This window comes from Pedobacter borealis DSM 19626 (assembly GCF_000708285.2).
Taxonomy (GTDB): domain Bacteria; phylum Bacteroidota; class Bacteroidia; order Sphingobacteriales; family Sphingobacteriaceae; genus Pedobacter; species Pedobacter borealis.
In genome coordinates, this window is record NZ_JAUG01000023.1 from 1 (window position 1) to 56,759 (window position 56,759).

Below are 56,759 nucleotides of genomic sequence, written 5' to 3' on the forward strand. Positions count from 1 at the left end.
CGTTTTAATCAAGTTTTCTGTTAAGACGGTCGTCACCCTGAATTTATTTCAGGGTCTTTCACGCTAAAAAGATGCTGAAATAAATTCAGCAGGACGATAAAGCGGGATTAGGCGTAAATAAGATATAATTTTCAGCAAATAATTATCGAACTCAGGTTAATACCTTAATTGCAAAAAAATATTCTTAGCGCCCTAGTGAATTGTGGCACAAAGATTATTCGCCACGTTTTTTACGATAATTTTTATAAAGCTTCACGGCAATCATAATGGCCATTGCTATGCCCATTATTCCAATTAAACCGTAAATCCAGTTAATTGCACTTTTAAGGATGACCACAAATACAATGGCAATCATAAAAATGGTAGCCAGCTCACGCCATAATCTCAACTGAAAGCTCGTTAGCTTGTATTGATGATTTTTAAGCTGTTTAACGATGTTTTGGCAGATGAAATGATAAATGAGCAAACCAACAACAAAACCTAGCTTAACCCACATCCAATCGGCTTGAAGCAAACCTTGGTTTAAACTCAGCATAGATACACCCGCCAAAACAGAAATGATCATTGCCGGAGTAGCAATAATTTTCCATAAAGTGGCTTCCATTTTAACAAACTGCTTTTGGAGGATACTTTTTTCAGGTTCGGGCTTATCTTGAGCTTCGGTATGGTAGATAAAAAGACTAAGGATATAAAACAGTCCTGCCATCCAGCTGATTACAAATACAATATGTACGGCTTTGAAATACTGATAATATGGCAATAAGGTTTCTATCATTAGAAAAGTTTAATTCTTTTAGATGGTACTTGAAGTTTTTTATACGACCCGGAGGCTATTTTTAAAACATCTCCGTTGTTGAATGTTCTATAAACCCCATCGTCTTTAACCTCTGTTATCCCCAAATCCAAAGCAGAGATGATATTATGAATTTCTTTCATATGTTGATTTATAACTTTTATCATTTCTGCTATTGGTAAATCATTATCATATTCTATAGATGCAGGCATACTAATTTATGATACTACAAAAAGGGTTGGGCTGCATGATGGACGGTAATGACCTCAACGGTATCAATTTCTTTATCGAAAAAATAAATAATCCGGTAATTACCTTCAATAAGTTCACGGATTGCTTCATTATCTCTTTCAGGAACAATCCTTCCTAATTCAGGCATTTCCTTTAAAATTTTAGGTTTATTAAAGAGTTTCTTAATTATAGCAGCAGCAAAGTTATGAGAATACTGACTATGAAAATTGGCAATATTATTTAAATCATCAATGGCTATTTCTGTCCAGACTATTTTAGCCATTTCTCTAATTTTTTCTCAGCCTCCTCTTCTGAATAAATTTTACCCATTTGAACCTGATTCAATCCTGCATCAATTTTTTGAAGTAATAAAATTCTTTCAATTAATTCATCTGCAGAAAATTCATCTGGCATCTCTTTCAACGTATCTATAACTTCGATCTTTTTCATTAGAAAAATTTTAGGATAAGTTCTAGCCCTTATATATCCAAATATAACAATTTGTATTCGCTGTTCAAAGTCCCCTTTAGGGGATTTAGGGGTTAATACCTAAACTCCTTTACCACTTCAATTGCGTATTTAACGTTATCAAAAGGAATATCTGGCATTATACCATGGCCTAAGTTGAAGATAAAACCTTCGGTGCCACGCATACGTTCGAATAATTTATGGATCTGTGCTTTAATTACTGCTTTATCTGCATATAAAATATGTGGATCTAAATTTCCCTGAACGGCAATACCTGCTGGCAAAGCATTTTTAATGTTCAATAAATCAGCGTTCCAATCAACCGAAATTACATCTGGTTTAGCTTCTGCCATAATCGGTGCAAAAACAGAACTTCCTTTACAGAAAGAAATAACCGGAATATCTTTTCTGTTTAAATTAGCAATAATTTCCTGAATGTAACGGTGAGAAAACTCCTGATAATCATTCCATGATAAGGCAAGCGCCCAGCTGTCGAAAATTTGAACAGCGTTAACACCAGCAGCAATCTGAAGATTCAGATAATCAGCCGTTACTTTAGCAATTTTAGCCAAAAGTTTGTGTGCCAGCTCTGGCTGATTGTGAATAAAGAGCTTGGTTAATTTAAAATCTTTAGATGAACCTCCTTCAATTAAATAACTCATTACCGTAAATGGTGCACCTGCAAAACCGATCAATGGAATTCGGCTATCCAATCGTTGTTGAATCACTTTGATGGCATCGGCAACGTATTGCAATTCGTCCAGACAATCAACATTTAAGTTTTCGATGTCTTTAGCGGTACGTACCGGATTTGCAAATTTAGGTCCAACGCCTTGAGTAAAACTCAAATCCCCCCCCATGGCCTCGCCAGTTACCAAAATATCACAGAATAAAATCGCGGCATCAATATCCAGCAAATCAACAGGCAACATGGTCACATCTGCGGCAATTTCTGGGTTTTTACACATCTCTAAAAAAGAGTATTTGTTTTTAATTTCCCAATATTGTGGCATAAAACGACCTGCCTGACGCATCATCCATACTGGTGGGCGTTCGGTTTGTTTTGAAAATGCTGCGTCTAAAAATAAGTTATTCTTCATGATTGTATTTGGTGTCGCACTACGCGTCATGCTGAATTTACTTCAGCATCTTTCTTTAGTTAAATCCTGAACTGAATTCAGGATGACGGACTGCCTAAAATTTTAATTTTGCAAAGGTATAAATAAAAAAAAAACGAAGTACCTTTTTATCCCTAAACTGGTGCTTCGTTATTCAAAATGACAATATTAATATTATAACTTGCTTATTTCTTTTTCAATTTTAACGATAATGTCTTTCGAGCGTTGTGTTTCGGCAAGCTCTTTGGCCAATTTCGTATAAGCTTCTGCCCTTTCTCTATCTTTCTTCCGCAAAGCGAGATTAGCCAAATGGATCAGTACATACGATTTCTCGTTCTTTCCTCCTACCGGAAAGCGGCTTGCCAACTGAAAGTGATACTCGGCTTTATCATAGTCTTCTTCCTTCAAAGCCATATTGCCTTGCATAAATTCGTAATAACCCCTTCGGCTTTTAGCCAAGCGCTCTGGCTTAACCACCTCAGCCAATAAGGCTTTGGTTTTACCGAATTCGTTATTCTTGAAATGTTTCGATGCCATCAAAACCGAACTATGCTTAAAATGGCTCCAAACAACAAAGGCAAACAACAGTCCTGAAACAGCGGCCAGCTGATATTGATTGTAAAATACACAAACCAATGCAGCAAGCGCAAAAACTGCCATTAAAACATATCTGCCCTTATTATTGTACATTAATGACTATCAGTAAATTTATAGCCTACACCACGGATCGAGTGGAAATAAACTGGATTTTTTTGATCTGGTTCGAAATACTTACGGAAAGTTAAAATGAAGTTATCGATTGTTCTGGTTGAAGGATAAACATCATAATTCCAAACGGTTTCTAAAATCTGCTCTCTTGAAACTGCATCGTTTTTACGCTCGATCAACAGTTTCAACAGCATCGTTTCCTTTTTGGTTAACGGTGTGATGGTACCATCATCGTGTTTTAATTCGAAAGAGTTAAAATAAATTGTTTTGTCACCGATTTTGTAAGAATTCAATTCTTTTAAATCATCAGATTTTAAACTGCGTTTAACCAAAATACCAACACGAAGAATTAATTCTTCTAAGTTGAAAGGTTTAACCAAATAATCGTCAGCTCCCTTTTTCAAACCTAAAACACGGTCTTCTGAAGTGTTTTTAGCTGTTAAAAACATAATTGGAACTTCTGCATTTTCTAAACGGATTGTTTCGCAAACCTGGAAACCATCCATTTCAGGCAACATTACGTCTAAAATAATTAGATTGAAGCGTTCTTCTTTAAAAATTTTAAGAGCGGTTTTGCCATCTTTAACGGCGTGAACTTTATAACCCTCAAGTTCCAGGTTTAATTTGATAGCATCTAACAAGTGATCCTCGTCTTCTACCAATAGAATTCTTAATTTTTGTGACATAATTGAGATTAACTAAATGTTACTTCAAAAATACTTCCTTGAGGCAGATTGTCTTTTACTGTAATATCTGCATCATGGTATTGTAAAACCTCTTTCACAATAAACAAGCCTAAACCTGTTCCTTTCGCTTTTCTGACATTCTCGTTACCAACACGGTAAAACTTATCAAATATCAACATTTTTTCGGCATCTGAAATACCCGGCCCCTGATCTACCACACTTAATTGAATATGCCCATCAACTTTGTTTAAATGCACATTTATCTCATCACACGGGTTCGAATACTTCACCGCATTCTCAATTAAATTGGTTACTACTGACGATAAGGCAAATTTGTCACCCACTACCTGCAAATTTGGCTGAATTTTAGCATTTATAATCTGTTCGCATCCACAAGAATGAACCTGTAGCCTATCCGTGATTTTATATACCAGCTCCGAGAAGTTAAATTCCTCTTTTGGAAAGGTATACGAACGGTTTTCAATCTTGGTGGCCAACAGCATATTTTCAACCAGATCATCCAAACGCTCAATATCTTTTAGCGAATTGTTAAGCAATGAAGTTTGGCGTGCCTTATCCAAATCACGTTTAACAATGGTTTGAATAGAAAGTTTTATCGCTGCCAAAGGCGATTTCAGCTCATGTGTAATCGACATCAGAAAGTTCTGCTGCTGTTCCCTTAATTTATCTTCACGTTTTAACGATTGATGAAGGAAATAACCGCCGATACAGAGCAAAAACAAAAACACTGAACCTTCGCCCATAATCATGGTCATGCGGCTTGGCTGCAAACGCACCACCAATGTTCCCCACGAAATGAGTTGAATCAGTGCATAAAGCAATAATGCGTAAAATATAATTATAGATTTCTTCATTCCTCAACCCCTAAAGGGCTTTTAATTTTAAATATCTTTTCCTTCGGTTTGATTACACCGATAATGTGATTTCACCGATTATTTTATATCGCCATGGTTTGTGTCCTCACGAACCATTTTTCCTTCGGTTTGATTACACAGGTTTTTAGATTGCACAGATTATTTATTGCCCCCTTTTCCAGGTAAGCCCTCCTTACAATAAGGATGGGAGTAGCCTCTCAAAATTTTATAACCCAACTTATATTTTCTTATATGCCTTATATGGTTAACAGCCTCTTGCTCTCTGTGAAAACTCAGCGTCCTCTGTGGTTAAACAAAAAAGTCTTACTTCTTAAATACTAAATCTAATGCTTCAAAAATAGCACGTTTCGCTTTCTCCAATTCGATCTTAGTATGTGCTGAAGATACGAAACCAACTTCATATCCCGATGGGCCTAAATAAATTCCTCTATTCAATAACTCGCGGTGCATAATTTTGAATTTCTCCATGCTGCTGGCATCAATATCATCAGCCGATTGGATTTTATCTTTATCGGTAAAAGCAAACCAAAAGATAGAACCAATGGTAAATACCTTAAATTTATAGTTACGTGCGGTTGCAAAACGCTGAATACTGGCTACAAATTCTTGCGCTTTGGTATTCAAATCTTTGTAAAAGCTTGATTTGTTCAGTTCTGTTAATGTTGCAATGCCTGCTGCCATAGCAACCGGATTTCCAGACAAGGTACCTGCCTGATACACACCACCATCAGGAGAGATATGTGCCATAATTTCAGCACGAGCACCATACATCCCAACAGGTAAGCCGCCACCAATGATTTTGCCATAAGTAACAATATCAGGTATAATGCCATAATGTGCCGCAGCTCCTTCAAAACCTACCCTGAAACCGGTAATAACTTCATCAAAAATCAGAAGGGAACCGTTATCCGTACAGATTTTACGTAAGAAATGAATATATTCTTCATCTTGAATAATCAAACCATTATTTGCCGGAATACCTTCAATAATTACCGCAGCAATCTGGTCTTTGAACTGAGCAAAAGCTTGTTCAATAGCTGTTTTATCATTTAGGGGTACCACGATGGTTTCTTCAGCAAAAGATTTTGGCACACCCGCAGAAGAGGTTTCACCAAAAGTAACCAAACCAGAACCTGCTTTAACCAAAAGCGAATCGCTATGACCGTGGTAACAGCCTTCGAACTTTAAAATTTTATCGCGACCGGTAAAACCTCTTGCCAAACGTATGGCCGACATTACCGCTTCGGTTCCCGAGCTCGTAAAACGGATTTTCTCTACAAATCGGTTGTTTTTAATAATTAGCTCAGCCAATTCATTTTCTAAAGCCGTTGGTGCACCAAAGCTCATTCCGTTCTGCATTACCTCGGTAACTTTTTCGCGGATCTTAGGATTGTTATGTCCCAAAATTAATGGCCCCCAACTACCACAGAAATCGATAAACTGATTACCATCGGCATCCCATATATAACAGCCATCACCTTTTTCTATAAAAAGTGGTGTACCGTAAACAGATTTAAAAGCCCTAACAGGTGAGTTTACCCCACCAGGGAAATACGTTTTTGATTTTTCGTACAGTTCGGCAGATTTCACTCTCGAAATATCAGGTTTACTACCTGTATTTACCGGAATATCGGCTTCGTTGCCTGAAAACATTTTCTTTAATGAATCTAACATTTTTATTAAGGTATAAGGCAAAAGGCGCAAGGTTTAAGGTTAATAGCATACGCCAGAGAACCGAAATATTACATTTACCTATGTTTTTTAACATGGTGTAGATAGGGAATGGCAAGGAAACCCTACACCTTAAACCCTTTACCTTTCACCTTTTTAAAGCCAATCGTTATTTAAAATATCTTTAATATGGTAAGTGGTAATAATACTTGCGCCTGCACGGGCGAAGGCATGCATGGTTTCCATTACTACTTTTTGTTCATCTATCCAACCGCGTTCTGCAGCTGCTTTTACCATCGAGTATTCGCCCGATACATTATAAACCGCAATTGGCAAATTGGTATCCTGTTTTAACCGTTGGATGATATCCAGATAAGCTAAACCTGGCTTCACCATTAAAACATCAGCGCCTTCTTGCTCATCCAAAGCGGCTTCGCGTAAAGCCTCTAATGGATTTCTGAAGTCCATCTGATAAGCTTTCCTATCACCTTTGCTTGGTGCACAGTCTGCAGCCTCTCTAAAAGGGCCATAATAGGCAGAAGCAAATTTTGTGGCATGGCTCATAATGGCCGCGTTTACAAAACCGTTTTCATCTAAAAGATTACGTATGGCTTCAATCCGTCCGTCCATCATGTCAGACGGCGCAAACATATCAGCACCAGCTTCGGCATGTGTTAAAGCCATTTTAGCGATTACCGCTACTGTTTTATCGTTTTGAACATAATCGTTCTCTAAAATACCGCAATGGCCATGCGTGGTATAAGAACAAACGCAAACATCGGTAATTACATATAAATCATCACCGAACTGTTTTTTTAATTCACGAACAGCAGTTGGAACCAAGGAATGATCATGATAAGCCGATTTCGCGTCTTCAGATTTTTCATCGCCCACACCGAAAAGCATAATTTTGTTGAGTCCTTTTTTCATTCCGGCCGCTACATCTTTAACCAGGGTATCAACCGAATAATGGTTTACCCCTGGCATGGCATCGATGGCGTGGGTAACATTGCTGCCGGGCACTATAAAATAAGGGTACACAAACATATCTTTCGATAACCGGGTTTCGGCTACCATCTCTCTCACCAATGGGTTTTTCCTTAATCTACGCGGACGATTTAACATTTTATTTGTATCAAGTATTTAGTAGCAAGTATCGAGACTTGAATATCTTTTTATTTTTTCCTTCGGGGTGATTGCACAGATTGAATGATTACACAGATTTTTAGATTTAGTATCAAGATTATAGTATCAGGTATCAAGACTTAATTATTTTAAACCTTAAACTCTAACCCCTCCACAAACTCTAACCCCTCCACCCTAAACCTTCCTACCCTCTACCTTACTTCAATCCCAAACACTGCCTCAGCTAGTCCAATTTCATCAGGCGAATAAGGCAAAGCATATTTCACGCCCATTTCATCAAATTTCTTACCGGTAGAGTTTCCAATGGCAATTACCTGTTGACCTGGCTCCAATAAATTATCAGCGAAATAGGCATCAACATTTGATGGGCTGGTAAAAATCAGCACATCAGCATAACTTTGGTCAATATCATCTTCGATTACCGTTTCGTAAATCGGCAGATCGATTATTTTAGCATCAGCTGGTAATGATTTTTGAATCGATTGTAAAGAATCCTGTGCTCTTGGAAACAGTATTTGCTGACCGCCAACCAATTGTGCAAAATCTTCTGCAACTTCGGTAATATCGCCACTCTCGCCAACAAAATCGGCAATATGGCCAAATTTACGCAAGGCATCTTCCGAACCTCTCCCCACCACACCAAATTTTGTTTTCTTTGGCAATACCGGTTTTAAGTTGAAAAAATATTCGACACTATTGCGGCTGCTGAAGAAAACCCAATCTACGTGTCTTAAGATAAACTGATCTAAAACCGTTACTATTGGGAAGGTACGGATCAACGAACGTCCTTCTATTTCAATATTATTATTTTCTAATGCCCTACGGAAATAACTGTGCTCGCCAATTTCACGCGAGATGAAAACCTTTGCCGGTTTCTTTCTTTCTACATTAAACTTGGCCACAATTTTTTCTGCTAAACCTTCTGTAGTATCGGCACGTAAAAACAAACGCTCAGGAAAATCATCGGCCGTTTCAGCTTTTGAAGTCCATATTTCGAATTTTCCATTTTCTTTTTTGCAATAACAGCCCAAAGGCATATGGCAACCGCCTTCGAAAAGATTTAAAACCTTACGTTCTACAGTTACAGTCTCTGCCGTTTCAGGATCGTGCAATTTTTGCAATGCCTCAAAAAGCTCGGTATCATTTTCCCTGATCTGAATAGCCAAAGCGCCCTGAGCGGGTGCCGGGATAAACTCTGTAGTTTCTAATTCTTCCACATGTAAATCGCTCACATCAAGATTTAAGCGTTTAACGCCAGCTTTTGCAATCAGAATGGCATCATAATCTTCATTACGAAGTTTTTGGATACGGGTGGGTACATTTCCGCGTAAATCTTCAACCTCCAAATCAGGCCGTAAACCCAATAACTGGGCTTTGCGGCGATTGGATGAAGTACCAACCATTGCGCCTTTTTTTAACGAAAGCTTTTGCGAAACATCTACACAATCTTTTAAAATCAAAAGATATTCGCTTGCTTCTTCACGTGATGGTAAAGCGGCGATGATCAATCCTTCAGGGTGTGTAGTAGGTAAATCTTTAAGGCAATGTACAGCCAGATCAATCGTTCCACCCAAAAGCTCTTCTTCCAATTCTTTGGTAAAGAAGCCTTTGCCTTCCAGTTTATCTAATCTTAAATTCAGGATTTTATCGCCCTGCGTTTTAATGATTTTTATTTCTGCTTCTATTCCAATCGCAGCCAATTCATCTTTTATATGATTTGCTTGCCATAAAGCCAGGTCGCTACCGCGTGTTCCAATGGTTAATTTCTTCACTATAAAGGTTAAATGAGTTGCAAATTTAATTTAATTAGTGGTTTATACCATGAATTGTTTAAAAATGAGACAGTGAGGTTACAGAATAGGGAATTTAAAGGATTTCTGTGACATTAAGCAGTTGGTTTGTCATTCTGAGCACAGCGAAGAATCTCCAAGCGACATGACTCTCCCCATAAATAAAACTCAAATGTTATTTATGTTAGATGGCGTTTGAACCATATAAGGAATGTAAGTCCATTTATGCGTGATGTAAGATGTTACCATCTTACATCTAATTCTTTTAGATATACACTAAGTCAGGTGGTAACACCTGACTTCACTATAAAAGATGCTGAAACAAGTTCAGCATGACGACAAGGGAATTGGTTTCCGGATTTATCTAAAAATAAAAGATTCTTCACTGCGTTCAGAATGACAGAAAAAAAAATGATAGAAACGAGATTTGGCGTTTTTAGCGTCTGCCCTTAGCGATCTTTGCGGTAAAATTAAGATTGATTTACCAGGATTTCTTTTGCCATTACCATTGGAACGCTGATGTATTTTTTTTCCATGTAATTCATTACACGTTCTAAAACTTCGCGTGAGGCTTCATCCATCTGACTAATTTCATCGGCAAATACACCATTTATGGCTGTATTTTTGATCTCTTTAATCTTTCTTGGCACTTCCTGCATCGCCAGTTCGATACGGCGTTGTTTTAAAACAGAGAAAAATTCGGTAATGTTATTGCTGATAATTTCTTCGGCATGTACCAGTTCGTTATAACGTTCCTGGATATTTTTGCGTGCTACCTCTTTTAGCGATTCTACTTCGATATAATGTACAGGGTTGTTATGGATCACTGCCGGGGTAACATCATTCGGGATGGCCAAATCTACAATTACCTTTTTGCCCTGATCGCCATTTAAAAGTTTGGCATATAAGGCTTCGTTAATAATTGCCTCGGTTGAGCCGGTACAGGTAATGATCACATCAAATCCTTCATTAAAATCTTCAAGCGCTGCTAAAGGATAAGCCTTACCACCTAGCTCTCCTGCCAAAGATTCGGCCTTAGAAAACGTACGGTTGAAAATTGAGAAATTCGAGTATTTATGTTTGTTGAGGTATTTTGCAATGTTCTGATTGGTTTCGCCGGCGCCAATAATCAAGATACGTGAGTTGCCGCACATATTTAACTCTTTTAGCTTCCGGTAGGCCAATGAAACAACAGAAACCGGATTTTTTGAAATATTGGTGTGCGTATAAACTTCTTTTGCGGTTTTAACCACACGATCCATAATCATACGCATGTAATCGCCAGTAAAGCCTGCATCGCGGCAATTTTCGTAAGCTTTACGGATCTGGGCAAGAATTTCCTTTTCGCCAACCACCAAACTCTCTAAAGAGCATGATGTTCTGAGCAAATGGTTAAAAGCTTCTTCGTTCTCGTATACCGTAACATTATCCAGAAAACGCTCCATAAATTCAGGAGGCAGTCCCATGTCTAAAACAGTAAGGAATCTGGTTACAAATTCTTTGTCGGTTTTCTCTTTGGTAAGGAAAACAAACTCCACACGGTTACAGGTTCCGATATAGAAAATTTCGCTAACGGGAAGTTCTGTTTGAACATTCTTCAACCTGCTATCTAAACTCTGATCACAAATAACCAATTTCCCTAAAGATTTCAGGTCGATGTGGTGATGCGTAAAAGCTATTACTTTTAAATATTCCAAGTGCTTCCGTTATTAACTATTATCGGGATACAAAAGTAACAGGGTGAACGCATGTGACTGTCATTAACCTGTAATTTACATCAATTTAGAACGGTTTTAAATAAAGAGCTTAAAGATTAATCGAACCATATTGATTTATATGAACAAACCAATCGTAAAGTTTTTCTCTGAATTTACGCCCTCTTCTACGTCCTGACTGAATGTAACCACTTTTTATCCATTGCAGTATATTACGTGATTATGCCAAAATGGTTGCCTTCACCTGGCTTTTAATTTATTTTTCCGGAATATTAGAAATTGTTTTTGGGGTTTTATTGTTGATTAAGAGGACGAGAAAGCTTGCAGCTGTGCTGATTATCCTAATGTTGATCGCATTTATGCCTACGCACATCTGCATGATCCAGAAGATGCTGTTCATATTTGGCAAAATATTGGCCACACCGTTTTATGGCAAAATTGCCTTTACAATTGTTGTTTTGATGAGTCGTCATTTCGACCGCAGTGGAGAAATCTTTACAAATAAAGAGATTTCTCCATTCCGCTATGCTACAGTCGAAATGACGATCCTTCTCAAAAAATACACAACAAAATTAGATTTCGTAGGTTTATAATTTGTATCAATTCCTTAAATTATGATTACACAAAGCAATTTTAGCCTTAGCGGTTCTGACGGAAAATTAATTATTGGTGATATCACTTTTGATGAAAAAAACCCTAATACACCCATTGTACTTTTTGTTCATGGCTTTAAAGGTTTTAAAGATTGGGGCGCACACAATTTAGTGGCCAGGCATTTTGCCAGTAATGGCTACCGTTACATTAAGTTCAATTTATCGCATAGCGGTGTGCCAGTTAATGACCCGAAAGGTGTAACCGATATGGATGCCTTTGCCAATAATACCATATCAAAAGAACTTTTTGATTTAAATGCGGTACTCGATTTTATCGAAAAAGCATACGGTAAGGACACAAAGGTGAATCTGATAGGCCATAGCCGCGGTGGCGGATTATCAATCATTGAGGCTGCGAACGATTTAAGGATCAACAAACTGATTACCTGGAGTGCCATTGGCGATTTTGCCAGCCTGTGGAAAAAAGAACAGGAAGCCGAATGGAAAAAAAATGGCAGAATCTTCGTTACCAATGCCCGTACGAAAGAGCAAATGCCATTAAATGTTGGTTTATTGGAAGATCTGGAAGAGAATGCTGCAGCATTGAATATTTTAGATGCAGCAAAACGGGTAAACATCCCCTGGTTGATTATCCATGGCGATGATGATGTAAATGTTCCTTTTAAAACAGCACAGACTTTGGCAGAGGCCAACCCTGGCAGCAGGTTAGTTAAAATTGAAGGCGCTAACCATGTTTACGGCGCTACGCAACCTTATACCAATGAAACTTTGCCACCACTTTTGTTTAAGGTTTGTGAAAAGGTTTTAGTATTTTTGGATGAAGGATAATTAAACGTTATGACTGCTTTAACTTCAGAACAAATTAAAGAAATAGCAGGCACAATCGATTGCGGTTTCGTGTGCCACTGGAACATAAAAAGTAATAGACTGATTTTTATACCAAGCAATGATGAATTTGAATACGACGATTCAGGTACGTGGGATGAGGATATTAAAGAGTTGGAACTAAATTCTAGTGAGTATAAGCAAATAGAAAAACCAGATTCCACTGAGTCTTTTAGATTTATGGAAGATTTCACAGATGAACTGCCCGATAATACACGGATAAAAGTTACCTTAATCGAGGCACTTAATAAAAGAAAACCTTTCAGGGAATTTAAATATGCAATAGATAACTCAGGAGAATACAGACAGCTGTGGTTTGATTTTAAAAATCAAAAAATGATTGAGTATGTAAAGGATAGTATAGATTACATCGTCAGTTACAAAAGTGATTAACGACTTAAGTCTTAATCATCCCCTCTCCTCACAAAATTACGCATATCGCTGCCACTGGGGCTTTGGAAAATCTCCAGATCGAAGTATGGTACCGCTGCCAACAAGTGATCAAAAATATCTGCGGCAACTTCCTCAAAACGTTTTAGGCCTTTTTCTTTCGAGAAAACATAAATTTCGATCGGCAATCCGTTTTCTGTGGCCTGCAACTGGCGTACCATAAATGTTAAATCGGTATTGATATAAGGGTTACTCTCCAGGTATTTCTCTGCATAAACCCTAAAAGTGCCAATATTGGTCATGTGGCGGCCATTGACCAGATTATTTGGGTTTACCGTATTTTCGGCGTTATAACGCTCAATAAAAGCCTGCGTTTCCTTAAGATAATCTTTCAAAAAATCGATACTCTGTAGTCTTCCAATCAATTCTTCATCGCAGAATTTAATACTCGAAATTTTAATATTAATGTGGCGTTTAATCCTCCTGCCCTCACTTTCTTCCATTGCCCGCCAGTTTTTAAACGACTCGCTCACAATAGCGTAACTCGGCACAATGGTTACCGTTTTATCCCAATTACGCACTTTAATGGTTGTTAAATTTATTTCGGTTACTTCACCATCGGCACCGTATTTCTCTACGGTAATCCAGTCACCTACCCTAACCAGGTCAATAGCACTCATTTGTACAGAAGCTACAAAACCTAAAATCGGATCTCTGAAAACTAAAATAAAAACAGCGGTAACTGCGCCAAAACCACCGAAAACATAAAGCGGCGATTCGCCAAGAATAATGGACAGGATGAGCACAAAACCAACAATATAAAATACAATTTTGGCTACCTGTTTATAACTTCTAATGGGTTTATCGGCATATTTCTTTGATGATTCCATGATGGATACCAAAGCATTCAGAAATGCATTTACAGCAAACATTACGGCTAAAACCATGTAGATTTTAGCAAATATTAAAGCATAAAATAACCCGTTTTTAAAATCAATAAAAAGATAAGGAACAACATTATAAATGATATAAGCTCCAAATATTAAAGCAAAAGCCCTGAAAACTCTGAATTCGAATAAAGCTTTTTGCCAGTCTGACTTTGTTTTTGCACTTTTTACCACACCGATAAAAAGCTGTCGGGTTAAAAATATGGTGATGAACAGAAATAAAATAACGCCAAGCAGCCCGATAAAAAAGTAAGCATAAATGAGTTCGCCACTAGCAAGGCCTTTGCCAGCAAGCCAATTTCTAAGTTCGTTAAACAGGGATTGAAACTCCGGGATATTCATTAAGGCAATTTAGGTTTTATTGATCAGAAAATTAAATGTTGCTAAATAAAGCAAAATGGTTTGTGAGACACAAACCATTAGATTAATTCCTCGGCCTGTGTCCTCACAGACCGAAATAAAATTACTTATATATTATGAGTGGTCTGTTGGGACACAGACCACGGGATAAGAATCTGCAGTGAGAATATTGGTGCTGTTAAAACTATGCTAGTATTGATCATGGCACAGTGGTTTGTAATTCGGTGCTACAGGATATAGATTCTTCGCTGCGCTCAGAATGACAGCATAGTGGTCTGAGAGGACACAAACCACGGAGCGCATTTTAAACCTTCTCTACCCAGTTGCCGTCATCTTTGATAATATCGATCAATTCGTCTAATGCATAAGCTGTAGTTACATTTTTCTTTACCACTTCTTTACCGCGGTACAGGGTAATTTTATCTGGCCCGGTGCCCACATAACCGTAATCGGCATCGGCCATTTCACCTGGCCCATTAACGATACAGCCCATGATACCAATTTTTATTCCTTTTAAATGGTCGGTACGTGACCGGATCAGCTGTGTGGTTTCTTGTAAATCGAAAAGTGTTCTTCCGCAGCTTGGGCAAGAAATATATTCTGTTTTACTGATGCGTGTACGTGTAGCCTGTAAAATCCCAAAACTGGCAGAATTAATCAACGAAATGTTTTGGCCTTCTGCATCAATCCACACCCCATCTCCAAAGCCATCGGTAAATAAAGCGCCAATATCGGTTGCAGCATAAAGCATTAGATGACCTGTGTCAGCATCCTGATAAGTTCTCTTAATAATTACCGGGATCTGAATATTTTTCTCCTGCAAAGCAACAAAAAACGCCCTTTGCTCAGCCATTCCATGTGTTGAAGAAGTTTCTAGAATTAAAATAACCGTGTCATCCAACTGTGCAATTGTTGTATTACTAAATTGTTTTGAATCAATCTGTACGAAATTCAAAAATTCGTCTTTAACATCCGCAGAACCATATTCTGCGAGCGTATATAAAGGATGACAATTGTTTTTATCGTTAAGTTTTAACCAGGTTTCGTAATTATAAACTTGCTTTAAATTCCCAGGGAAAGAAAAAGATGGCAAATTATCACCTAAGAAGGCTAAATCGCAAGCCTGATCAGCGAGGTTATATTTATCTAAACCTGCACTGTAATTGTAACCAATTGAACTTAAAAAGTAAGGATCTTTTAAGTTTTCCTTCGAAACATCGATCATCACTATAGGATGGTGATGCCCACCAATATGCTGTACAGCAGTAGTAATACGGCGATTGTACTCGTAAGGGGAATAAGTTGGGCGTGGGGCACTGAGCGTAGAGCGTAGTGTAGTCGACTCGGGACTTCCGACTTCAGACTTCGGGTTCCTTAAAGCATAACGGTCTGCCAGGGCTTTAGCAACTGGTGCTTCAAATTCAGGATCTTCAGTTAACGAAACACGAATGGTATCACCCAAACCATCTTCTAATAAGGTTCCAATGCCAACGGCTGATTTAATGCGACCATCTTCGCCATCACCTGCTTCGGTAACGCCTAAATGCAAAGGATAATTCATCCCTTCTTTAGCCATGGTTTCTACCAGTAAACGGTAAGCCTGAACCATCACCTGGGTATTGCTGGCTTTCATCGAGATCACCAGATTATAGTAATTCTGGTCTTCGCACATGCGGATAAACTCCATGGCCGATTCAACCATTCCGCGGGGAGTATCGCCATAATGGCTCATAATCCTGTCAGAAAGCGATCCATGGTTAGTGCCAATGCGCATGGCGGTGCCATACTCTTTACAGATTTTAACTAAAGGGATAAATTTTTTGTAAATCCGGCTTAACTCTGCATTGTAAGCATCCTGCGTATATTCTAAATTCTCGAATTTCTTTTTATCTGCGTAATTGCCTGGGTTAACCCTTACTTTTTCTACAATGCGCGCAGCCATTTCGGCAGCATTCGGCGTAAAATGGATATCAGCAATTAATGGCACATTATAACCTCGGAAACGCAGTTCTTTTTTAATATTGGCCAGATTTTCGGCTTCTTTAATGCTCGGTGCGGTGATACGAACATACTCACAGCCAGATTCTACCATGCGGATCGTCTGTTCTACAGTACCTAACGTATCCATGGTATCGGTAGTTGTCATCGATTGGATCCGGATAGGGTTATGTCCACCCAAAGCGATATCGCCTATGTTCACTTCGCGGGTTAAATACCTCGAATAAGTTGTTAAACTGTTGCAATATCCGCCTGCCAGATCATGTTTTGCCAATAAATTTTCCATCTGTTTGCAAAGATAAGGATTGTTGGAATGTTTTAATGTTGGAATGTTGTAAAAGATAAAGTCAGGAAAGACCAACAACCCTAATTACATTTTTCATTTATCTAAAAAGGCAAGCACCTTAGTATTAAATTCTGAAACCATTTCTACAGGCACATAATGTGAAGCGCCCTTAAAAATAAATAGTTGCGATTTAGAGATGTTAGCCGCAATAAATTTAGTGTGCTTCTCTAAAATCATATCCTTCTCACCTGCCATTACCAAAACTGGTGCTTTAATCTTATTCAGGTCAAAAGCAGTAATATGCGGTTCGGTAAGCAACATGGTAAATAACCTAACCTGATACTTAGATTTAACATCCTGTTTGGTTTTCAAACTTTCAATGGCTTTGCGAACTTCTTCTAGGGTGCTGGCTGAAACGGCATCATTTGGGTTTGTACATGCTCCGGTAATGGCAAGTTTATTTATGTATTTGGGATATTTAGCCGCCATAATCAACCCCGTATTTCCACCATCGCTCCAACCTAAAATATTGGTTTTACTGATATATAAAGAATCGAGCAGGGTTTTCATATCCTCAGCGTAGAGGTCATATGAAAGTGGCTGAGTACTGGAATCGGTACTTTTCCCCTGTCCACGGGTATCTACTGCAATAACTTTATAACTTTTGGAAAAAGCTTTAATCTGCTTCTTAAAAACGCTGATCGATTGGCTGTTTCCATGAAGCAATAACAGGGGTTCGCCTTTTCCATAGGTTTCATAATATAATTCTGCATCTTTCACTTTCACTCTGCCCGATGCCGTCGCATTACTGCCATAATTAATGGCTTGTGGGGTATTAGGATTATAATCTGGTTTTATTTTTGCCTGGCTGATATCCACACCATCAATTAATATCTGAACATCATCAAGCCAGAGTTTGCCTGGACCGTAAAGCATAGGAAAAAGATAAATTTTTGTGGCCTCTTTTTGAAGGGGTAACTTTAGACTATATTGCTTCCAGTCTTGCGTTCCGTATATCCTATTTGCTAGTAGATTGGTAAATTGTAACTTATCATTATCCTCATCATCAATTCTAAATGGAAAATCTGCATGTCCGGTAACACGCTCTAATTTTAGATAAAATTTGATTTCTACTTCCTTCCCTTCAAATTTTGCAGGTATAATTAAATTAGACATGGCATAATTGGATTCTACATCTTTGGCGATATTTTCTATCAACAAGGAATATCTACCTGTATATTTTTGGGTTGAATCGATTTCGACCTTATATCCACTTTTGGTTGTACCCGTACTCCAACCAACAGAAGACTTGGGAACTGTTTTTTCGAAACCTAAATTATATTCATCCTTAACAGGTTTTAATGAATCTGTTGAAGTTTGGCAAAAAGAAGTAAATTGATAGCAAGCAAAAACTGCCGTGAGAAGTGAACGTAACATATGATTAGATTAATTTTACTAAAACTAATCAATAGAATAGTAGCTTAATTCTTATTTAACATCTTTTAACTGAAAGCAGAAATTGAAATTGGTTTATTTTTTAACGTTGGATGAATTTGGCATCATTGCACCAGACTTCGTGTACTAAACGGGATGGAAGTGGCATCCTTTGGATATCAGCCTGAGCGTAGTCGAAGGCCAGCCAAAGATATAGCGTACAGCCCGGGTAACTAAAATAGTTGTATTGACTTTGCTTTTCTAACTTATATCAACCGATCCTTAATCACCAGCGTATTGGCTGCAATATCGTGCCAGCACTGGTTTTTCTTATTCAAAAAGCTATATAGATAGCCAAAGAAAACAGGAATTACAGATAAGATTTTAGAAAAATTCCTGACTAGAGAAACACCAAAAGAAACCCGGCTACCTTCTAGATCGGTTACTTTAATATTGAGGAGTTTTTTACCTATAGTGGCCTGACTGGCTGATGCTTCAGCAATACTGCCATAAATTAGCTTAATGATAAATATAGATGGAAATGGGATTAGAAAAGCCATAATCCGCTGATCTTTGCCTTCAATAAAAATATAACTCGTTAAAATGATAATGCTATATATTCCAAAAATAATAAAATGATCAATCACCGATGCCAACAGCCTTTGATCGAAAGCGGCAAAATATTGGGGTGCTGTTTTTTGATAACTAAAACCCAAAAGCTCACGCAATTCGGGAATTGCGTGAGCTTCTTTATAATCGTCCATTCCGGGCTTACGTATAAAAGTATTCGCACTGATGTTTAAATCTTTCAGTTCGGTTAAACTATACGGCCCCTGTGGCTTTCCATTAATTACAACTATATATTCTTTATCAGGATTCATTGGATTATAAGATTTCAAGATCAGTGTTTTATAAAAGTTAGACCGACTAAAGCCTTACACCCTCCACCTTAAAACCTTCTGCCTTTATTTCAGGGATTCATTGGATTGGATCAGGATGATGAGATTTTGGGATTGTAAGATCAGCATTTTATAAAAATTTCTTCTACAAGAATAAGCCTTACACCCTCCACCTTAAAACCTTCTGCCTTTTTAATATCTGCTTACTTCAAAGTTACTCAATCCGCCATCTAAATTAATAAAGATTTTTTTGGTTGAGGTTTTATAGTTTGAGGTTTCGTAAACACCATCGCTCAATTTCTCAAAACCATCGAAATCTTTAGCTGATAAACCTGTTTTGGTTTTAATCCGGCAACCAGAGTTGGTAGGCACCTTAATGTTAACATCGGCCACACCAGATTTCACAATTACGTCGGTTATTGGCAATAAATCTCCGAATTTAATATCCAAAGCTGCTGCCCCACCATCAAAACGGAAGGTACGCACTTTGTAATTGGCAAAATCAAAGTTTGCTTCGCCAGCTCCGAGTTTCATTAAAATATCCCAGTTGGCTTCTTTATTCAATTTAAAGTTAACATCGTTACCACCATCACCAAAATTCCATTTACTCTTTTTATCATCCATCTGGAAAGTAAGTACGATAGCGCTATCGGTAAGCAATTTCTTTAAAGAGAAGTTACCATGTCTTTTCTTTATGTCGGCATTAATCAACTCGGTTGTTTCACCATCAAGATTAAATGAAATGCCACCTCCGGAAATATTTAGTACTGTTTTTTTGGCATTATCTGCAGCTACAAATGGCTCAGATAAACTTAAGTGATTATATGAGGTATCACTATCGTTATCATCATCGTCGTTGTCGCCATCATTATGGTCGATATTAACATCGATATCTTTTTTGAAATGGCGCCCCCACCAGTTACCATGCTCGGGCACTTGCTGTCCTTTGTAAAAAAGGAACGACAAAGCCACTACTAAAACGCCAATAGAAATGATACTACCTGTTTGCGAGTTGTTTTTATTGAACAGGATATTTAAACCTGCTATAATTAAGAACACTGGCCAAAAGCTCCAAACGTTGCGCCAATAAAAGTTGATTACACCAAAGTTTTCGAGTAGAAGTACACCGCCAATAAAAAGCAGGATAATACCCCAAATTAATCTATCTAATTTCATTCTATTTATACTTGAGGGTTAGCGGATGTTGAATTATCATCTTTGTTAGCTGGTGCTGTAGGTTCATTTTCTACAATAGTTTCAGAAAAATCAGCTGTTTTTTGTTGTTCAGCTTCTTTTTGTTGTTCAGCCTCCTGTTGGTTCTGAAAAGCAGCCCAGTCATTCTTTCTTTTTGATTTAGCTATAATACTTACACCTAAGGCAATAAATATCAATGGCCACATGTACTTGAATAAATTGTGGATACTAAACCAGTCGGGTATAAAATCCATTTCGCGCATCAGGAAAAAACATCCTATCACTAGCAATACCAATCCGCCTATGGTGCGGCCAGTATCGTTAGATTTATTGAATTTGTCGAAATTGGGCTGTGTTTCGAAAGGTGTTTTTTGTCCACCATCAACAGGTTGCGTCCAATTCTGATTTCCCTGGTTCGCTGGTCCTGCAAAAGGATCGGCATTCCCAAAAGGTTGTGCATTTGGGTTTTTCTTGCCAAAGTAATCGTTAAATTTAGAAAATCTTGCTGCCGGATCATCATTAACCGGAACAATAATCCACATTACTATATAGGCAACTAAGCCACCTCCAGCCATAAATATAGCCGATAATGCAAACAATAATCTAATTATGGTAACCTCCACCTGCATATAATCTGCAAGTCCCGAAGCTACACCGGCAATCATCTTATCGTGTTCGTTTCTAAAAAGCTTCTTTTCCATAACGTTGTTCATTTTGTGTTTAAAAATCAAGCGGGGTAATCAAAACCTCGTCTACATTTACCCCTTTACTTAAGTTTAAAATGGTAAACAAAGTTTCTGCAATATCTTCAGGCTGTACAAATTTTTCATCCGGAATTGTTGTTCCTTCCCAAGATGAAGTTTTAGTAGAGCCTGGCAAAAACGCAGTTACTTTAACATTGTGAGGTGCCAACTCTTGCCGCAATACATGATTAAGACTTAACATCGCTGCTTTTGTTACACTATAACTGCCTCCATTTTTCACAGGTGCTTTACTGGCCACCGAACAGATGTTGAATATATGGCCTCGCTTAGCTGCGCGCATTTTTTTTCCAAAAAATTTACTGATGTAATAACAGGCATTTGTATTTATATGCTGCTGTTTTTCGAAGGTTTCGTCATCCTCATCGAGCATACTGCCAGGCAAAAAGATTCCCACATTATTTACTAAAACATCTACTTGATCAAGATTTACAGCTTTCGAATTTAAAAAAGCATACACTTCTTCTTTAACTGAACAATCTGCTGCCTGCATAAAAATAGCATTTCCATAAGGGGTTAATTCCTGTCGAAGCCTGTCGAGTTCATCTAAACCTCTTGCTACCAAAACTAAATCGTACCCATTTTGGGCTAATTTAGTCGCAATAGCTCTACCAATTCCTTTAGTTGCTCCGGTTATTACAGCTTTCATTTATTTATGGTTTAATTTTTGTTAACAAAAAACCATATTTATATTCAAAACCACGAATATTTTTACAATTAGCAAAGTGCTCCAAATTTTTATTGTTACTTTGTAGTAGTATAGAACGATCATTTAAATTAAGCAAATACATACGGAATGAATTTTACCAATTTCGGCAGATACATCCTGCTCCTCAAGTCTGTATTCAGAAAGCCGGAAAAACTGAAAATATACCTAAAAGAAATTGCCAAACAAATGGATTATGTTGGTGTAGGCTCTTTAGGTTTAATTGCTATCATCTCTACTTTTATTGGTGCAGTAATGACACTACAAATTGCTTTCCAGTTGGTTAGTGATTTTATTCCAAAAACAATTATCGGTTCTGTAAACCGCGACTCGAGTATATTAGAGTTAAGCCCAACCATTAGTGCAATTGTACTGGCAGGAAAAATCGGATCGGCCATTTCATCAGAAATTGGTTCGATGCGTGTTACAGAACAAATTGATGCTTTAGAAATTATGGGTATAAATGCACCTGGCTACCTCATCCTTCCTAAAATTATTTCGGGCATAACCATGGTACCCATGCTGGTAATCATTTCTATGTTTTTAAGTATTACCGGTGGATATATTGGCGGTTCTATTTCGGGTGCTGTTACTCCTGCAGAATATATTCAAGGTATAACAACTGATTTTAATCCCTACACCATCACGGTTGCTTTGGTAAAGGCATTTGTATTTGGGTTCATTATTACATCAGTTCCAGCTTACGAAGGTTTTTACGTTCGTGGTGGTGCTTTAGAAGTTTCGCAGGCCAGTACAAGAGCAGTTGTAATTAGCTGTATCTCTATTCTTGTTTGCGATTATTTAGTTACTCAACTTTTATTGTAATGATCGAAATTAAAGATATTTATAAATCTTTCTCCGGAAATGATGTATTACAAGGCATTTCCGGAAAGTTTGAAGAAGGTGTAACCAATTTAATTATCGGTGGTTCCGGATCAGGAAAAACAACTTTATTGAAATGCATGGTTGGTTTGCATCAGCCAGGTTCGGGCTCGGTATTGTACGATGGCCGCGATTTTACGCCAATGACCTACGAGCAACGGATTGAGGTGCGTAAAGAAATTGGCATGTTGTTTCAAGGCTCTGCCCTGTTCGATAGTATGACTGTTGAAGAAAACATCATGTTTCCTTTAAACATGTTTACTGATCAAAGCAGAAAAGAAAAGCTTGAAAGAGTTGATTTTTGTTTAGAACGGGTAAACCTTGCAGGTAAAAACAAATTATTCCCGGCAGAATTATCGGGCGGAATGAAAAAACGTGTGGGTATTGCACGTGCTATATCTATGAACCCGAAGTATTTGTTCTGTGATGAGCCGAACTCAGGCTTAGACCCAAAAACTTCCATTGTAATTGATGAGTTGATTCAGGAAATTACCGAAGAATACAAAACCACTACTATTGTGGTAACACACGATATGAACTCGGTTATGGGTATTGGCGATTATATTTTATTCCTACACGAAGGAAAAAAATTCTGGGAAGGCAGCAACAAAGAAATTGCACATACCGATATTAAGGAACTAAACGATTTTGTATTCGCCAGCCGCTTTATGAAAGCAGCAAAAGATAAATTTTAAGAAAATTCTTATATTTGTTTAGTTATGACAACGGCTACAAAAAATATCATTCACAAATTGGAAACCTTACCAGAAAGCATGGTAAACGAGGTAGAAGATTTTATTGATTTTTTAAAAGCCAAACATTCGAAGAGCTTTCCTAAATCGGCAAGTGAAAAAGCAAATGTTGTTGAGGAGCCAAAAAGCTTATATGGCGCTGCAAAAGGCACAATTCTTTATATTTCTGATGATTTTAACGAACCATTAGATTTCAATTAAAATAAATAAATCGTCATTGCGAGGCACGAAGCAATCTCCTTCTGTATATCTATCGCATTAAGATTGCTTCGTGCCTCGCAATGACGGACTATACATAATAATACATGATACAATTACTTGCCCCCACCCACTGGAAAGATTATGAACTGATTGATTGCGGGGATTTTGAAAAATTAGAACGTTTTGGAAATGTAACCCTTATCCGGCCTGAACCTCAGGCGGTGTGGAAAAAAACATACTCAGAACAGGATTGGAAAAAAACGGCCAACATTACTTTTAGGGGCCGTTCGGCTACTTCTGGCGAATGGGTAAAGAAAAATCAATCTATTCCTGATCGTTGGCATGTAGAATATAAAAATGATGAAGTGGCCATTAAACTCCGCTTAGGTTTAACTTCTTTTAAACATGTAGGCGTATTCCCTGAGCAGGCTGTAAACTGGGATTTTATCTCTTCGTCAATCAAAAAATTTAAAACACCACAGCCTAAAGTTTTAAATCTTTTCGCTTATACCGGTGCGGCATCGCTAATTGCAAATGCTGCTGGCGCAGAAACTACCCACGTAGATTCGATTAAACAGGTAGTTACCTGGGCCAACGAAAATCAAGAGCTTTCGGGATTGAAAGATACCCGTTGGATGGTAGAGGATGCCTTAAAGTTTGTAAAAAAAGAATTAAAAAGAGGCAAAAAATACAACGGAATCATTTTAGATCCTCCTGCCTACGGCCATGGCCCTAATGGCGAAAAATGGAAATTGGAAGATCATATCCAGGAAATGATGCAGGATGTGGTACAGCTGCTGGATGAAAAAGAACACTTCTTAATCCTAAATACTTATTCATTAGGGTTTTCGTCGGTAATTGTAGAAAATTTAATCCGTACCTCATTCCCATCTGTTCAAAACCTTGAAACCGGAGAACTGTTTCTACAGGCTGCTTCGGGCATTAAATTGCCACTAGGTGTTTTTGGCAAATTCTGTAATGTGTAAATGTTGATTACTTTATTTTAAACTACCAGATTTCCACCCTACTTTCATCAAACAGATTCGGAAACTGTCTAAACTTTAATTATCTATATAATATTTATGAAATTCCCTCAATTAGCAGGCACACTAATACTTGGTTTTGCCGCAATCAGCTTATTTGCCAACTGTAATTCAGACGGTAAGAGCAGTGGCGGTATCGGTAAAATCTTTTCTTCTGATTCAACTAAAAAGAAAACGGACTCAACGGTAAACGTAATGAAACCGGTTGATCCAAAGCTTTACGATTCGTTGGTAAAAAAACTGGCAAACGGAGATACTACCGGAAGATGGCCAGTAAAAAAACAACCATATCCTTTAGCGGGAGCCATTTTACCTTTTAAACGCATAGTTGTTTATTATGGAAACCTGCATTCGAAAAAAATGGGCGCGCTTGGCGAGTATGCACCTAAAGAAATGTGGAAACATTTAAATGCTGAGGTTAAACATTGGGAAAAGGCTGATCCCTCTACCCCTGTACAACCAGGATTACACTATATTGCTGCAGTAGCAAGTGGAACACCGGGGAAAGATGGAAAATACATCAACAGAATGGGCAATAAACAGATTGATTCTGTTTTGAAAATTGCCAAAATGCAACCTAATACCATTGTATTTTTAGATCTTCAGGTAGCTTTAAGCACAATAAAAGCCGAGTTACCTCATATCGCAAAATACCTGGAATTGCCATACGTTCATTTAGGTATCGACCCTGAATTTTCGATGAAAGACGGAACATTGCCAGGCAAAAAAATCGGCACCTACGATGCTGCCGATGTTAATTATGTAACCGGATATTTAGCAGATATTGTTAAAAAATACAACTTGCCTCCAAAAGTATTTGTATTGCATCGTTTTACGAAGAAAATGGTAACGAATTCTGCTAATATTAAATTACGTCCTGAGGTTCAGGTTGTGGTACATATGGATGGATGGGGTGAACCTGAATTAAAAAAAGGTACCTACCGCCACTTTATACAGGGCGAGCCTGTACAATTTACCGGCTTTAAGCTATTTTATAAAAACGATCTAAAAAAAGATCCGAAGCGTTTGATGACTCCAGAAGAGCTGTTAAAGCTTACACCAAAACCGATATATATTCAATATCAATAAAAGTAGAAGAGGCTGTATCATAAAGGCGATTTCACCTCAGATGCTGTCATGTTGAGCCTGTCGAAACACCTTAAAGCGTATTTAAACGGGTCCTTCGACAAGCTCAGGATGACATATATATTTATGATACAGCCTCTTTTTTGTTTTCATGCTATATAGGATACATTTTGTGATGTATCTATCAATTTTCCATTTAGTTAATTTTTAATCATAGATGCACACAGATTCTTATATCTGTGTGCATCCTTTTTTATGTGTAGTTTATTAAGATTACCTAATCTTAGGAACATTGAGGTATTTACCTAAAGTGCTGTCTAAACAGCGCCTCCTTAAAACTTATAGGAATAATCGGTGTCCGACCAATCTTTAATATCAAAAAAATGTCTTTTTTTGATTGATCTAAAATTGGAATAGATTTTATATACGTAGGATATGCAAACAGCAACATTTGGCGGCGGCTGCTTTTGGTGCACCGAAGCCGTTTTTCAGACGTTAAATGGAGTAAGCCAGGTTACATCGGGCTACATGGGGGGAGATTTAAAGCATCCTACCTATATGGAAATTTGTAATGGCGATACCGGACACGCAGAAGTAATCCGAATCTCATTCGATGAAAGTGTTATTTCGTTCAATGAGCTGTTATTGGTATTCTTTAAAACCCATAATCCAACAACTTTAAATAGGCAGGGTAATGATGTTGGCACGCAATACCGCTCGGTGGTTTTTTATGAAAATGAAGATCAGAAAAAACAGACGGAGAAAATGATCGAAGATTTAACCCAACAACATATTTTCGATAAGCCCATTGCCACAGAAGTTTCTCCTATAGCCGAATTTTATGAGGCTGAAGATTATCATCAAAACTATTTTAGCAACAATCAGGGGAAACCTTATTGTGCATTTGTGATACAACCCAAACTTAATAAGTTTGCTACTGATTTTAAAGATAAAATTAAACCAGCGCTTTTGGACTAATTAAATTTCGAAAGTAAGTAAAGCATGTTGGCTCGCCGTATGAATATCTCTCCAAACCCTATTAATTTCTGATTCCTTTTTTGCAGCCGCTAAGCCACAGTATGGGAATAAAGTAGCTGCCGATTTCCAACAGGCATGGGCCAATTTACGACTGATTGAACTCACCTCCATTAAGATATCCTCATTAATTTCACCATCACCCATTAACTGATTCCAGGACTCCTCAAACGCATGGTAGAATTTGGCACGAAGATTTAGTACTTCTTCTTTACAACGGTTAAGTTCGTTGTTAAAAAACAAAATTTGCGCTTCATTATATCTCCCCAATCCAGAACGCGAATAAAAAGATTGCTCTACCAGTTTAATAAAATGATTGGTCATTCCTAAACTATTTACTGTTAATGTGGTTTCTGCGAGCTGTAAAAAGGGATAATCAAAGCCTGAATCTGCCACTTCGATATGCTGGTTAATTTTAAAGGTCCTATTTTCGTCGACGTTTAAATCACAAACTTCAAAAGCATGACTGCCTGTTGCAATTAAACCAAAGTAAGACCACCCGGGTAAAATATTTACCTCCTCCTTTTTAAGGATGAATGATTTTATTTCAGGTTCTCCATTTTCAGCTAAAATATCATCGCCATTTTCGTTTTTAAGCGTGCAGTTGGCTGTAAATATAGTGGCATGCAATGCCCCGCTGGCATAGCTCCATTTTCCATTAAGCAGATACCCGCTTTGCGTTTTAATGGCCACGCCACCTACAGCACCACTCCCAGCAAAACAAACTTCACGATCAGCAAAAATCTCTGCAGCCAATTCAGGATTTAAAAACCCTGCAAACCAGCCTGCACCTGCACAAAGTGTAATGGTCCAGCCTAAACTTCCATCAGCTTCAGCCAATTCTTCTTCCAATCTTAAAATTTCAGGAAGTTTTTTGTTTGGTCCGCCATAAATTTCGGGCACAAAAAGCTTAAACCAATTTTCCTGATAGGCCAGCTCCAAAATTTCGGGATGAAGTTTACCCATTTCTTCCGAAATTGCTGCATAAGCTTTTACTTTTTCCTGCCAGGTAGTGCTTAATGTTTCTTGCATGATTATTTTTGCTTTGTGTAGAGAGACAATTAAGCCAATTTGAGTCTGCTTTTGTTAATGATCTTCTTCCAGTCTAAAAACCCAAATATGGCTACAGTGAACAAAAACGTAGTTAAACAGGCCATAAGTGGAAGCTTTTTATGAAACAGCAAGGGAATGGCCACAATATTCGAAATGTTCAGGAATATCCAGTTTTCTATTTTACGCTTGGCCAACAGCCACATACCTGCCCACGCTGTTGAAGATACAAAGGCATCAAAAACAGGCACATCCGAATCGGTATAATGCCTCAATACAAGGTAAAGTACGCCGAAACCAATCACAGAAATTAAAACAGCAATGGTTAATTCTTTATTGCTCGACCATGAAACCTGATTTTCTCCGTCCTGTTTTCTTTTCTTCCAGATTATCCAGCCATAAACGCTCATCACCAGATAATAAATGCTCAGCAAGGTTTCTGCATACAGCTTTACATTTAAGAGTAGAAACATCGATAACAGGATCGAAATTATTCCTGTTGGATAAAGCCAGATACTATTCTTCTTCGCCAGTAAAACTTCAGATACCCCAAAACCTACAGCCAACCATTCGATTAATGAGGTGTGTAAAATCTGCTCCTGAAAAAGCTTAAACCAATCTTGAAAATTCATTTACAATAATTTGCGTTGTGGCCGGTAAAAATAATTAGATACCGTTTTCGGGGCGAAACAGTTTTGTAAATTTTAACCTCTTCCTACGGCGGCATTACCCGCATCAGGTTCATTAGAAGGTGTAAGGTTTGAGGTATATGGTGTAAGGTTAAACCCTATACCTTAAACCTTTTGGCTTAAACCTCTAAATGGGTATAATCTCAGCAAATTGATGGCAACAGACATTGCAACATCAAAAAGCACCCCTTTGAGCAAGGCAAATATAGGTTTAAAAATGAAATGTTTTGATTGAAATGTGAAGAGTTGTCAACTTTCTTGCCACCAGGCCATTAAAGTTGACAACTCTCGAATCTATTTAAAATAATCCCAGCTGCCCTTTGTCATCAATATCGATATCATCCGGATTGGTGATCTCGAAATCTATCTTTTTAACGGGTTTTTCTTCTGCCTCAGGTTTATCTTCGGTTTTCACTTCTTCTTTTTTAACAGGCTCAGCTTCTGGCTTTGGTTTTTCTACCATGGCCTTTTCTACTGCAGCAGGTTTTTCTTTGACTTCAGGCTTTTCAACCTTAACAACAGGCTCTTCCTTACGTTCAAATTTTGGTTTTGGCTGCGCTACAACAGGTTTGTCTATTACCTCTTCCGGCACTTCTGATTCTGTTACGATTTCCTCGTTCGCAATCGCCTCTTCGCTTGTAACCACCTCATCTAGTGCTTCTTCAGCACCCTCTTCCTCGTCAACTGTTACTTCCTCAACCGCCTCAATTTCTACCTCAGGCTCTTCTAATACTACTTTTTGAACGTCGTGCGGCGACAGTCTATTGCCGTTTGCCTTTAGTCCTTTAACATCAATCAGTTCTGCTAAGGTTAAATCCAATGTTTCCGGAATTTGGGTTTTACCTTTTAAAACATCAACAATAATTTTTGCTACCGGATTTGAAGTAAGGAATAACAACCTCGATTTCTGCTCTTCGCTAATGAAAATGGTTTTCCTACCATTAGCTTGCAGTTCGAATGCAAAACGTTTAATAAAATAATTTTGTGCTTTGCCTTCAAAATGGACCGCAGCAAAAATCTTTTCCGGATCAAACTTCTGGATCAAGATCAGGCCATCATCAAAGTGGTTACTCAATTCGAAAGAACTTAACTCATAGTAACCATCTTTGTGCACCTGTAAAATACGATCGTCGCCATCAAATTCGCCCAGGTATTTTCCTCGGCCATCAACGTTTAGGCGTTTTAATAAATCATCGTACCAGATTTTCAGTCCAGATAAAGTAGAAACGCCTTTGCTCTTCAAGATGATCTTTTTAACCGGATATTTCGAAATGATATTCCCCTGCGAGCCACGTCCCTTAATGGCCACTTCTGCAAAATCCTGATCGAACTGAAGCTTGCGCAATTTAGAGTGCGGTTTTAATGCAACATTCACTATCTCAGCTTCTCCGTTCGGATTGGCTGTAAAATATAAAACCTTCGAACCTTTCGATCCCTTGGTTAAGTCGTATTCCTTATCTCGTGTTACCCCAACTACAGCAAACCTTTTAATATACGAAGTACCACTTGCACCATCTTTATAAACCATGTTGTAAATGGTACGCTCATCGTTTTTCTTAAATACCTGGGCGTGTATAATGCCTTTACCTACAAAGGTTTTATCGGCTACCTTGGTGATAATGCATTTACCATCCTCACGGAAAACAATTACTTCGTCTATATCCGAACAATCGGCCACAAATTCATCTTTACGTAAACCCGATCCGATAAATCCATCCTCACGGTTCATGTACAGTTTTACATTCGCCAATGCAACTTTCGATGCTTCTACGCGATCGAACAAACGGATTTCGGTTTTACGTTCTCTTCCTTTTCCGTATTTATCTTTCAGTTTCTGGTACCAGGCAACAGCGTAATCGGTAAGGTGTTTTAGATGATTTTTAACCACTTTAATTTCATCTTCCAGGTTTTTCATCTGCTCATCGGCCTTTTTCACATCAAAACGGGTGATGCTACTCATTGGCTTATCAATCAGCTTTTTAAAATCCTCAGGTAAAATTTCGCGGTAAAGCGATGGCTTAAACGGATCAAATAAAATGTGTAATACCTCAACTACGGTATCAAAATTCGTTGAGTTTTCATATTCAGGATTTTTGTACATCCCCTCCTGAATAAATATTTTAAGTAAAGAACTAAAGAAAATCTTCTCCTGCAACTCATGCAAGCGGATCTCCAACTCTCTTTTTAATAAATTTTTAGTGTGTTTTGTATTTTCAATCAGGATATCGTTCACACTCAAAAAGAGTGGCTTATCCCCTTGAATAATACAGGTATTTGGCGAAATAGACACCTCACAAGCGGTAAAAGCATATAGTGCGTCAATGGTTACATCAGGCGAAATACCCGGTGCCAGGTGCACTACAATTTCTACATTGGCCGCCGTGTTATCCTCAATCTTTTTGATTTTGATTTTGCCTTTATCATTGGCCGATAAAATACTATCAATAACAGAACCCGTTGTGGTACTGAACGGAACTTCGGTAATCACCAAAGTCTTTTTATCCTTCTCGGTTATTTTTGCACGAACACGGATTTTACCTCCACGCTGCCCTTCATTATAATTCGAGAAATCGGCCATACCGCCCGTAAAGAAATCGGGCAATATATTTGGGCGCACACCTTTCAGCGCTTCTATCGAGGCATCCAGCAATTCGATAAAATTGTGTGGCATTACCTTGGTAGCCAAACCCACGGCAATACCCTCAGCACCCTGTGCCAATAACAAAGGGAATTTAACCGGTAAAGTGATCGGCTCATTATTACGCCCGTCATAACTTAACTGCCACTCGGTAGTATCAGGGTTAAACACCACGTCGTTGGCAAATTTTGATAAACGTGCCTCGATATAACGTGGTGCCGCAGCACTATCGCCAGTAACCGGATCGCCCCAGTTACCCTGCATATCAATCAATAAATCTTTTTGACCGATCTGCACCATCGCATCGCCAATAGATGCATCACCGTGCGGGTGATATTTCATGGTGTTACCGATTACATTCGCCGCCTTATTAAAACGTCCATCATCCATCTCCTTAAGCGAGTGCATAATGCGTCGTTGAACAGGCTTCAGTCCATCGTTAATGTGCGGAACTGCCCTATCGAGAATTACATAAGACGCATAATCGAGAAACCAGTTTTCGTATAAACCGTTGATTGGGGTTATGGTATGTTTGTGCTCTTCGTTTACGTTTTGATCTAATTCTTCACTCATTTATTTACAAAAATTGGCAGCCGTAAATATAATAAAAATGATTTCATAGAATGAAGAGAGGTTATTCACATTTCAAGATGGGAAATTTGTTAAAAAACAAGGGTAAGGTGCGTTTTGCTTAGCTCTTGCCGTCATTCCCGCGCAGGCGGGAATCTTACTGCTTGGATATTATAAAATGATTTCTCATCCTATCGGCTGGTGTCTCACCTGCCGAAATCTAAAGTTATTTGAGCTTATATTCTCTTAAATGCCTTATATGGTAAAAAAGAGGCAAGAAAAAGATCCTTCACTGCGTTCAGGATGACAAACCAATTATTCATCCTATCGGCTGGTGTCTCACCTGCCGAAATCTAAATTTGTTTGTGTTGATTTGGAAAGCAGGGTCCGTCGGTTTTTGTTTAGCGTTTCTTCCGGCTTTCCGATGCGATCTTTTTTGCCCTCCAGCTCAGCCCAAGGCAGCAAAAAAGGATCTCCTCTTCAATCCGGTTTAGAAAAACAGTTTTGAGGTACTATTTAGTGTTGCAGAGCGCATAGAACCACTCCCAGCCCCTCCTTGAGAATAAGGAGGGCAGCAGGATAGTTTGATAAGGAATAGAGAATATGGCGATTTGGGCTTATATTTCCTTATATATCTTACATGGTAAAAAAAGGCAGGATAAGATCCTTCACTACGTTCAGGATGACAAATAATTTGGTTATTCCACCCCCAACAGCACACCCGAAACATTCCATGCGCTTGAGCTCGAACCTTCTGGCTTACCCATTGGGATGGTTACTTTTATGGTATGCGGCCCGGCTTTTAAATCGCCTAAACTTATCCATTCGGGATTGGTAACTGTGCCTGGACACCAGTTAGAACGGCTTAAATCTGACGAGGAAAGACCCGTTTCGAAATTTCCAGAGGCAGGATTTGATAACCGGTACGAACCGCAATCCTGGCGCCATGGCGTAAAACCGAATGTTTCTTTTTCATCCAGCCATATGGTGTTTTTCCGTGGTACAAACTCATCGCCATTTCCCCAACCACCATGCCCGGTTGTAATATAGCGTAGTTTTGCATCTTTTAGGTCTTTTGCTAAGGTGAAAAAAACTTCCAAACCTTTATCGCTGCTAAACATGGTTGCATATTCTTGTCCAGCCATTTCCAATACATTGGTCGAATTAAATAAAGGCAAAATCACTTCTTTGGCTTCTTTTTGTCTTCCTCCATTATGCAGTGTTATATTTAAAGAAACTTTATGACCGCCCTTATCATAGTTACCAACAAAAACAGCTATCCAAACTTCTTTTCCATTTACGAGCGGGAATAGTTCTGAAACATCCTGTCTGTAATAAACTTTCTCCGCCCAATTTTTATCCTTCAGTTTTAAATTATTGTATTTACCAACACCAAAAGGGGTAAAAAAGCGCATCAACTCTATTACAGGATTATAATTTGCTGTGGCTACCACACCTTGATATTTTTTCCCATTTCCGTTATCGTAAACAGGCAAATCTTTAACAGAATTTTTAAGTGCATCCATTAAACTGATCTGTTTATCGGTTGGGATGATAAATACCGATCCTGTTCTATCATAAGCATCGCCGTTCGATTGTTCGGTTAAATCGACAAAAACATTGGGACTGGACTGAAGCTCAGGAAATTTAACTTTCCTGGCAATCACAGTCCCTCCAGCAAAGCGGAATACAGAATCGTTCGATTGTGGTTTATCTATAAAATTGATTGTTTCGTTATTAAAAACACTTAGCGTGGTAAACCTGCTTTTCCAAAGCAAATCTTTGTACGTTAATGCATCGGTAAGCTTAGCACTTATTTTTTGCAGATCGATCAATTTCGAATTTTTAACTTCTTCAATTTTTGTAGCCGTTACAAAGCTACTGCCGTTACGCACCTGCTCTAAAACCAAACCAAGGTTCTGGCCCAAATTGGTTGGTGCTGCTTTAATACCTGCTTCAGTAGTGTACCATAGATCAATTTTATTCGAATTAACTACCGTGGTGGCCTTTCTGCAGGTATAACCCAAAATCACTTTGGTTTCGTTGCTCAACTCAAAAGTTTGCTTGCCAATTGCAAGGCTATCGGCAGTTGCAATCTGCTTATCTATACCTAAATCGGCAACCTGAAACAAAATTTGTACAGGTTTCGTAACAATGCTTTGTTCGTAAGGATACTTTGCTTTACGATCGAGAATAGCAGTATTGCTAACTAAATTCTGGCTTGCTGAAGCCATTACCACAGTTGGATTGCGGTCTTCCTTGGGCTTTCCATCAGCGGAGCGGAAGTAAACTATTTTATAAACCGCATTATTTTTAAGGACGGCCTGCGCATTTGCGCCAAAAGAAATAAAAAGGGAGAAAACGAGGGTGTAGAGTTGCTTCATTATGGCTAAAAAACCAAATATAAGCATAAAAGTCAGAGGTCGGAGGTCGTGAGTTAGAATTACATTCTAATAGAAATTCGTCATTGCGAAGAGGAACGACGAAGCAATCTTACAACCATGGGTTATAGCGACCGCGTTAAGGTTGCTTCGTCGGCTGAAAAAGCCTGCTCGCAATGACGACAAACCTAGAGAGGCAATGCCTCCCCCGCCTATCGCTCCAACCGATCCTCAACAAAAGCAAAAGGCAGTAAACTCTTTACACTGGGCACTTTTAATACTTCTCCGTTCAAACAGTAAAAAATGACCTCAATCGGCGTATTTTGCTTGCGCTCAAACTCTGCCATCACCTGCAAACAGCCTCCGCAAGAAGTAACGGGCTTTAAAATCTCAAAATTATCAGTTTGGGCAGTAATAGCCATACTTTCAATAACTGCATTTGGATAGGTAGCGCCAATGGTAAAAAGGGCAACACGCTCTGCACAAAGTCCAGATGGGTAGGCTAAATTTTCCTGATTGCTGCCTAATACCGTTTCGCCAGAGGCCAAACGGATCGCCGTACCAACCCTAAATTTAGAATAAGGAGAATATGAAGTATTTAAAGCCTTTTCAGCAAGTTCGCAAAGCGTTCTATCTGCCAATGTTAATTCTATAATACTTTCGTATTGTTCAAAAGTTATATTTAGATTTATTGAATTCATTTGTAACTAATTAGGAAACCGCCTATGTTAAATTTTTATAGCGGGCGAACAATTTAAGTTATTTTTTGTATTATTTAGTAAAACATGCCTTAAAATTATTTTAATGGCATGCTTTTGGCATTTATCAAACAACAAACACGCTTAGCTTTGAATAAATACGTACGCAAGAGTCTAAAAATTTTATTGTGGGTAATTGCTTCCATCATCATTCTGGTTGTTGCTTTGGCGCTATCTTTAAATATTCCGGCAGTTCAGAATTTTGTTAAAGACAAAGCCATAAACTACCTTAAAAATAAAACCAAAACAGAAGTAAGTTTAGAAAGCATTAAAATTGCGCTGCCAAAAGATGTGGTTTTGAACAAATTTTATATTGAAGACCGTAAGGGCGATACCTTATTATATGCCGAAAAACTTGCGGTTGATATCAGCTTATTCAAACTGTTAAAAAACACCATTGAGGTTAACAATATTGAGCTGAAAAACATACGTGCAAATGTTAAACGTATTAGTCCCGATACAACATTCAACTTTTCGTTCCTGGTTGATGCTTTTATGAGCGATCAGAAAAAGCCTGAAGAAAAAGTAGATAAAGACACCACCTCTACCCTCAAATTCTCTGTCGATAAAGTATCATTTGAAGATATAGGCATTAACTATCGTGATGATGTTGCGGGTAATGATGTGAAATTATACCTGGGTGCCTTTAAAACCAAAATCAAAGATTTCGATTTAGCCAATCAGCACTACGTAATTAAAGAATTAAGCTTAGTGAATACTTCTTTACATTATCTGCAGCAAAAACCACTAGTCCACCTGGTGCAGCACATTACAAACAGTGTTGATAGCACCGAGAAAGAACAGGGCAAACTGCCATTGATAGAAGTGCAGAACTTCATTTTTAGTAAGGTAAAGGTAAATTACGCCGATCAGTTATCCACTACCAAAGCCGTTGCCGATGTAAACGATCTGGGTTTGGTAAACCTGAAAGTAGATTTAACCAATAGTAAATATTCGGTTGATGATGCCCATTTAAACAAATCGAATATTCTTTTTGCTTTTAAACCAGCGCCAAGTAACGATTTAAAAAAAGTTAAAGATACCGTATTACCCGAGAAATCTAATTTAGGCCTGATCATCAAAAACATCAGTTTAGCAGATAACAATGTACAGTTCGATAATCTTGGGGCAAAACCTGCTGCCAAGGGCATGGACTTTAATCACTTAAAAATTAACCAGCTCAATTTAGGCGCGAGTGATGTGTTTTATAGTGCGGCGGGCATAAAAGCCAATGTTAAAAATGGATCGTTAAAAGAAAAAAGCGGCTTTGTTTTGGATCAATTAAGAGGCGATGCGGTGTATAACGACAAACAGATCAAACTGAGCAATTTTATTTTAAAAACGCCTAATACTTCAATCGAAAATGCGACTGAATTAAATTTTACCTCGATGGAGGATTTAACCAAACATCCTGAACGCGTAAAATTGAATCTTGCCTTTAAAAACACAAGCATTGGTTTAAAAGATGCTGGATTTTTCAGCGATGCCGTTCCAGCAAATTACCGCAACGAAAAAATAAAACTAACAGCGAGTGTTAATGGCTATCTGAATAACCTGAATATCCCAAAACTGCAGATCAGTGGGTTAAAAAATACGCAGATAGATATCAGTGGAAAAGCGAAAGGCTTACCTGACATCAAAAAAACCTATCTCGATTTAAATATCAAAAAGTTTCACCTAACCAAAGGAGATATTTTGGTGGTTGTACCCAAAAAATCACTGCCACCGACGATCGAATTGCCAAATGTAGTTGATGCGAAAGGCACATTTAAGGGTTCAATGACCGATTTCAACACTAACCTGAACATCAACACCGATATGGGTGGAGCGGTTTTGGTGGCAGGTATGAAAGGACCAAAAGGTAAGGAAAGTTATAAGGCCGACATCAACTTAAACAACTTTAACGTTGGCAGGCTTTTAAAAATGCAACCTAAACTCGGTAGGATTTCTGTTAAAGCAAATGTGGCAGGCACAGGACTCGATCCTAAAAAAATTAATGCAAAGTTTAACGCCAAAGTGATTAGTGCTTATTACAACAAATATACCTACCGTAATTTAAGCCTTGCCGGGAATTACAGTAATCAGCACATCAGCATCAAGAGTAGCATGCCCGATAGCAATGCCAACTTTAATTTAGATGCTAAAGTGAATCTGGCGGGGAAATATCCTGCTGTAAAAGCCGACTTAAACTTAAAGCAGGTAAACCTGCAGGCATTAAACTTTAGTCCAACGGTATTAAGTGCAGCAGGTATAGTTAAAGTAGACCTCGCTACCGCCGATGCTGATTATTTAAATGGGTCGGTTGATATTACGGGCTTACAATTGGTAAAAGACAAACAAAAAATCAATGTAGATACGATTTCCATTCGGGCTAAATCAACCGCGACAGAAAACGAGCTGACCTTAAAATCTGAAATACTATCAGCAAAAATTGATGGCAAGTACCAGCTTACCAAAGTTGGCGATGCCATTATCAACGAAATTAATAAATTCTACACCTTTGGTACCGTTGCTAAAGTTCCTGACCAAAGGCTAAGGTTTTTTGTACAGATTTACGATTCTAAATTATTAAAGGAGTTTGTACCCGAGTTAACCGTGTTCAAGCAATCGCAGTTTTATGGATTGATCGATACCCAAAAAGACAGCTTACAGATTAAAGGGAATTTCCCACAGGTGGTTTATGGCGATTTTAAGGTAGATACCACCGTATTAAACATCAATAATGATAATAATAAACTGGCTTATAGTTTAACGGTTAAAAGTCTCCAAAGCCCAGCTATTGCACTCTTTAATACGGAAGTAAGTGGCGATGCTTCAAATAATAATTTAGGCATTAACATCTTCTTGCGAGATAGAAAGCTTAAAAATAAATATGTAATTGGTGGTACCTTTCAATCGATTGATAAGGATTTCAAATTCACTTTAGATCCGCAAAAACTATTGCTCAATTATCAAAAATGGGTGGTTTCGCAAGATAACTATATTCAATTTGGCGCATCAGGCATATTGGTCAACCAGTTCCAGATCAGTAACAGCGGTCAATCGCTTTCCATCAATAGCAATCCTACAGAACCAAATGCGCCATTGGCAGTAGAATTTAAAGATTTCCAGTTAGAAACTTTAACCAAATTTGCAGAAACCGATACTACTTTGGTTGGTGGCCGTTTAAATGGAACAGCGAATGTTAAAGATTTGGCCAGCACATCGAAATTTGAAGCAAATTTAACCGTCGATCAGTTGCGTTATCAAAAAGATCAGCTGGGCACTTTACGCCTGGCCGTGAACAACAATACCGAAAATGCTTTCGAGGTAAATGTTGCTTTAACAGGCGTGCACGAGTTAAGGGTTAACGGCTTCTATTATACTGCACCAGAAAGCGCTTTAGATCTTACGGTAAACATCGATAAGATTGAAATGAAAAACATCGAGAGTTTATCAGCAGGTCAGCTTAAAAACGGCACTGGTACTTTAACCGGGGCACTTACTGTTAAAGGTGCGCTAACGGCCCCGAAAATACTGGGCGATTTAACTTTCAACAACGCAGGGATCAAAGTGGCTTATGTAAACTCGTACTTCCGCATGCCAAATGAGAAAATATCGTTTACAGATGAAGGCATCAGCTTTAACAACTTTACACTCCTCGATTCCTTAAATCAGAAGGCAACCGTAAACGGAAAAGTTTACACCACCGATTTTAAAAATTACCGTTTCGGTTTAGATATCCGAACAAACAATTTCAGGGCAATCAATTCGACCGCAGCTGATAATGATATGATTTACGGAACGGTATTCTTAACCAGCAATATTAAAGTACGCGGAGATTTGAACCAGCCAGATGTAAACATGAATGTTAATGTAAATAAGGGCACAAAATTCTTCTTTGCTTTGCCTTCAAGTGATCCGGCGATTATTGACCAGGAAGGTATAGTACAGTTTATTGATGCCGATGCACCTCCTTTTAACGGACAAAAAGCTTTAAAAGTTGATAGCATCAGTAAATCACCAATTAAAGGTTTAAACCTCGTAGCGGCTGTAAAAGTAGATCCAGAGGCAGAATTGAATGTTGTAGTAGATCCATCTACCGGCGATAATTTAAAAGTTAGAGGTGATGCAGACTTAAATGTAACGATGGATCCAAGTGGTAAAATCAGCATGACCGGTCGCTATGAAATAGTTGATGGTTCATACAATTTAACACTGGCTGTTGTAAAAAAAGAATTTAAACTGGTTAAAGGCAGTACCATTGTCTGGACAGGTGAACCTACTTCAGCTACTGCAAATATTACGGCTTTATACGAAGTTAACGCTGCGCCTATCGACCTGTTAAACCAGCCAGATCTTTACGAGGCGAGAACAAAATTGCCTTTTCAGGTTTATTTGATGATAAAAGGGGAATTATTAAAGCCAACCATTTCATTTAAGCTCGATCTGCCAGAAAATGAGCGTGGCGCTTTAAATGGCCAGGTTTACACCAAATTGATTAATGTAAACCGCGATGAAAGTGAGTTGAACAAACAGGTTCTTTCTTTACTTGCCCTAAACAGGTTTATTGCCAATAATCCTTTTCAAAGCTTGGCCGGAGGTGGTGGCGGCGTTTCTACCCTTGCCCGTTCGAGTGTAAGTAAGCTGTTAACGGAACAATTGAATAATTTAACCTCCGATTTAATCCAGGGTGTTGATCTTAACTTCGGTGTAAATTCATCTGAAGATTATTCAACAGGTTCGATGCAACAAAAAACAGATCTAGAGGTTGGCCTATCTAAAAAACTGCTAAACGACAGGTTAACCGTTAGTGTAGGGAGCTCTTTTGCTTTAGAAGGGCCACAGGCACCAGGAGAAAAATCGACCAATATTGCCGGAAATGTGAACGTAGAATATGCGCTCTCTGCTGATGGACGATACCGTTTAAGGGCCTACCGCCGAAACCAGAACGATATGATTGTACAGGGACAGATTGTTGAAACAGGTTTAGGTTTTACGCTGGTGGTAGATTACAATAAATTTAGAGAGATATTCCAAAAGAAAAGAATAAGAAGAATAAGAAACATTGAACAGAAAGCACAAGATGAGAAAACTAACTAGACCGCTTTTATTTTTATTGGCCTGTTTAGTTTGGGCGGCTTGCAGCAGTACCAAATCGTTAAAACCAGGACAGATTTTGTATACCGGCGCTGAAGTAAAAATCAATCCAGACTCATCAGGAAAAATTGATAATGAAAAACAGATTAAAACCGATCTGGAAGCTAAAACAAGACCACGCCCCAATAAATCTATACTTGGCATTAAATATAAACTTGGCATTTACAATCTTGCCGGCGAACCCAAAAAGCCAAAAGGTTTTAGAAACTGGCTCCGCAGACAAGGGGAAGCGCCTGTGTTATTGAACGATGTAAAGCTGAAATACAACAATGATGTATTATCCAGTTACCTCATTAGCGAAGGCTATTTACAGGCAACTGTTACCGGCGATACCGTTATTAAAGAAAAAAAGGGCAAGGCTATTTATACTGCTGTTACCGGACAACGTTATAAAATCAACAAGATTAATTTCCCTCCGGATACCGGGGTGCTTACCAAGATCATCAATACCAACAAAGATAAAACCTTGTTAAAAGTTGGCGATTATTATGACATCGATACCTACAAAAACGAACGCATCAGGATTGATAACGACTTAAAAGAAAATGGCTATTTCTATTTCAGTCCTGATTATTTAATTATGCAGGTAGATAGTACTATAGGTAAAAACCTGGTTAATGTTTCGGTTAAAGTAAAAGATATTGCGCCCGATGCAGCATTAAAACCTTATACCATTAAAAACATAAACATATACCCTAATTATTCGTTAAGGAGAGATACTACATTAAGAAAACTAAAGCCGTTACAATACAACGATTTCAATATATACGATGACCGGAACACCTTTAAACCAAAACTTTTCGATCGTTTGGTTTTCTTTCAAAAAGGCGAACCCTATAACCGTAAAGATCATAATCAATCGTTAAACCGAATGGTAAACGTAGGTGCTTTCCAGGATGTAAGAGCCGAATTTTTACCGGTTGATAGTTTTAAAAACAATCAGCTTGATTTAAATATCTATTTAACCCCTTTAAAGAAAAACTCACTCACCTTTTCGGTTGTAGGAACGAGTAAATCGAACAATTTCGTTGGTTCGGAGGTTAAAGTAACGCAAACCACCAGAAACCTGTTTAGAAATGCAGAACAATTAGATTTAAGTGTTAGTGGTGGCTTTGAAACCCAAACTAAAGGAACCTCGCTAGGCAAAAACTCTTTATCATTAACTGCTGAAGGAAAACTAACCTTCCCCAGGTTTATTGTTCCCTTTTACAAACCGAACAGCACCAATGCTTTCATCCCGAAAACCATAGCTTCGCTTTCTTACCAGATGTTAAACCGTGGTTCTGAATATACTTTACATGCTTTTAAAGGGCAATATGGGTACAACTTTAAAGAGAATTTATACAAAGAGCATAATTTCAATCCGATATCAATAAGCTATGTTTCTACCAGTTTTCCAGATACAGCCGTAGAAAAAAATATATACAAACAAAATCCATTATTAAGAACTACGTTAGAAAAGCAATTTATCATTGGCAGTAACTATAATTTCACCTATACCAACCAGATGGAAGATAGCCGGAGAAATAACACTTATTTCTTTGGTGGTTTAGAAACTGGTGGAAATGTATGGGGAGCTTTTGTACCAAAAGATGAAGAAGGGAAACGTACACTTTTTAACGTGCCATTAACACAGTTTATCAGGGCAGAGGCTGATTTAAGGGATTATTATAAAATTACCAGAAACTTAATCTGGGCAAACAGATTAAACTTAGGTTATGGTTATGCCTATGGAAACTCTACCTCACTCCCATTTGTTAAGCAGTTTTTTGCAGGCGGCAGTAACGATATCAGGGCTTTTCCTGCCAGAACCTTAGGCCCAGGTACTTATAAAGTTCGAGATGATGCTATTTTTGCCGATCAGGGTGGTGATATTAAGTTAATGCTCAACTCAGAACTGCGTTTTAAAATAGTGAGTGTACTTTATGGCGCTTTGTTTGTCGATGCCGGAAATATCTGGCTGAGGAAAGAGGATCTTGGCGAACCTGGCAAACCTGAGACGGCAAGACTTGGGTCTGGTTTTAAGCTGAAAAATGCTTTTAACGAGCTTGCTGTGGGTACTGGTGCAGGCTTACGGGTAGATGTCAGCATTTTTGTAGTCCGTTTAGATGTGGCTTTTCCGATACGCAAACCATACCTACCGGAAGGACAAAGATGGGTGTTTGATGATATCGCATTCGGCAATAAGGATTGGCGTAAACAGAATTTAATTTTTAACATTGGGATAGGATATCCATTTTAATTTTTCTATGAGAGTTATCCATAAGATCAAATATTTCTTTATTGCGCTTTATCATCTTTTTGTTGCTGCCGGAAAAGGTTTTGTAGAAGACAGGGTAACTAAATTAAGTGCTTCGCTTGCTTACTACACTATTTTTTCACTTACTCCCCTCATCATTATCATGCTATCTGCCGCTACCCTATTTTTTGGCGACAAAAGAAATGAGGAAACAAGAGGTCAGTTTTATGGGCAGGTTACCAAAATGGTTGGCAAAGAGGCAGCTACACAAATCCAAGGTTTTGTAGAACATGCAAACAAATCCGGGCAATCTACCATTGGTTTAATTATTGGGATTTGTACATTGATTATTGGTTCAACTGCTATTTTTATTGAGATACAAGATAGTATCAACATGATCTGGAAAGTAAAGGCTGTGCCCAAAAAAGGCTGGATAAAAATGCTTTCTAACAGGTTATTGTCTTTCTCTTTAATTGTTTCGATGGGCTTTCTGTTGCTTGTTTCACTAGTGGTTAACACTGTAGTAGTGGGTTTGGGTTCTAAATTGGCCAACCTACTTTCGCAAAGTAAGATAGATGAGGTAATCCCCGTTGCAAACGATACAATGGCCATTCTAATTTATATTTTAAACAATGTAATAACCCTTGCTGCCGTAACCGCTGTATTTGCTGTTATATTTAAGGTATTACCCGATGTTATAATACGGTGGAAATCGGCAATAATTGGCGCACTATTTACTGCAGTTCTTTTCAGTCTAGGTAAATACCTGATTGGGATTTATATCGAAAAAGGCAATCCAGGTTCGGCTTTTGGTGCAGCCAGTTCGATCATCGTTATTTTATTGTGGATTTATTATACATCAATTATACTCTACTTCGGCGCTGAATTTACACAAGCCTATGCCGAAAAGTACGATAATGGCATTTCTCCTAGTAAGTATGCCGTATTTACAAAAATTACCATTGTAGAGAAAAAGGTAGATGTATTGCCTCCGCAACACCCGGAAGATACAGTGAATGTACCTAAAGAATAAGTCGGTCGTCGTCCTGAACTTGTTTCAGGATCTTTCCAAAACGTGATCGTCATTCCCGCACATGCGGGAATCTTAAAGCTATAAAACGGTTATAACCAAGAAAGTCACGCCTTAAAAAACCTTGACTTCCTTTTTATAGATAAAGCTGGTTCGTGGAGACATGAACCAAGGCACAACAACATAGATGCTGAAACAAGTTCAGCAGGACGCCACTATTGACTAACCGCAAGCATACAAAGATGATTGTCATCCTGAGCGGAGTCGAAGGACCTTTTTCTATGCTACTTCTTCAGTAATCACTTTAGGTTCTTCAGTTACCTCATCCTTCTCTACCCTTAGGTTACGGATAATGTGCTGCTGCCTGTCAGGCGTATTTTTACCCATATAATATTCCAGCAAACTTTTAATCGTTTGATCTTTCAAAATAACGGGGTCTAACCTGATATCTTTCCCGATAAACAAACCGAATTCATCAGGAGAAATTTCTCCCAAACCTTTAAATCGGGTAATTTCGGGTTTATTGCCCAGTTTTTCGATCGCATTTTTACGTTCTTCGTCACTATAGCAATAAATAGTCTCTTTTTTGTTCCGAACCCTGAAAAGCGGCGTTTGTAGAATATACACATGCCCTGCTTTTACCAGATCAGGAAAAAACTGAAGAAAGAAGGTCATCATCAACAAACGGATGTGCATCCCATCCACATCGGCATCTGTTGCAATTACAATATTGTTATAATGAAGCCCTTCTAAACCATCTTCGATATTTAAAGCATGTTGTAGCAGGTTAAATTCTTCATTTTCGTAAACCACTTTTTTGGTAAGCTCATAACAGTTAAGCGGCTTACCCTTTAAACTAAATACAGCCTGACAATCTACATCGCGCGATTTTGTGATCGAACCCGATGCGGAATCTCCCTCGGTAATAAACAAAGTGGTTTCGTAACGTTTCTCGTGAGTAGTATTAAAATGCACCTTACAATCGCGCAGTTTTTTATTGTGTAAGGATGCCTTTTTCGCCCTATCGTTTGCCAGTTTCTTGATGCCTGCAATATCTTTACGCTCGCGCTCCGATTGCATAATTCTTTTCAACAAAGCATCAGCAACATCTGGATTTTTATGCAGATAATCATCCAATTCTTTTTTAACAAAATCGTTAATAAAAGTAGCTACCGATGGTCCTTCTGGTCCCATATTTTGCGAACCTAGTTTTGTTTTGGTCTGCGATTCGAAAACGGGCTCCTGTACACGCACAGAAATTGCTGCAATAATGGATGAACGAACATCGGCCGCATCAAACTCTTTTTTGAAAAACTCTCTAACGGTTTTCACTACCGCTGCCCTAAAAGCCGCCTGGTGCGTTCCGCCTTGTGTGGTGTGCTGTCCGTTTACAAATGAGTGGTAGTCTTCGCCATATTGCTGCCCATGGGTCATTGCAATTTCGATATCTGGTCCAATCATGTGGATAATTGGGTAACGGATTTCTTCTGGCTTATTAAATTTAGAAAGCAGATCGTAAAGACCTCTTTCCGAAAAATATTTCTGATTATTAAAATTTACGGTTAAGCCTGTATTTAAAAATACATAGTTCCAAACCATACTCTCTACAAAATCAGGGATGTAATGATAGTTCCTGAAAATGGTTTCATCTGGGTAAAAAGTAATCGCCGTACCATTGCGCTGAGTGGTATCGATAATTGGCTGTTCATTTACAATTTCTCCCTTAGAAAATTCTACTTTTTTCGTTTTTCCATCACGGTACGATTGCACCATAAAACTAGTAGAAAGTGCATTTACAGCCTTAGTACCTACCCCATTTAAACCAACAGATTTCTGGAAAGCATTGCTATCGTATTTACCACCGGTATTGATTTTGCTTACACAATCGATTACCTTGCCCAGCGGAATGCCACGACCGTAATCACGTATATTTACCTTTTGTTCGGAAACAGTAATTTCGATGGTTTTTCCGGTACCCATTACAAACTCATCGATAGAGTTATCTACAATTTCTTTTAGCAAAACGTAAATACCATCATCCTGCGCAGAACCATCGCCAAGTTTACCAATGTACATCCCCGGACGAAGCCTGATGTGCTCTTTCCAATCTAATGAACGGATACTATCGTCGTTATAAATTACTTCTGCCATACTGTATTTATCTGTTCTTCAATGAAAAACCTTGCATTTTTTGGTTTGCAAAGCAATGAAGAATTTGTAGAAATAATCCTGATGATTGAAATAAAAATATTTTCAAATACCTTCTTCAGAATTATTATACAATAATAGATTTATTCTGTGAGGCTCGCAAAAGAAAATTTCCACATGTGAACAGTGAGTCGTGTAGGGTGATGGCTCATAGTTTTTTTGTCAATAGCCTGATAGTCGATGGCTCATGGTCAATAGATTTTAAATATACTATTTTCTTAGAAAGCATTAGCATGGCCAGTTCGGCAGCTACGATTTTCATCCTCCGGAAAAGAACTACGCATCTTGATAAAAAAACCACCTATACTGTTCCTTTATATCCTATATTGCCTATTATTTTTATTGCTGCTTATACTTTCGTGGCCTTTAGCATTTATGCCGATGATCCGAATGCGGCACTTAATGGTTTATATATTTTTGTTGGCTTTCTGGTAATCTATTTTGCGAGCAGATGGTTTAATAAAAAATAGTTTTAATATTTTGATTTGAAAAGCAGTTGCAGTGCTGGTCGGTTTCGATAGTCCCGCCATACGCTACAATCTTTTTGTTATTGTCATCCTGAGCCTGTCGAAGGAGCTACAAAAAGTATTTCTGCTACTGTCGGGTTTAAGATAGCAAGGCAGGCCAATTAAAATAAACCTGATTGAAATGAACATGAAGCGCAGCGAAATAAAATGGAAAGCAGGACTGATTTAACCGATTAACACAGAAACCCGCTTTACAAAAAACATAAAAGAACTTAAAATAATTAATGAACAAAACACTCTCCTTAAAACAAGAAATTGCTTACGCTGCAGGTATGATTGGATGGAGCACGATGACAAACATTATCATCGTAATGCTTCCCTATTTCTATTTGCCGCCAAGCAACGCTGGCCTGCCACCTTTGGTACCACAACTCGTTTTATTGGGTGCGTTTAATATCCTTTCTATTATTGCTGCTTCAGGAAGGTTGGTAGATGCTATTTACGATCCGTTTATTGCGTCTAAAAGTGATGCTTGCACCAATAAAAACGGTCGCAGAATGCCCTTTATGAAATGGGCAATTATTCCTGCTATGCTTTTTTGCGGACTGGTTTTCTACCCGATCCAAAAAACGGAGAGCCTGCATAATGCCTGGTGGTTAACGATAACACTTTGTTTGTTTTTTGTATCGGTTACCACTTATATTATTCCTTATAATGCGCTGCTGGCCGAAGTAACCAATACACCGAAACAAAAAGTTAAATTATCGAGTTATCAGCAGGTTGGTTTTGTAATCGGAATCATTTTATCGGCCTGTACCAACAACTTTGCCGATCTGGTTGAGGCTCATTTTCATGTAGCCAACCGCAGCGAAGCCATCCAGATCGCAATATGGGGTTTGTGTATCTTATCCGGACTGGTGATGTTATTGCCAATTTTTTTCATCAATGAAAAGGAATTTTCGGTTGCGAAGCCTACCCATGTGCCTTTATGGCCAGCAATTAAAAGCACATTTAAGAACAGCAATTTTAAATATTACCTGATATCTGATTTCGCTTTTTATACGGCATTGAGCATTATTTCGAGCGGTTTATTGTTTTTCTGTACCGTTTTATTGGGCTTGCCAGAATCAGAAGGTGGAAAATTTATGGCTGCCATGGTTTTTGCTTCATTGCTATTTTACCCGCTGGTTAATTTTGGTTCGGCCAAAATTGGCAAAAAACCTTTTGTATTACTTGCCTTTGGCGTGTTGTGCTTAATCTTCGTCACCATTTTCTTTTTAGGCAAATTACCATTTGGTCCACATACACAGATTTACATCCTGGTACTATCCGCTTCGTTTCCATTAGCGGCTCTCGGTATTTTACCCACGGCGATTTTAGCCGATATCGCCCAAAGAGATACCTTAGCAACAGGCGAAAACCATGAAGGGATGTTCTTCGCAGTAAAATACCTTTTTGTAAAACTTGGGCAAACATTGGGTATCGCTATTTTCGCCATGCTTACCATTTACGGTAAGGACCCCGGCAACGATTTCGGATTACGATTGAACGGAATTGTAGGTTTTGGGCTCTGTTTAATTGCACTGTTGTTTTTTAGCAGGTTTAAGGAGGAGCGTTAAAATTGAGTGAGAGAAGGATTGAATGAGTGAGTTTCGTACCATTCTATCCAGGGAAATCGCTTTTAACTTTTCTCTGATAATTCTTCCTCTTTCTGCGCATACCTAAGCATTATGTTTGCCACGGAAGCACGAAAAAATTTACTTCTTCTCCGTGATTTCTGTGTTTTCCGTGGCTAATTAATTTTTGCATATGTTTTAAAAGCGATTTCCCTGCCATTCTATCATTCAAAATTCAATCATTCAATAAATTTACCTATCTTTGCGGCGAAGCAGAATTTCTTTATCATTTAAAGCAATCCGCAAGTTAGTCCTTCAACAAATGATTGTTCTAGCTTCTTCGATAAATATTACACAGAAACATACATGTTATTCAAAGAATTAAACCTCATTGAGCCGATTCTAAAGGCCCTTGAGACCGAAGGTTATACACAACCTACACCGATACAGGAGCAATCCATCCCAACAATATTAAAAGGCAAAGATTTATTAGGCTGTGCACAAACCGGAACCGGAAAAACCGCTGCCTTTGCTATCCCGATGTTGCAGTTATTGCACGAAAAACACATCAATACCAAAGCGACCAAAAATATCAAAGCTTTGATTTTAACGCCAACACGTGAGCTTGCCATCCAGATTGAAGAGAGTTTTAAGGCTTACGGCCGTCATTTAAATTTACGCCATTTAGTAATTTTTGGTGGAGTAAACCAACACTCGCAGGTAGAAGCTTTAAGAAAAGGCGTTGACATTTTAGTTGCAACACCCGGCCGTTTATTAGATTTAATGAACCAGGGTTTTATCAGCTTAAATACTATCGAATTGTTCGTATTGGATGAAGCCGACCGCATGCTCGATATGGGCTTTATTCATGATGTGAAAAGAGTGGTGGCTAAATTGCCTGCAAAACGCCAGACTTTATTTTTCTCTGCAACCATGCCAGATGAAATCCAGAAGTTGGCAAATACGATTTTATCTAGTCCTACAAAAGTAGAAGTTACCCCCATTTCTTCTACAGCAGAAACAATTGTTCAGTCGGTTTATTTTGTAGACAAACCTGATAAAAAGAAATTATTGATCCACCTTCTTGAGGATAGAAAGATCGAAACTGCTTTGGTTTTTACCCGTACCAAACATGGTGCAGACCGCATTGTTAAGGATTTGGCCCATGCTGGTGTTAAAGCTGCTGCCATTCACGGCAATAAATCGCAAAATGCCAGACAAAGGGCATTAACTGATTTTAAAGACCGTAAAATACGCGTTTTGGTAGCTACCGATATTGCTGCACGTGGTATTGATATCGATCAGTTATCGCACGTTTTCAATTTCGAATTGCCGAATATTCCTGAATCTTATGTACACAGAATTGGCCGTACTGGTCGTGCTGGTGCAAACGGGATTGCCATTTCTTTCTGTGATGCAGAAGAAAACGAGTACTTATTGGATATCCAGAAACTGATTAAAATTACGCTCCCGGTTGTTGATGATCATCCTTATCCATTAAGTTGGGAAAGTATGCTTGCTAAAAACCAGGTTAAACGTAAACCACAAGCCCAATCTAAAGGCGGTAGCGGCGCTAAAAAAGGTGCCGATGGCAATATGAGCGGCAAATCACGCAACGCAAGTAACAACAGAAGATTTGGCGGAAATAGAAAAAGAGGCGAAAGATAATAGCGGGCGTCATTCTGAACTTGTTTCAGAATCTTAATGCTAGATAGATGCTGAAATAAATTCAGCATGACGTTACCCCTTTTAAAACCCGAGTTGTGAAATACAGCTCGGGTTTTAATTTTTTGTAACCCGTCGACAGTTGAAAGCAATGAGTGAGTAAAAGTGGTCGTCATTGCGAGAAGGCTTTTTCAGCCGACGAAGCAATCTTATCACAATATGTATAGCGATTGCATTAAGATTGCTTCGTCGTTCCTTCTCGCAATGACGATCGCACGAAAACAAAAAACCCGATTTGCGTTTTGCAAATCGGGTTTTTCTATTTTTAAGGCAAGAGAAAGGAAAGCCCTAAACCTTATGCCTTATACCTTCTACCTTAAACAACTACATTAATAATCTTTCCTTTAACGAAAATGATCTTTTTGGTTGGTTTTCCATCCAGGAATTTCTGGAATTGCTCATCAGCCAATAAAATGCTTTCTACCTCTGGCTGAGCTAAAGTTAAGCTCAGATTCAGGTTCATTTTCATTTTACCGTTGATTGAAACCGGATAGGCAAACTCATCTTCTACCAAATACTCAGGCTTAAATGTTGGGAAAGCCGTATACGATAAAGTTCCGGCTTCATTACCTAACAATACCCAAAGCTCTTCGCAGATATGTGGGGCATAAGGTGAAAGGATAATCACCATATCTTCCAAAATCTGACGGTTTTTGCATTTCAGATCGGTTAACTCGTTTACCGCAATCATAAAACTCGATACAGAAGTATTGAATGAGAAACGCTCGATATCGTCCTGCACCTTTTTTATGATTTTATGCAGCGATTTTAACTCAGCCTTTGTTGGTACTGCATCGTTTACGTGGAAAGTCCATTCTTCGTTATGGAACAAACGCCAGAATTTACGCAAGAACTTAAATACACCTTCGATACCGTTCGTATTCCAGGGTTTACTCTGTTCTAGCGGTCCTAAGAACATTTCGTACATCCGCAAAGTATCAGCACCATAACGTTCAATCAAATCATCGGGATTAACCACATTGAATTTTGATTTCGACATTTTTTCTACCTCAACACCACAGATGTATTTCCCGTTCTCGGTTATGAAGACTGCATTTTCAAATTCAGCCCTCCATTTTCTAAATTTCCCTTCATCAAGAATTTCATTTTCTACTAATGAAACATCAACGTGGGAAGTTAATACAAACATTGAACTAGTAAAAACAATCTTTTCCATAACAGCATTACCGTGCTGTTTTATAACCATATTCTTAATATCCTGGGGTGAATATGTGCCATCGAGAACTGCTTTTGCAATATTTTGAGAAACAAAAAGCGGAAAATACTTTGTTTCATCCACATCTGCACCAGTTATAGTTTCACTTATTGATCTAAAAATCAATCTATAAACAAAATTACTTCTACCCTGAATCATGCCCTGGTTAATCAGTTTTTTGAAAGGTTCTTCTTCTTTGGTGTAACCCAAATCTTTCAAAAATTTATTCCAGAAACGGCTGTACAATAAGTGACCGGTTGCATGTTCAGAACCACCGATGTACAAATCCACATCTTTCCAATATTCAACTGCTTCTTTTGAAGCAAAATCGTTATTGTTATTGGCATCCATGTAACGGTACCAGTACCAGCTGCTTCCAGCCCAACCTGGCATGGTACTTAATTCGTAATGTCCGCCATTTTTTGGTACCCAATCTTCAGCCCTCGCCAAAGGTGGTTCTCCTGTTTCAGTTGGTAAATATTTATCAATTTCAGGAAGTAACAATGGTAATTCTTCTTCTTTTACCAAATAAGGCAATCCATCTTTAAAGTAAACCGGAATCGGCTCGCCCCAATAACGCTGGCGACCAAAAATCGCATCACGCTGACGGAAGTTTACTTTTGCTTTCCCTACTTTCTCTTCTTCCAACCAGTTATTCAAAAATGGAACAGCTTCTTTATATGTCATTCCGTTTATGAAACCAGAATTAATGTATTTCCCTTCTTTGGTTGGATCTGCCTGAACATCAATATCTTTTTGTCCGTCCAAAATCTGGATAATTGGCAAATTAAAATGTGTAGCAAATAACCAATCGCGTTGATCGCCACTCGGAACGCCCATTACCGCGCCAGTTCCGTAACCTGCCAACACATAATCAGCAATCCATAACTGTACGCGTTCGCCACTTACAGGGTTAATTACATACGTACCTGTAAAAGCGCCAGACACCGTTTTGGTATCGGCCATACGGTCTAATTCTGATTTCTTTTTAGTTAAAGCGATGTAGTTTGCAATGTCCTCTTTTTGTTCAGGAGTAGTTAATTCTGCAACCCACTCATGCTCAGGAGCCAAAACCAGGTAAGAAACACCAAAAATGGTATCTACTCGTGTAGTAAAAACCTCTATATAAGCCTCACCCTGGCCCTCTCCTTTGGAGAGGGAAGAAGAGTCGCTTAGCTTAGTGCCTTGTCTGTCTAATCTGCTATCAAGTTCTGATTTTATTTTATTGATAATGGAATCTATATTATTTAAAACTTCTTCGTTAGAGAAGCGGATAACATCAAAACCCAATTGATTAAGAGCATCTGTTCTAAGCTTATCGTTTTCTTGGTTTTCTGCGTGATAACCTCCATCAACTTCAATAATTAATCTCTTATTTAGACAGATAAAATCTGCAATATAGGTTCCAATTGGATGTTGTCTTCTGATTTTATGTCCCGTTTTATTACCCCTTACATTTTGCCAAAGCGCATTTTCAGCATCGGTCTGATTGCCTCTGTTTATTCTCGCATTGGTTTTAAGTATATTCCACAATGAAGGGTCAGCGGTTTCATAGCCGTAGCTACCAGCTCCCTCTCCTTCGGAGAGGGTTGGGGTGAGGCAAATCTGAAACTTTACGGATGCTCCAACACTTTTACCAATCCAGTTGCGCTGCATTTCTTTAATTGGTTCTGGCCAATCGATGGTATCCAAACCCTGCAAAAGCCTGTCAGAATAAGCGGTGATCCGCATGCTCCATTGCATCATTTTCTTTTGCTCAACAGGGAAACCTCCACGCTCAGAAAAACCATCTTTAACTTCATCATTCGCCAAAACGGTGCCTAAAGCCGGGCACCAGTTTACAGTACTCTCGCGAAGATAAGTTAACCGGTATTTTAACAATTCAATCTGTTTCTCTTCATCGGTAAAGGTTGCCCAGTCGCTCGGCATAAATTCTTTAGTATCTTCATCACAAACTGCTTTAACATCAGCTGTACCAGAAGCATTAAATTTTTCGATCAACGTGGTAATATCTTCTGCCCTATCGTTTTCGATATTGTACCATGAATTGAACAACTGCATAAAAATCCATTGTGTCCACTTGTAATAGGAAGGCTCGCTGGTGCGCACCTCTCTGCTCCAATCGAAAGAAAAACCAATTTGGTCTAACTGCCTGCGGTAGGTTGCAATGTTTGCCTCGGTGGTAATAGCAGGGTGCTGTCCGGTTTGTATAGCGTACTGCTCTGCGGGTAATCCGAACGAATCGTATCCCATTGGATGCAATACATTGAAGCCTTTAAGGCGTTTATATCTTGAAAAAATATCTGATGCAATGTAACCCAGTGGGTGACCAACGTGCAGGCCTGCTCCTGATGGATAAGGAAACATATCTAACACATAATATTTTGGCTTTTCAGAATTGCTTTCGGCTTTAAACGTTTGATGATCTGCCCAAAATTTCTGCCACTTTTGTTCTATTTCTTTGAATTGGTAATCCATTGCAAGTTTTAAATTTTTAAAGGGGCGAAAATACGGAAATTAAGGGGCTTAAAAAAGCAGATTCATGATAATATTTTGCCAGCAGAAATGCAGAATTAGAAGAGGTTAAGGGAAAACCTCGGCGCCTTTTGTGTAGTCAGATGTTACCATCTGACTATCGATTATTTAAAATAAGAGAATACTTAGAATATGTGTTTTTAGTGTCAGTTGGGAACAACCGACACCACAATTATTTCGCGGAATCTTACGTGTAGTCAGATGTTACCATCTGACTTGCTATCAAGCGAATCTTATATCCAATTTAGCGTCAGTTGGGAACAACTGACACCACAATTATTTCGCGGAATCTTACGTGTAGTCAGATGTTACCATCTGACTTGCTATCAAGCGAATCTTATATCCAATTTAGCGTCAGTTGGGAACAACTGACACCACAAAATTTAACTCCCAAAAAAATGCGCCATTGATATTAAAAACCAATGGCGCAGCAAATAATCGGGGAATTAAGATCTTATCTTGATAAAGAATATACTTTAGTAATGTTTGTTTTATCAATTTTAGCGGTAAACTCTAATTTATTTGCAGTAATACTGTTTATTTTACAATAATTCAATCCATCATTAATATCCATGCTGAACCGATCAGAATAAATGATTACATAAGTTCCGATTGTTCTGTTACCCGATAAACTCAGCTCTACCTGATCATCGTTATTTGGCTTAAAGTCAACATAATCACTTGTTGTACCATAGGTAGCAGTTCCATTAATTTTTTTCGGATCTTTCAATGTTTCTTCAGCAGTATAGCCAGAAGTTACAATTTTATTTAACGTCCATTTCCCTAACATCTGGGCTTTTAAAGAAGTTTCATCTTTTTTGCAAGAAGTAATTGTAGAGGCGATAAGTAAGAATAGGCTCAGAATAGTAATTTGTCTTTTCATAGTTTAGTTTTAAGATATCCATAATTAACGCCGTTTCGACAAATTTCGTACCGCATTTCGAAAAAAAGTAAATTTTATTAAAGAATTTAATCCTCAAACTAAAAGCTAATCACATACGTTAGTATTCATTTAGCAATCATTAATTGGTGTTTATCAGGTATAATTTATATTTTCGCAGAAACAAAAATGAAATACATGGAAGAATTCGAAGTAAGTGATGCATCTAAGAAAACCAAAACCGTTTATATCTCTACTATAATCAGTATTGCATTGGTTTTATTAATGCTGGGGCTGCTTGGTTTGGTACTTGTACATGCCAAAAACCTGTCTAACTACGTTAAAGAAAACATCGTTTTAAACATTATTGTTGATGAAGGTGCAAAAGAAGCCGATGTTTTGGCCTTTCAAAAAGAATTAAACGCTAACCCTGCAGTAAAACAAACTCAATATGTAAATAAAGAGCTTGCAGCCAGAAATTTAACACAGGATTTAGGTGAGGATTTTGTTAACTTTTTAGGTTACAACCCGCTAACTTCTACTTTCGATGTGTATTTAAAAGCAGAATATGCGAACAATAAAAGTATCGATGCCTTAAAAGCAAGTATTTCTAAAAACCCTGTTGTTAAAGAAGTGGTTTACCAAAGCTCTTTAATTGATATGGTAAACAAAAATATCAGCACCATTGGCTTAATTATTTTAGCCTTTGCCGCACTACTACTAATCATTTCTATTGCACTGATTAACAACACAATAAGACTAGCAATCTACTCACAACGCTTTTTAATTAAAAGTATGCAGTTGGTTGGTGCAACGAAAAACTTTATTCGACGTCCTTTCTTATTGTATGCTGCTTTGCATGGCTTAATTGCTGCATTTATTGCCATCATAATTTTATTGGCAACTTTAATTTACGCCCGCAAAGAGGTACCTGAGATTATTATTTTAAATAACTACCAGGAATTTGGCTTCGTATTTATAGGCCTTTTAATTGTGGGTATTTTTATAACAGGCATTAGTACATGGTTTGCAGTAAGCAGATATTTACGTTTAAAATCTTATCATCTTTATAGATAATGGCAGAAAAAAAAACAGGTCCGGTTGTAAAGGACGTTAAAAGCGAATTGGTGTTTACCAAAAAAAACTATCAGTTATTGTTAATCAGCATTGCAATTGTAGCAGTTGGTTTTATATTAATGATGGGTACCACTGGCGATATTTATGATTTCAGAAGAACTTTATTGGCACCGATAGTGGTGTTGGCGGGTTTTGCTTTTGGCATTTATGCTATCCTAAAAAAATAATTTCTTGTATTAGCTAAAGTGTTTTTTTAACTTTATAATATGACAACAACAAATTTGCAGATCGAAATAAATTCCCTTCCCCTAAACCTTAGGCAGGAAGTTGCAGATTTTGTTGAATTCTTAAAAACAAAGCATAAAAATAAGCCGAAGTTAAAATCTCGCGAATTCGGGTATGCAAAAGGTAAAATCAAATTATCAGATGATTTTGACGAACCGTTAGAAATGTTTGCTGATTATATTTAATGGCATATCTATTAGACACTCATACCTTCTTATGGTTTGTAGCAGGAGATAATCAGCTGCCAACTTCAATAAATAAAAAACTATCTGATATTAACAAGTCTTGTTTCTTGAGCATTGCCTCGCTTTGGGAAATTGCCATCAAAAAACAAATCGGAAAACTCGATTTAAAAATTGGTTTTGATGAATTATTTCGATTTGCAGAAAGAAATCAAATCGAAATAATTGCTATCAATGAAACCCATCTTACTACATTATTAGGTCTCGATTTTCTCAACAATGATCCTTTCGATCGGATTATTGTATCACAAGCAATCTCTGAAGATTTAACTTTAATATCAAGAGATAAAAAATTAAAAAACTATAAAGTAAAATTACAGTGGGACTAGCCCATTAATCAAAACATATGAACTCTTTTGAAGCCATTGTCCTTGCTATTGTTGAAGGATTAACTGAATTTTTGCCTGTATCGAGTACCGGACACATGATTATTGCATCATCGTTTATGGGCATCGCATCAGAACCATTTGTAAAACTTTTCACCATTGTGATCCAATTGGGTGCAATACTTTCGGTTGTTGTACTCTATTTCAAAAGATTTTTCAAATCGATAAATTTCTACATTAAATTATTGGTTGCATTTATCCCGGCTGCCATATTTGGTCTGCTATTGAGCAAAAAAATCGACGAATTATTAGAAAGCCCAATGGCTGTTGGTATTTCGCTGTTAGTTGGCGGTGTTATCTTATTATTTGTAGACAAGTGGTTTAATAAACCAACTATTAATGAAGAGGAGAAAATAACTTATTTAACAGCGCTGAAAATAGGTTTCTTTCAGTGTATTGCCATGTTACCAGGTGTATCGCGCTCGGGAGCCACTATTGTTGGCGGCATGAGTCAGAAATTAAGCAGAAAAGTTGCTGCAGAATTTTCATTTTTTTTAGCTGTACCTACCATGTTTGCTGCAACAGCAAAAAAACTTTACGACTTTTATAAAGAAGGGCACACCATTACCCATGAGCAGACTAACCTTTTAATTATTGGTAATGTTGTTGCTTTTGTAGTGGCACTTTTGGCGATAAAAAGTTTTATCGGATACTTAAACAAAAATGGTTTCAAGGTTTTTGGATGGTATAGAATTGCTGCTGGTTTAATCATTATCATCCTGTTGCTGAGCGGGCACAACTTACAGATTATATAATCCAGGAATATTAACCACAGATTTACACAAATAAACACGGATGATTATTATCTGTGTGCATCCTTTCAGGGAAATCGCTTTTAAAACATGTGCAAAAATTAATTAGCCACGGAAACACAGAAATCACGGAGAAGAAGTAAATTTTTCAGTGTTTTCGTGCTTCCGTGACAAACATAAT

47 protein-coding genes are annotated in these 56,759 nt (G+C 38.1%); 20 read left to right on the top strand and 27 right to left on the bottom strand.

What is annotated here, in order from left to right:
• Positions 1-214: 214 nt before the first annotated feature.
• The 12 genes from AW17_RS08780 to hemA all read right to left on the bottom strand — a co-directional run bounded on the left by AW17_RS08780 (position 215) and on the right by hemA (position 11,204).
• Entirely contained in the window at positions 215-775 is a 561-nt protein-coding gene (locus tag AW17_RS08780; protein WP_029275760.1) for a CopD family protein, read from the bottom strand.
• Positions 775-1,005 carry a hypothetical protein gene (locus AW17_RS08785; RefSeq protein ID WP_029275761.1) on the bottom strand — a complete coding sequence of 77 codons (231 nt, stop codon included), beginning with the start codon at positions 1,003-1,005 and terminating at the stop codon, positions 775-777. Before AW17_RS08785 ends, AW17_RS08780 begins: the two co-directional genes overlap by 1 nt.
• A gap of 14 nt (positions 1,006-1,019) precedes the next feature.
• Positions 1,020-1,307 (bottom strand): type II toxin-antitoxin system RelE/ParE family toxin, encoded by a 288-nt coding sequence (locus tag AW17_RS08790; RefSeq protein ID WP_029275762.1) that lies wholly within the window; start codon positions 1,305-1,307, stop codon positions 1,020-1,022.
• A complete protein-coding gene (locus tag AW17_RS08795; protein WP_029275763.1) occupies positions 1,295-1,474 on the bottom strand; it encodes a hypothetical protein in 180 nt (59 codons plus the stop codon). The genes AW17_RS08790 and AW17_RS08795 overlap by 13 nt, the downstream gene beginning before the upstream one ends.
• Positions 1,475-1,566: 92 nt before the next feature.
• Positions 1,567-2,592 (bottom strand): uroporphyrinogen decarboxylase, encoded by a 1,026-nt coding sequence (gene hemE, locus AW17_RS08800; RefSeq protein ID WP_029275764.1) that lies wholly within the window; start codon positions 2,590-2,592, stop codon positions 1,567-1,569.
• Between the two features lie 192 nt (positions 2,593-2,784).
• Positions 2,785-3,300 carry a hypothetical protein gene (locus AW17_RS08805; RefSeq protein WP_029275765.1) on the bottom strand — a complete coding sequence of 172 codons (516 nt, stop codon included), beginning with the start codon at positions 3,298-3,300 and terminating at the stop codon, positions 2,785-2,787.
• Positions 3,300-4,004, bottom strand: a complete 705-nt coding sequence (locus AW17_RS08810; RefSeq protein ID WP_025146905.1) for a response regulator transcription factor — start codon at positions 4,002-4,004, stop codon at positions 3,300-3,302. The genes AW17_RS08805 and AW17_RS08810 overlap by 1 nt, the downstream gene beginning before the upstream one ends.
• A gap of 8 nt (positions 4,005-4,012) precedes the next feature.
• Entirely contained in the window at positions 4,013-4,879 is an 867-nt protein-coding gene (locus AW17_RS08815) for a sensor histidine kinase (RefSeq protein ID WP_029275766.1), read from the bottom strand.
• A 324-nt stretch (positions 4,880-5,203) separates the two neighbouring features.
• Positions 5,204-6,574 (bottom strand): glutamate-1-semialdehyde 2,1-aminomutase, encoded by a 1,371-nt coding sequence (hemL, locus tag AW17_RS08820; protein WP_029275767.1) that lies wholly within the window; start codon positions 6,572-6,574, stop codon positions 5,204-5,206.
• Between the two features lie 153 nt (positions 6,575-6,727).
• Entirely contained in the window at positions 6,728-7,696 is a 969-nt protein-coding gene (gene hemB / locus AW17_RS08825; RefSeq protein ID WP_029275768.1) for a porphobilinogen synthase, read from the bottom strand.
• 212 nt (positions 7,697-7,908) lie between these two features.
• The gene (gene hemC, locus AW17_RS08830) at positions 7,909-9,489 is read right to left on the bottom strand and encodes a hydroxymethylbilane synthase (protein ID WP_209444221.1); all 1,581 of its coding nucleotides are present in this window, start codon (positions 9,487-9,489) and stop codon (positions 7,909-7,911) included.
• Positions 9,490-9,977: 488 nt separating this feature from the next.
• Positions 9,978-11,204: a glutamyl-tRNA reductase gene (gene hemA, locus AW17_RS08835; RefSeq protein ID WP_029275770.1), complete on the bottom strand. Its 1,227-nt coding sequence runs from the start codon at positions 11,202-11,204 to the stop codon at positions 9,978-9,980.
• Positions 11,205-11,452: 248 nt separating this feature from the next.
• On the opposite strand from hemA, the gene AW17_RS08840 reads away from it, so the two are divergent.
• The 3 genes from AW17_RS08840 to AW17_RS08850 are packed head-to-tail and all read left to right on the top strand — an operon-like array spanning position 11,453 to position 13,114.
• A complete protein-coding gene (locus tag AW17_RS08840; protein ID WP_051691714.1) occupies positions 11,453-11,815 on the top strand; it encodes a DoxX family protein in 363 nt (120 codons plus the stop codon).
• 21 nt (positions 11,816-11,836) lie between these two features.
• Complete coding sequence (locus AW17_RS08845; protein WP_029275771.1) at positions 11,837-12,664, top strand: alpha/beta hydrolase family protein; 828 nt, start codon at positions 11,837-11,839, stop codon at positions 12,662-12,664.
• Positions 12,665-12,673: 9 nt separating this feature from the next.
• The gene (locus AW17_RS08850) at positions 12,674-13,114 is read left to right on the top strand and encodes a UPF0158 family protein (protein ID WP_029275772.1); all 441 of its coding nucleotides are present in this window, start codon (positions 12,674-12,676) and stop codon (positions 13,112-13,114) included.
• Positions 13,115-13,125: 11 nt separating this feature from the next.
• Here the strand turns inward: AW17_RS08850 and AW17_RS08855 are convergent, their stop codons facing one another.
• From AW17_RS08855 to AW17_RS08885, 7 genes are all read right to left on the bottom strand, one after another.
• Complete coding sequence (locus AW17_RS08855) at positions 13,126-14,400, bottom strand: mechanosensitive ion channel family protein (RefSeq protein WP_029275773.1); 1,275 nt, start codon at positions 14,398-14,400, stop codon at positions 13,126-13,128.
• 322 nt (positions 14,401-14,722) lie between these two features.
• Positions 14,723-16,702 carry a (E)-4-hydroxy-3-methylbut-2-enyl-diphosphate synthase gene (gene ispG / locus AW17_RS08860; RefSeq protein WP_029275774.1) on the bottom strand — a complete coding sequence of 660 codons (1,980 nt, stop codon included), beginning with the start codon at positions 16,700-16,702 and terminating at the stop codon, positions 14,723-14,725.
• 93 nt (positions 16,703-16,795) lie between these two features.
• Positions 16,796-18,139 carry an alpha/beta fold hydrolase gene (locus AW17_RS23580; RefSeq protein WP_083488663.1) on the bottom strand — a complete coding sequence of 448 codons (1,344 nt, stop codon included), beginning with the start codon at positions 18,137-18,139 and terminating at the stop codon, positions 16,796-16,798.
• A gap of 263 nt (positions 18,140-18,402) precedes the next feature.
• Positions 18,403-19,035 carry an RDD family protein gene (locus tag AW17_RS08870; RefSeq protein WP_245235034.1) on the bottom strand — a complete coding sequence of 211 codons (633 nt, stop codon included), beginning with the start codon at positions 19,033-19,035 and terminating at the stop codon, positions 18,403-18,405.
• A gap of 192 nt (positions 19,036-19,227) precedes the next feature.
• Positions 19,228-20,211 (bottom strand): LiaF transmembrane domain-containing protein, encoded by a 984-nt coding sequence (locus tag AW17_RS08875; protein WP_029275777.1) that lies wholly within the window; start codon positions 20,209-20,211, stop codon positions 19,228-19,230.
• Between the two features lie 5 nt (positions 20,212-20,216).
• Entirely contained in the window at positions 20,217-20,930 is a 714-nt protein-coding gene (locus tag AW17_RS08880) for a PspC domain-containing protein (RefSeq protein WP_167343654.1), read from the bottom strand.
• A 19-nt stretch (positions 20,931-20,949) separates the two neighbouring features.
• Complete coding sequence (locus AW17_RS08885) at positions 20,950-21,639, bottom strand: SDR family oxidoreductase (RefSeq protein WP_029275779.1); 690 nt, start codon at positions 21,637-21,639, stop codon at positions 20,950-20,952.
• A 147-nt stretch (positions 21,640-21,786) separates the two neighbouring features.
• Between AW17_RS08885 and AW17_RS08890 the strand changes: the two genes are divergently transcribed.
• The 6 genes from AW17_RS08890 (at position 21,787) to msrA (ending at position 26,638) form a co-directional block, all read left to right on the top strand.
• Positions 21,787-22,521: an MlaE family ABC transporter permease gene (locus tag AW17_RS08890; RefSeq protein WP_029275780.1), complete on the top strand. Its 735-nt coding sequence runs from the start codon at positions 21,787-21,789 to the stop codon at positions 22,519-22,521.
• Positions 22,521-23,273, top strand: a complete 753-nt coding sequence (locus AW17_RS08895; RefSeq protein ID WP_029275781.1) for an ABC transporter ATP-binding protein — start codon at positions 22,521-22,523, stop codon at positions 23,271-23,273. Before AW17_RS08890 ends, AW17_RS08895 begins: the two co-directional genes overlap by 1 nt.
• A 24-nt stretch (positions 23,274-23,297) precedes the next feature.
• Positions 23,298-23,531 carry a type II toxin-antitoxin system VapB family antitoxin gene (vapB, locus tag AW17_RS08900; RefSeq protein WP_029275782.1) on the top strand — a complete coding sequence of 78 codons (234 nt, stop codon included), beginning with the start codon at positions 23,298-23,300 and terminating at the stop codon, positions 23,529-23,531.
• Between the two features lie 104 nt (positions 23,532-23,635).
• Positions 23,636-24,517 (top strand): RsmD family RNA methyltransferase, encoded by an 882-nt coding sequence (locus tag AW17_RS08905; protein WP_029275783.1) that lies wholly within the window; start codon positions 23,636-23,638, stop codon positions 24,515-24,517.
• A 96-nt stretch (positions 24,518-24,613) separates the two neighbouring features.
• The gene (locus AW17_RS08910) at positions 24,614-25,663 is read left to right on the top strand and encodes a hypothetical protein (protein WP_029275784.1); all 1,050 of its coding nucleotides are present in this window, start codon (positions 24,614-24,616) and stop codon (positions 25,661-25,663) included.
• Between the two features lie 432 nt (positions 25,664-26,095).
• Entirely contained in the window at positions 26,096-26,638 is a 543-nt protein-coding gene (gene msrA, locus AW17_RS08915) for a peptide-methionine (S)-S-oxide reductase MsrA (protein WP_036669453.1), read from the top strand.
• Here msrA and AW17_RS08920 read toward each other — a convergent pair whose 3' ends face one another.
• From AW17_RS08920 to AW17_RS08940, 5 genes are all read right to left on the bottom strand, one after another.
• A complete protein-coding gene (locus tag AW17_RS08920; protein ID WP_029275786.1) occupies positions 26,639-27,727 on the bottom strand; it encodes an acyl-CoA dehydrogenase family protein in 1,089 nt (362 codons plus the stop codon). It lies immediately after the preceding gene.
• Between the two features lie 29 nt (positions 27,728-27,756).
• Positions 27,757-28,377 carry a nicotinamide riboside transporter PnuC gene (gene pnuC / locus AW17_RS08925; protein ID WP_029275787.1) on the bottom strand — a complete coding sequence of 207 codons (621 nt, stop codon included), beginning with the start codon at positions 28,375-28,377 and terminating at the stop codon, positions 27,757-27,759.
• Positions 28,378-28,732: 355 nt separating this feature from the next.
• Positions 28,733-31,645, bottom strand: coding sequence for a DNA gyrase/topoisomerase IV subunit A (locus AW17_RS08930; RefSeq protein WP_029275788.1), 2,913 nt, complete (start codon positions 31,643-31,645; stop codon positions 28,733-28,735).
• A 695-nt stretch (positions 31,646-32,340) separates the two neighbouring features.
• Positions 32,341-34,026 carry a PNGase F N-terminal domain-containing protein gene (locus AW17_RS08935; RefSeq protein WP_029275789.1) on the bottom strand — a complete coding sequence of 562 codons (1,686 nt, stop codon included), beginning with the start codon at positions 34,024-34,026 and terminating at the stop codon, positions 32,341-32,343.
• Between the two features lie 209 nt (positions 34,027-34,235).
• Positions 34,236-34,724, bottom strand: a complete 489-nt coding sequence (locus tag AW17_RS08940; RefSeq protein ID WP_029275790.1) for a cytidine deaminase — start codon at positions 34,722-34,724, stop codon at positions 34,236-34,238.
• Positions 34,725-34,832: 108 nt separating this feature from the next.
• On the opposite strand from AW17_RS08940, the gene AW17_RS08945 reads away from it, so the two are divergent.
• From AW17_RS08945 to AW17_RS08955, 3 genes are read left to right on the top strand one after another with little or no spacing between them, the layout of a single operon-like run.
• On the top strand, positions 34,833-39,863 hold the full coding sequence (locus AW17_RS08945; RefSeq protein ID WP_029275791.1) for a translocation/assembly module TamB domain-containing protein: 5,031 nt from the start codon (positions 34,833-34,835) through the stop codon (positions 39,861-39,863).
• On the top strand, positions 39,847-42,162 hold the full coding sequence (tamL, locus tag AW17_RS08950) for a translocation and assembly module lipoprotein TamL (protein WP_029275792.1): 2,316 nt from the start codon (positions 39,847-39,849) through the stop codon (positions 42,160-42,162). Before AW17_RS08945 ends, tamL begins: the two co-directional genes overlap by 17 nt.
• Positions 42,163-42,169: 7 nt before the next feature.
• Positions 42,170-43,192 carry a YihY/virulence factor BrkB family protein gene (locus tag AW17_RS08955; RefSeq protein ID WP_036669457.1) on the top strand — a complete coding sequence of 341 codons (1,023 nt, stop codon included), beginning with the start codon at positions 42,170-42,172 and terminating at the stop codon, positions 43,190-43,192.
• A gap of 276 nt (positions 43,193-43,468) precedes the next feature.
• Here AW17_RS08955 and AW17_RS08960 read toward each other — a convergent pair whose 3' ends face one another.
• Complete coding sequence (locus tag AW17_RS08960; protein WP_029275794.1) at positions 43,469-45,340, bottom strand: DNA topoisomerase IV subunit B; 1,872 nt, start codon at positions 45,338-45,340, stop codon at positions 43,469-43,471.
• Positions 45,341-45,630: 290 nt separating this feature from the next.
• On the opposite strand from AW17_RS08960, the gene AW17_RS08965 reads away from it, so the two are divergent.
• The 3 genes from AW17_RS08965 to AW17_RS08975 all read left to right on the top strand — a co-directional run bounded on the left by AW17_RS08965 (position 45,631) and on the right by AW17_RS08975 (position 49,148).
• Positions 45,631-45,867, top strand: a complete 237-nt coding sequence (locus AW17_RS08965; RefSeq protein WP_029275795.1) for a hypothetical protein — start codon at positions 45,631-45,633, stop codon at positions 45,865-45,867.
• Positions 45,868-46,148: 281 nt separating this feature from the next.
• A complete protein-coding gene (locus AW17_RS08970; RefSeq protein WP_029275796.1) occupies positions 46,149-47,483 on the top strand; it encodes an MFS transporter in 1,335 nt (444 codons plus the stop codon).
• A 363-nt stretch (positions 47,484-47,846) separates the two neighbouring features.
• Positions 47,847-49,148 (top strand): DEAD/DEAH box helicase, encoded by a 1,302-nt coding sequence (locus AW17_RS08975; protein WP_029275797.1) that lies wholly within the window; start codon positions 47,847-47,849, stop codon positions 49,146-49,148.
• Between the two features lie 373 nt (positions 49,149-49,521).
• Here AW17_RS08975 and AW17_RS08980 read toward each other — a convergent pair whose 3' ends face one another.
• Positions 49,522-52,899, bottom strand: coding sequence for a leucine--tRNA ligase (locus tag AW17_RS08980; protein WP_029275798.1), 3,378 nt, complete (start codon positions 52,897-52,899; stop codon positions 49,522-49,524).
• A gap of 511 nt (positions 52,900-53,410) precedes the next feature.
• The gene (locus AW17_RS08985) at positions 53,411-53,839 is read right to left on the bottom strand and encodes a hypothetical protein (protein ID WP_029275799.1); all 429 of its coding nucleotides are present in this window, start codon (positions 53,837-53,839) and stop codon (positions 53,411-53,413) included.
• 195 nt (positions 53,840-54,034) lie between these two features.
• Here AW17_RS08985 and AW17_RS08990 point away from each other — a divergent pair, with 195 nt between their 5' ends.
• Genes AW17_RS08990 through AW17_RS09010 form a run of 5 tightly spaced genes read left to right on the top strand, consistent with a single transcriptional unit; the run spans position 54,035 to position 56,581 of the window.
• The gene (locus AW17_RS08990; RefSeq protein WP_029275800.1) at positions 54,035-54,913 is read left to right on the top strand and encodes a cell division protein FtsX; all 879 of its coding nucleotides are present in this window, start codon (positions 54,035-54,037) and stop codon (positions 54,911-54,913) included.
• Positions 54,913-55,140, top strand: a complete 228-nt coding sequence (locus AW17_RS08995) for a DUF3098 domain-containing protein (protein ID WP_029275801.1) — start codon at positions 54,913-54,915, stop codon at positions 55,138-55,140. The genes AW17_RS08990 and AW17_RS08995 overlap by 1 nt, the downstream gene beginning before the upstream one ends.
• A 39-nt stretch (positions 55,141-55,179) precedes the next feature.
• Complete coding sequence (vapB, locus tag AW17_RS09000; protein ID WP_029275802.1) at positions 55,180-55,383, top strand: type II toxin-antitoxin system VapB family antitoxin; 204 nt, start codon at positions 55,180-55,182, stop codon at positions 55,381-55,383.
• Positions 55,383-55,769, top strand: a complete 387-nt coding sequence (locus AW17_RS09005) for a type II toxin-antitoxin system VapC family toxin (protein ID WP_029275803.1) — start codon at positions 55,383-55,385, stop codon at positions 55,767-55,769. The genes vapB (AW17_RS09000) and AW17_RS09005 overlap by 1 nt, the downstream gene beginning before the upstream one ends.
• Before the next feature lie 17 nt (positions 55,770-55,786).
• Entirely contained in the window at positions 55,787-56,581 is a 795-nt protein-coding gene (locus AW17_RS09010; protein ID WP_029275804.1) for an undecaprenyl-diphosphate phosphatase, read from the top strand.
• Positions 56,582-56,759: the final 178 nt, after the last annotated feature.

What these genes read in the sequence shown, in the direction of transcription:
- AW17_RS08780 (WP_029275760.1), bottom strand. Translation starts at nt 775, where the DNA reads ATGATAGAAACCTTATTGCCATATTATCAGTATTTCAAAGCCGTACAT.
- AW17_RS08850 (WP_029275772.1), top strand. Translation starts at nt 12,674, where the DNA reads ATGACTGCTTTAACTTCAGAACAAATTAAAGAAATAGCAGGCACAATC.
- pnuC (WP_029275787.1), bottom strand. Translation starts at nt 28,377, where the DNA reads ATGAATTTTCAAGATTGGTTTAAGCTTTTTCAGGAGCAGATTTTACAC.
- AW17_RS08890 (WP_029275780.1), top strand. Translation starts at nt 21,787, where the DNA reads ATGAATTTTACCAATTTCGGCAGATACATCCTGCTCCTCAAGTCTGTA.
- AW17_RS08805 (WP_029275765.1), bottom strand. Translation starts at nt 3,300, where the DNA reads ATGTACAATAATAAGGGCAGATATGTTTTAATGGCAGTTTTTGCGCTT.
- vapB (WP_029275782.1), top strand. Translation starts at nt 23,298, where the DNA reads ATGACAACGGCTACAAAAAATATCATTCACAAATTGGAAACCTTACCA.
- AW17_RS08940 (WP_029275790.1), bottom strand. Translation starts at nt 34,724, where the DNA reads ATGAATTCAATAAATCTAAATATAACTTTTGAACAATACGAAAGTATT.
- AW17_RS08945 (WP_029275791.1), top strand. Translation starts at nt 34,833, where the DNA reads ATGCTTTTGGCATTTATCAAACAACAAACACGCTTAGCTTTGAATAAA.
- AW17_RS08785 (WP_029275761.1), bottom strand. Translation starts at nt 1,005, where the DNA reads ATGCCTGCATCTATAGAATATGATAATGATTTACCAATAGCAGAAATG.
- AW17_RS08885 (WP_029275779.1), bottom strand. Translation starts at nt 21,639, where the DNA reads ATGAAAGCTGTAATAACCGGAGCAACTAAAGGAATTGGTAGAGCTATT.
- AW17_RS08905 (WP_029275783.1), top strand. Translation starts at nt 23,636, where the DNA reads ATGATACAATTACTTGCCCCCACCCACTGGAAAGATTATGAACTGATT.
- AW17_RS08855 (WP_029275773.1), bottom strand. Translation starts at nt 14,400, where the DNA reads ATGAATATCCCGGAGTTTCAATCCCTGTTTAACGAACTTAGAAATTGG.
- AW17_RS08875 (WP_029275777.1), bottom strand. Translation starts at nt 20,211, where the DNA reads ATGAAATTAGATAGATTAATTTGGGGTATTATCCTGCTTTTTATTGGC.
- AW17_RS08975 (WP_029275797.1), top strand. Translation starts at nt 47,847, where the DNA reads ATGTTATTCAAAGAATTAAACCTCATTGAGCCGATTCTAAAGGCCCTT.
- AW17_RS08815 (WP_029275766.1), bottom strand. Translation starts at nt 4,879, where the DNA reads ATGAAGAAATCTATAATTATATTTTACGCATTATTGCTTTATGCACTG.
- vapB (WP_029275802.1), top strand. Translation starts at nt 55,180, where the DNA reads ATGACAACAACAAATTTGCAGATCGAAATAAATTCCCTTCCCCTAAAC.
- AW17_RS08970 (WP_029275796.1), top strand. Translation starts at nt 46,149, where the DNA reads ATGAACAAAACACTCTCCTTAAAACAAGAAATTGCTTACGCTGCAGGT.
- AW17_RS08960 (WP_029275794.1), bottom strand. Translation starts at nt 45,340, where the DNA reads ATGGCAGAAGTAATTTATAACGACGATAGTATCCGTTCATTAGATTGG.
- AW17_RS08790 (WP_029275762.1), bottom strand. Translation starts at nt 1,307, where the DNA reads ATGGCTAAAATAGTCTGGACAGAAATAGCCATTGATGATTTAAATAAT.
- AW17_RS08955 (WP_036669457.1), top strand. Translation starts at nt 42,170, where the DNA reads ATGAGAGTTATCCATAAGATCAAATATTTCTTTATTGCGCTTTATCAT.
- AW17_RS09005 (WP_029275803.1), top strand. Translation starts at nt 55,383, where the DNA reads ATGGCATATCTATTAGACACTCATACCTTCTTATGGTTTGTAGCAGGA.
- AW17_RS08995 (WP_029275801.1), top strand. Translation starts at nt 54,913, where the DNA reads ATGGCAGAAAAAAAAACAGGTCCGGTTGTAAAGGACGTTAAAAGCGAA.
- AW17_RS08810 (WP_025146905.1), bottom strand. Translation starts at nt 4,004, where the DNA reads ATGTCACAAAAATTAAGAATTCTATTGGTAGAAGACGAGGATCACTTG.
- AW17_RS09010 (WP_029275804.1), top strand. Translation starts at nt 55,787, where the DNA reads ATGAACTCTTTTGAAGCCATTGTCCTTGCTATTGTTGAAGGATTAACT.
- msrA (WP_036669453.1), top strand. Translation starts at nt 26,096, where the DNA reads ATGCAAACAGCAACATTTGGCGGCGGCTGCTTTTGGTGCACCGAAGCC.
- AW17_RS23580 (WP_083488663.1), bottom strand. Translation starts at nt 18,139, where the DNA reads ATGTTACGTTCACTTCTCACGGCAGTTTTTGCTTGCTATCAATTTACT.
- AW17_RS08935 (WP_029275789.1), bottom strand. Translation starts at nt 34,026, where the DNA reads ATGAAGCAACTCTACACCCTCGTTTTCTCCCTTTTTATTTCTTTTGGC.
- AW17_RS08795 (WP_029275763.1), bottom strand. Translation starts at nt 1,474, where the DNA reads ATGAAAAAGATCGAAGTTATAGATACGTTGAAAGAGATGCCAGATGAA.
- AW17_RS08895 (WP_029275781.1), top strand. Translation starts at nt 22,521, where the DNA reads ATGATCGAAATTAAAGATATTTATAAATCTTTCTCCGGAAATGATGTA.
- AW17_RS08990 (WP_029275800.1), top strand. Translation starts at nt 54,035, where the DNA reads ATGGAAGAATTCGAAGTAAGTGATGCATCTAAGAAAACCAAAACCGTT.
- ispG (WP_029275774.1), bottom strand. Translation starts at nt 16,702, where the DNA reads ATGGAAAATTTATTGGCAAAACATGATCTGGCAGGCGGATATTGCAAC.
- AW17_RS08980 (WP_029275798.1), bottom strand. Translation starts at nt 52,899, where the DNA reads ATGGATTACCAATTCAAAGAAATAGAACAAAAGTGGCAGAAATTTTGG.
- AW17_RS08920 (WP_029275786.1), bottom strand. Translation starts at nt 27,727, where the DNA reads ATGCAAGAAACATTAAGCACTACCTGGCAGGAAAAAGTAAAAGCTTAT.
- AW17_RS08985 (WP_029275799.1), bottom strand. Translation starts at nt 53,839, where the DNA reads ATGAAAAGACAAATTACTATTCTGAGCCTATTCTTACTTATCGCCTCT.
- tamL (WP_029275792.1), top strand. Translation starts at nt 39,847, where the DNA reads ATGAGAAAACTAACTAGACCGCTTTTATTTTTATTGGCCTGTTTAGTT.
- AW17_RS08965 (WP_029275795.1), top strand. Translation starts at nt 45,631, where the DNA reads ATGGCCAGTTCGGCAGCTACGATTTTCATCCTCCGGAAAAGAACTACG.
- AW17_RS08930 (WP_029275788.1), bottom strand. Translation starts at nt 31,645, where the DNA reads ATGAGTGAAGAATTAGATCAAAACGTAAACGAAGAGCACAAACATACC.
- hemL (WP_029275767.1), bottom strand. Translation starts at nt 6,574, where the DNA reads ATGTTAGATTCATTAAAGAAAATGTTTTCAGGCAACGAAGCCGATATT.
- hemE (WP_029275764.1), bottom strand. Translation starts at nt 2,592, where the DNA reads ATGAAGAATAACTTATTTTTAGACGCAGCATTTTCAAAACAAACCGAA.
- AW17_RS08910 (WP_029275784.1), top strand. Translation starts at nt 24,614, where the DNA reads ATGAAATTCCCTCAATTAGCAGGCACACTAATACTTGGTTTTGCCGCA.
- AW17_RS08845 (WP_029275771.1), top strand. Translation starts at nt 11,837, where the DNA reads ATGATTACACAAAGCAATTTTAGCCTTAGCGGTTCTGACGGAAAATTA.
- hemB (WP_029275768.1), bottom strand. Translation starts at nt 7,696, where the DNA reads ATGTTAAATCGTCCGCGTAGATTAAGGAAAAACCCATTGGTGAGAGAG.
- AW17_RS08840 (WP_051691714.1), top strand. Translation starts at nt 11,453, where the DNA reads ATGGTTGCCTTCACCTGGCTTTTAATTTATTTTTCCGGAATATTAGAA.
- AW17_RS08880 (WP_167343654.1), bottom strand. Translation starts at nt 20,930, where the DNA reads ATGGAAAAGAAGCTTTTTAGAAACGAACACGATAAGATGATTGCCGGT.